The 57,671-nt window shown below is 72.9% G+C and carries 47 protein-coding genes (1 of these 47 running past the window's edge); 24 read left to right on the top strand and 23 right to left on the bottom strand.

What is annotated here, in order from left to right; translation table 11 throughout:
* The 5 genes in view from BH708_RS00230 to BH708_RS00210 are tightly spaced (at most 54 nt apart) and all read right to left on the bottom strand, a layout consistent with a single transcriptional unit that may run on beyond the window.
* A protein-coding gene (locus BH708_RS00230) for an alpha/beta fold hydrolase (protein WP_076805637.1) crosses the window boundary here: on the bottom strand, positions 1-265 show its beginning. The gene continues 797 nt to the left of window position 1, outside the view; 265 of the gene's 1,062 nt are visible here — the first part of the coding sequence; the start codon lies at positions 263-265; its stop codon lies off the left edge, out of view.
* Positions 262-1,182 (bottom strand): phosphotransferase, encoded by a 921-nt coding sequence (locus BH708_RS00225; RefSeq protein WP_076805635.1) that lies wholly within the window; start codon positions 1,180-1,182, stop codon positions 262-264. The genes BH708_RS00230 and BH708_RS00225 overlap by 4 nt, the downstream gene beginning before the upstream one ends.
* A gap of 12 nt (positions 1,183-1,194) precedes the next feature.
* Positions 1,195-2,250, bottom strand: coding sequence for an Fpg/Nei family DNA glycosylase (locus BH708_RS00220; RefSeq protein WP_076805632.1), 1,056 nt, complete (start codon positions 2,248-2,250; stop codon positions 1,195-1,197).
* Entirely contained in the window at positions 2,250-2,732 is a 483-nt protein-coding gene (locus BH708_RS00215) for a ribose-5-phosphate isomerase (RefSeq protein ID WP_076805630.1), read from the bottom strand. Before BH708_RS00215 ends, BH708_RS00220 begins: the two co-directional genes overlap by 1 nt.
* 54 nt (positions 2,733-2,786) lie before the next feature.
* The gene (locus tag BH708_RS00210) at positions 2,787-3,407 is read right to left on the bottom strand and encodes a disulfide bond formation protein DsbA (RefSeq protein WP_076805628.1); all 621 of its coding nucleotides are present in this window, start codon (positions 3,405-3,407) and stop codon (positions 2,787-2,789) included.
* 114 nt (positions 3,408-3,521) lie between these two features.
* Here BH708_RS00210 and BH708_RS00205 point away from each other — a divergent pair, with 114 nt between their 5' ends.
* Together BH708_RS00205 and BH708_RS00200 are read left to right on the top strand one after the other, a co-directional pair.
* Positions 3,522-5,324, top strand: a complete 1,803-nt coding sequence (locus tag BH708_RS00205; RefSeq protein ID WP_253705421.1) for an ABC transporter ATP-binding protein — start codon at positions 3,522-3,524, stop codon at positions 5,322-5,324.
* Positions 5,321-7,156 carry an ABC transporter ATP-binding protein gene (locus tag BH708_RS00200; protein WP_083713132.1) on the top strand — a complete coding sequence of 612 codons (1,836 nt, stop codon included), beginning with the start codon at positions 5,321-5,323 and terminating at the stop codon, positions 7,154-7,156. The genes BH708_RS00205 and BH708_RS00200 overlap by 4 nt, the downstream gene beginning before the upstream one ends.
* A gap of 49 nt (positions 7,157-7,205) precedes the next feature.
* Here BH708_RS00200 and BH708_RS00195 read toward each other — a convergent pair whose 3' ends face one another.
* A complete protein-coding gene (locus BH708_RS00195) occupies positions 7,206-7,886 on the bottom strand; it encodes a response regulator transcription factor (RefSeq protein WP_076805624.1) in 681 nt (226 codons plus the stop codon).
* A gap of 38 nt (positions 7,887-7,924) precedes the next feature.
* Here BH708_RS00195 and BH708_RS00190 point away from each other — a divergent pair, with 38 nt between their 5' ends.
* From BH708_RS00190 to BH708_RS00180, 3 genes are all read left to right on the top strand, one after another.
* Positions 7,925-9,739 (top strand): histidine kinase, encoded by a 1,815-nt coding sequence (locus BH708_RS00190; protein ID WP_076805622.1) that lies wholly within the window; start codon positions 7,925-7,927, stop codon positions 9,737-9,739.
* A gap of 63 nt (positions 9,740-9,802) precedes the next feature.
* The gene (locus BH708_RS00185; protein WP_076805620.1) at positions 9,803-10,891 is read left to right on the top strand and encodes an acyl-CoA desaturase; all 1,089 of its coding nucleotides are present in this window, start codon (positions 9,803-9,805) and stop codon (positions 10,889-10,891) included.
* Between the two features lie 162 nt (positions 10,892-11,053).
* Entirely contained in the window at positions 11,054-11,707 is a 654-nt protein-coding gene (locus BH708_RS00180; protein ID WP_076810603.1) for a DUF402 domain-containing protein, read from the top strand.
* A 6-nt stretch (positions 11,708-11,713) separates the two neighbouring features.
* Here the strand turns inward: BH708_RS00180 and BH708_RS00175 are convergent, their stop codons facing one another.
* Entirely contained in the window at positions 11,714-13,486 is a 1,773-nt protein-coding gene (locus tag BH708_RS00175) for an ABC transporter ATP-binding protein (protein WP_083713131.1), read from the bottom strand.
* Positions 13,487-13,590: 104 nt separating this feature from the next.
* On the opposite strand from BH708_RS00175, the gene pepN reads away from it, so the two are divergent.
* Positions 13,591-16,140 (top strand): aminopeptidase N, encoded by a 2,550-nt coding sequence (gene pepN, locus BH708_RS00170; protein ID WP_076805618.1) that lies wholly within the window; start codon positions 13,591-13,593, stop codon positions 16,138-16,140.
* A gap of 10 nt (positions 16,141-16,150) precedes the next feature.
* Here the strand turns inward: pepN and BH708_RS00165 are convergent, their stop codons facing one another.
* Positions 16,151-17,155, bottom strand: coding sequence for an iron-siderophore ABC transporter substrate-binding protein (locus tag BH708_RS00165; protein WP_076805616.1), 1,005 nt, complete (start codon positions 17,153-17,155; stop codon positions 16,151-16,153).
* Between the two features lie 180 nt (positions 17,156-17,335).
* On the opposite strand from BH708_RS00165, the gene BH708_RS00160 reads away from it, so the two are divergent.
* From BH708_RS00160 to BH708_RS00145, 4 genes are read left to right on the top strand one after another with little or no spacing between them, the layout of a single operon-like run.
* Entirely contained in the window at positions 17,336-18,370 is a 1,035-nt protein-coding gene (locus BH708_RS00160) for an iron ABC transporter permease (RefSeq protein WP_076810601.1), read from the top strand.
* Positions 18,367-19,437 (top strand): iron chelate uptake ABC transporter family permease subunit, encoded by a 1,071-nt coding sequence (locus BH708_RS00155; RefSeq protein WP_076805614.1) that lies wholly within the window; start codon positions 18,367-18,369, stop codon positions 19,435-19,437. The genes BH708_RS00160 and BH708_RS00155 overlap by 4 nt, the downstream gene beginning before the upstream one ends.
* Positions 19,430-20,380, top strand: coding sequence for a mechanosensitive ion channel family protein (locus BH708_RS00150; protein WP_076810600.1), 951 nt, complete (start codon positions 19,430-19,432; stop codon positions 20,378-20,380). Before BH708_RS00155 ends, BH708_RS00150 begins: the two co-directional genes overlap by 8 nt.
* Positions 20,381-20,393: 13 nt before the next feature.
* On the top strand, positions 20,394-20,831 hold the full coding sequence (locus tag BH708_RS00145) for a globin (protein WP_076805612.1): 438 nt from the start codon (positions 20,394-20,396) through the stop codon (positions 20,829-20,831).
* Between the two features lie 19 nt (positions 20,832-20,850).
* Here the strand turns inward: BH708_RS00145 and BH708_RS00140 are convergent, their stop codons facing one another.
* The gene (locus BH708_RS00140) at positions 20,851-21,342 is read right to left on the bottom strand and encodes a thioesterase family protein (protein WP_253705420.1); all 492 of its coding nucleotides are present in this window, start codon (positions 21,340-21,342) and stop codon (positions 20,851-20,853) included.
* Between the two features lie 41 nt (positions 21,343-21,383).
* Between BH708_RS00140 and BH708_RS00135 the strand changes: the two genes are divergently transcribed.
* Positions 21,384-22,319: an acyl-CoA thioesterase II gene (locus BH708_RS00135; RefSeq protein WP_076805607.1), complete on the top strand. Its 936-nt coding sequence runs from the start codon at positions 21,384-21,386 to the stop codon at positions 22,317-22,319.
* A 12-nt stretch (positions 22,320-22,331) separates the two neighbouring features.
* Here BH708_RS00135 and BH708_RS00130 read toward each other — a convergent pair whose 3' ends face one another.
* Together BH708_RS00130 and glgP are read right to left on the bottom strand one after the other, a co-directional pair.
* A complete protein-coding gene (locus tag BH708_RS00130; RefSeq protein WP_253705419.1) occupies positions 22,332-23,657 on the bottom strand; it encodes an extracellular solute-binding protein in 1,326 nt (441 codons plus the stop codon).
* A 35-nt stretch (positions 23,658-23,692) separates the two neighbouring features.
* On the bottom strand, positions 23,693-26,263 hold the full coding sequence (gene glgP, locus BH708_RS00125) for an alpha-glucan family phosphorylase (RefSeq protein WP_076805605.1): 2,571 nt from the start codon (positions 26,261-26,263) through the stop codon (positions 23,693-23,695).
* A gap of 162 nt (positions 26,264-26,425) precedes the next feature.
* Between glgP and BH708_RS00120 the strand changes: the two genes are divergently transcribed.
* Positions 26,426-27,937, top strand: a complete 1,512-nt coding sequence (locus BH708_RS00120) for a hypothetical protein (protein ID WP_157235650.1) — start codon at positions 26,426-26,428, stop codon at positions 27,935-27,937.
* Positions 27,938-28,017: 80 nt separating this feature from the next.
* Here the strand turns inward: BH708_RS00120 and ettA are convergent, their stop codons facing one another.
* From ettA to BH708_RS00105, 3 genes are all read right to left on the bottom strand, one after another.
* The gene (gene ettA, locus BH708_RS00115) at positions 28,018-29,700 is read right to left on the bottom strand and encodes an energy-dependent translational throttle protein EttA (protein WP_076805601.1); all 1,683 of its coding nucleotides are present in this window, start codon (positions 29,698-29,700) and stop codon (positions 28,018-28,020) included.
* A 112-nt stretch (positions 29,701-29,812) separates the two neighbouring features.
* Positions 29,813-30,502, bottom strand: a complete 690-nt coding sequence (locus BH708_RS00110; RefSeq protein ID WP_076805599.1) for an HAD-IA family hydrolase — start codon at positions 30,500-30,502, stop codon at positions 29,813-29,815.
* On the bottom strand, positions 30,502-31,659 hold the full coding sequence (locus BH708_RS00105; protein WP_253705418.1) for a PDZ domain-containing protein: 1,158 nt from the start codon (positions 31,657-31,659) through the stop codon (positions 30,502-30,504). Before BH708_RS00105 ends, BH708_RS00110 begins: the two co-directional genes overlap by 1 nt.
* Positions 31,660-31,747: 88 nt before the next feature.
* Here BH708_RS00105 and BH708_RS00100 point away from each other — a divergent pair, with 88 nt between their 5' ends.
* Both BH708_RS00100 and BH708_RS00095 read left to right on the top strand, forming a co-directional pair.
* Positions 31,748-33,289: a zinc-dependent metalloprotease gene (locus tag BH708_RS00100; protein ID WP_076805594.1), complete on the top strand. Its 1,542-nt coding sequence runs from the start codon at positions 31,748-31,750 to the stop codon at positions 33,287-33,289.
* Positions 33,279-33,884: an NUDIX hydrolase gene (locus BH708_RS00095; protein ID WP_172805719.1), complete on the top strand. Its 606-nt coding sequence runs from the start codon at positions 33,279-33,281 to the stop codon at positions 33,882-33,884. Before BH708_RS00100 ends, BH708_RS00095 begins: the two co-directional genes overlap by 11 nt.
* Here the strand turns inward: BH708_RS00095 and BH708_RS00090 are convergent.
* On the bottom strand, positions 33,872-34,486 hold the full coding sequence (locus BH708_RS00090; RefSeq protein WP_076805590.1) for a M48 family metallopeptidase: 615 nt from the start codon (positions 34,484-34,486) through the stop codon (positions 33,872-33,874). The genes BH708_RS00095 and BH708_RS00090 overlap by 13 nt on opposite strands.
* 533 nt (positions 34,487-35,019) lie before the next feature.
* Here BH708_RS00090 and BH708_RS19950 point away from each other — a divergent pair.
* A complete protein-coding gene (locus BH708_RS19950; protein ID WP_010551122.1) occupies positions 35,020-35,178 on the top strand; it encodes a DUF5679 domain-containing protein in 159 nt (52 codons plus the stop codon).
* Between the two features lie 127 nt (positions 35,179-35,305).
* Here the strand turns inward: BH708_RS19950 and BH708_RS00085 are convergent, their stop codons facing one another.
* The 3 genes from BH708_RS00085 to nudC all read right to left on the bottom strand — a co-directional run bounded on the left by BH708_RS00085 (position 35,306) and on the right by nudC (position 39,024).
* The gene (locus BH708_RS00085) at positions 35,306-35,599 is read right to left on the bottom strand and encodes a WhiB family transcriptional regulator (protein ID WP_076805588.1); all 294 of its coding nucleotides are present in this window, start codon (positions 35,597-35,599) and stop codon (positions 35,306-35,308) included.
* 329 nt (positions 35,600-35,928) lie between these two features.
* Positions 35,929-38,046 carry an ATP-dependent DNA helicase UvrD2 gene (locus BH708_RS00080; protein ID WP_076805581.1) on the bottom strand — a complete coding sequence of 706 codons (2,118 nt, stop codon included), beginning with the start codon at positions 38,044-38,046 and terminating at the stop codon, positions 35,929-35,931.
* A gap of 60 nt (positions 38,047-38,106) precedes the next feature.
* Entirely contained in the window at positions 38,107-39,024 is a 918-nt protein-coding gene (gene nudC, locus BH708_RS00075) for an NAD(+) diphosphatase (protein ID WP_076805579.1), read from the bottom strand.
* A 49-nt stretch (positions 39,025-39,073) separates the two neighbouring features.
* Between nudC and BH708_RS00070 the strand changes: the two genes are divergently transcribed.
* The gene (locus BH708_RS00070) at positions 39,074-40,036 is read left to right on the top strand and encodes a phosphotransferase (protein ID WP_076805577.1); all 963 of its coding nucleotides are present in this window, start codon (positions 39,074-39,076) and stop codon (positions 40,034-40,036) included.
* A gap of 3 nt (positions 40,037-40,039) precedes the next feature.
* Here the strand turns inward: BH708_RS00070 and BH708_RS00065 are convergent, their stop codons facing one another.
* Entirely contained in the window at positions 40,040-43,330 is a 3,291-nt protein-coding gene (locus BH708_RS00065) for an ATP-dependent DNA helicase (RefSeq protein ID WP_076805575.1), read from the bottom strand.
* Positions 43,327-46,512 carry a UrvD/REP family ATP-dependent DNA helicase gene (locus BH708_RS00060; protein ID WP_076805572.1) on the bottom strand — a complete coding sequence of 1,062 codons (3,186 nt, stop codon included), beginning with the start codon at positions 46,510-46,512 and terminating at the stop codon, positions 43,327-43,329. The genes BH708_RS00065 and BH708_RS00060 overlap by 4 nt, the downstream gene beginning before the upstream one ends.
* Before the next feature lie 65 nt (positions 46,513-46,577).
* Between BH708_RS00060 and BH708_RS00055 the strand changes: the two genes are divergently transcribed.
* The 4 genes from BH708_RS00055 (at position 46,578) to BH708_RS00040 (ending at position 50,951) form a co-directional block, all read left to right on the top strand.
* Positions 46,578-47,297 (top strand): TetR/AcrR family transcriptional regulator, encoded by a 720-nt coding sequence (locus tag BH708_RS00055; protein WP_253705417.1) that lies wholly within the window; start codon positions 46,578-46,580, stop codon positions 47,295-47,297.
* 57 nt (positions 47,298-47,354) lie between these two features.
* A complete protein-coding gene (locus tag BH708_RS00050) occupies positions 47,355-47,576 on the top strand; it encodes a DUF3107 domain-containing protein (protein WP_076805570.1) in 222 nt (73 codons plus the stop codon).
* 6 nt (positions 47,577-47,582) lie between these two features.
* Positions 47,583-49,244 carry a metallophosphoesterase gene (locus tag BH708_RS00045; protein WP_076805568.1) on the top strand — a complete coding sequence of 554 codons (1,662 nt, stop codon included), beginning with the start codon at positions 47,583-47,585 and terminating at the stop codon, positions 49,242-49,244.
* 66 nt (positions 49,245-49,310) lie between these two features.
* Complete coding sequence (locus BH708_RS00040) at positions 49,311-50,951, top strand: DEAD/DEAH box helicase (RefSeq protein WP_076805566.1); 1,641 nt, start codon at positions 49,311-49,313, stop codon at positions 50,949-50,951.
* A gap of 62 nt (positions 50,952-51,013) precedes the next feature.
* On the opposite strand, the gene BH708_RS00035 is transcribed toward BH708_RS00040, so the two are convergent.
* The gene (locus BH708_RS00035; RefSeq protein WP_076805564.1) at positions 51,014-51,643 is read right to left on the bottom strand and encodes a MarC family protein; all 630 of its coding nucleotides are present in this window, start codon (positions 51,641-51,643) and stop codon (positions 51,014-51,016) included.
* On the bottom strand, positions 51,640-52,500 hold the full coding sequence (locus BH708_RS00030) for a PHP domain-containing protein (RefSeq protein WP_076805562.1): 861 nt from the start codon (positions 52,498-52,500) through the stop codon (positions 51,640-51,642). Before BH708_RS00030 ends, BH708_RS00035 begins: the two co-directional genes overlap by 4 nt.
* Before the next feature lie 37 nt (positions 52,501-52,537).
* On the opposite strand from BH708_RS00030, the gene BH708_RS00025 reads away from it, so the two are divergent.
* From BH708_RS00025 to BH708_RS00010, 4 genes are read left to right on the top strand one after another with little or no spacing between them, the layout of a single operon-like run.
* Positions 52,538-54,067, top strand: coding sequence for an aminopeptidase P family protein (locus BH708_RS00025; RefSeq protein ID WP_076805560.1), 1,530 nt, complete (start codon positions 52,538-52,540; stop codon positions 54,065-54,067).
* The gene (locus BH708_RS00020; RefSeq protein ID WP_076805558.1) at positions 54,064-55,392 is read left to right on the top strand and encodes a magnesium transporter MgtE N-terminal domain-containing protein; all 1,329 of its coding nucleotides are present in this window, start codon (positions 54,064-54,066) and stop codon (positions 55,390-55,392) included. Before BH708_RS00025 ends, BH708_RS00020 begins: the two co-directional genes overlap by 4 nt.
* A 2-nt stretch (positions 55,393-55,394) precedes the next feature.
* Positions 55,395-56,021 (top strand): DUF1003 domain-containing protein, encoded by a 627-nt coding sequence (locus BH708_RS00015; protein ID WP_076805556.1) that lies wholly within the window; start codon positions 55,395-55,397, stop codon positions 56,019-56,021.
* Entirely contained in the window at positions 56,018-57,172 is a 1,155-nt protein-coding gene (locus tag BH708_RS00010) for an Mrp/NBP35 family ATP-binding protein (RefSeq protein ID WP_076805554.1), read from the top strand. The genes BH708_RS00015 and BH708_RS00010 overlap by 4 nt, the downstream gene beginning before the upstream one ends.
* A gap of 39 nt (positions 57,173-57,211) precedes the next feature.
* On the opposite strand, the gene BH708_RS00005 is transcribed toward BH708_RS00010, so the two are convergent.
* Positions 57,212-57,622 carry a twin-arginine translocase TatA/TatE family subunit gene (locus tag BH708_RS00005; protein ID WP_076805553.1) on the bottom strand — a complete coding sequence of 137 codons (411 nt, stop codon included), beginning with the start codon at positions 57,620-57,622 and terminating at the stop codon, positions 57,212-57,214.
* Positions 57,623-57,671: the final 49 nt, after the last annotated feature.

The raw sequence follows: 57,671 nt of genomic DNA, 5'->3' as shown, positions 1-57,671 counted from the left end.
TGTTCGCGCTCAGGTCCACCGGCCCGGGGCTCCCGGCCGACGGGGTGGAGCGCCCCGCCCCGCGCTGGGAGAGGCCGAGGAGCCGGCTGCGGTCCGCCGGGACGCTGCTGCGGTACCCGGGGGTCAACCGGCCGCCGGGTCCTCCGTGGAGGTACAGGACGGGCACGCCGTCGGCGGCGCCGCTCTCCTCCCAGAGGATCTCGTGGCCGTCGCCGACCGGCAGCAGGCCGGAGGCGGTGACGGAGGGCGGGTCGATCGGTGTCATTCCTCGAGCTCCTCGCGCAGGCCCTCGAGGGCGATGCGGTCGTCGTCGGTGCCGGTGTGCGGGGTCCGGAACCATCGCATGTACTCCTCGATCTCGCTGAGCGTCCACTCGTGCGCGAACAGCTCGAGCATCTCCGCGTCGGCGCCCTGAGCGCGCTGCACGGGCTCCGGCAGCGTCACGAGGTCTCGCTCGCGCGGGGCCGCGGCGAGCGTCTCCCAGTCCACCAGGAGAAGGGTCCCCTCCTGCGTCAGCATCTGGTTCGCCCAGTGCGGTTCGCCGTGCGTCGGCACCCGGTGCGCGGCTCGGACCTCCTCCCGGGCCATCAGCTCGCGGTAGCGCTGCTCCACCTGCGCGATCCGCGCCAGCCCGGCGTGGACGGAGCCCCGGGCCTCCTCCCCCAGCGGCCCCGTGCGCCACGGGTCCTTCGTCGCGTCCGCGGCACGCCGGGCGAGGTCGGGTGCGACGCGGGGTGCCCAGCGCTGCAGGGCGTCGGGCGGTGCGGCCGTGTGGAGGGCGGTCAGCAGCTCGATGGTGCGGGCCAGATGGGCCTCGCCCCAGGCCTCCTCCTCGCCGGGGGTGCGCCCGCTGAGCCACGTTGTCACGCTGAGCATCCCGTGGGCGAGCTCCACGACGACGCGGCCGTCACGGGACAGCTGCGGGGCGAGGAGACCGGCGAGGCCCTTCTCCGCGAGACCGCGCGCCGACCGGTACGCCGCCTCGAAGGATCCCGCCGAGCGTGTGGGCGAGGGTTCGTCGAGCGTCGCGAACAGCGCGGGACGTCCCGCGACGTCGATCCGCCAGTGATGGGCTCCGAATCCCAGCGGCAGGTGGACGGCGTCCTCCGCCGCCGGGAGCCAGTGCTCCCGCACGGCGATCAGGACCTCGGCCGTGCCCGGGGACTCAGGAGGGGTGCGCACGGCCCCACGCTCTCACGGTGTCAGCGCCCAGGCGGCGGCGGGGTGCTCGCGGGTCCAGGTCGAGCGCCGGCTGCGCACCCGCTGGCAGCGCGGGCACCAGAACACGGTGCGGGCGGCCAGCTCCGTCGAGCACACCGTGGTCCCGCACAGGCGGCAGGGCAGACTCTGACGGTGGTAGACGTAGAAGGACTTCTCCCGCGGGACGACGCCGGCATCCTCGTCCCCGTTCTGACGGGTGCCGCGCGAGCGCTCGATGATCCTCGCCTCGAGGTCGCGGTGCTCGGGCTCGGTGGTCACGATCCGTCCGGTGCGGGCGCCGTAGGCCAGCAGCGCGACCAGGTCCTCCCACAGGTCCTCGAGCAGGGGCGTGCCGAGATCGGTGCCGGGGACGACGGGGTCGAGCCGGGCGCGGAACAGCGCTTCGGCCCGATAGATGTTCCCGATCCCGGCGATCACCTGCTGGTTCATCAGCTGCACGCCGATCGGGGTGCGGGAGCGCCGCACCCGCTCGACGAAGCGTCGTCGGCCGGTTCCCTCCGGGTCGGGCCGCAGCGGGTCCGGGCCCAGACGGTCCAGCACCGCCTGCCGCCCGGCGGCGTCGAGCACCTCGCAGGTGGCGGGCCCGGTCAGGTCGGCCAGCCCGCGCGGTCCGGCGATGCGCAGCCGCACCGTCGGCCGTGGCACCAGGCGGCGCCAGTCCGGGGTCCCACCCTCTCCGCCCGCCCCGTACCCTTCGAGGTCCTCCTCCTGCTCGCCCACCCGCCGGCGCGGGGCCCCGATCGCATGCGCCTGGGAGAAGCCCGCCTCCCCGGCGAAGGTCCAGGAGCCGTACAGGCCGAGGTGGATGTGCACGTGACGCACCACCGGGGAGTCCGCCTCGACGTCGGCCGACGGGGCGAACTGCAGGAACAGGTGCTTGCCGACCGCCTCGGCGCCGAGCAGCACCATCCCCTCCAGCGCGGCGGCATCCCGGAAGCGACCCTGGGGGCTCGAGGTGCGCACCCGCTGCCCGCCGAAGCCGCGCTCGAAGGCCGCGGCGAGCCGGTGGACGGTATGCCCCTCCGGCATTACCGCGTCGAGGGCGAGGAGGAGGCGTCGTACCCGCCGGTGCGCTCGTACCGCGCCATCAGGTCGATGCGTCGCTGGTGGCGCGCCTCGCCGGAGAAGGGCTCGGCCAGGAACAGGTCGATGAGATGCTCCAGCTCGTCCTCGGAGTGCTGACGGGCACCGACGGAGATCACGTTGGCGTCGTTGTGCTGGCGGGCGAGGCGGGCGGTGTCCTCGTTCCACACCAGGGCGGCGCGCACGCCCGGCACCTTGTTCGCCGCGATCTGCTCGCCGTTGCCGGACCCGCCGATGACGACGCCGAACGAGCCCTGCTGGGCCACGACGGCCTCGCCCACATCGGTGCAGAACGGCGGATAGTCGTCGAGGGCGTCGTAATCGTGGGCGCCGTGGTCGGTGACCTCATGACCTTTATTCTGCAACGCCGTGACCAGGCGGTTCTTCAGCTCGAAGCCGGCGTGGTCGGTGCCGATGTGCACGCGCATGTCAGGGGTGTCTCTTTCTGTGGGGCGGGCGGGGAGGGTGGGAGAGCACAGCGCTCAGCGGAGGTCGACGCCGCGGGTGCGGGTGCGCTTGAGCTCGTAGAAGCCGTCGATCTCGGACATGGTCCGCAGCGCATCGAGCAGGCGGCCGGCGTCCTCGCCGCGAGGCGCCGGGGAGACGACGGGGCCGAAGTACGCGGTGCCCTCGCCGAAGGAGATGACGGGGGTGCCGACGTCCTCGCCGACGCGGGAGATCGCCCCGTGGTGGGAGGCGCGCAGCGCCTCGTCGATGGGGTCGCCCGCGACGGGCTCGTAGGCGGCGATCAGCTCCGCGGACAGCTCGACGGCCTCGAGGGCGGCGACGGCGACGGCCCGGCGGTCATCCTGCTGGTCACCCACGTGGTAGCGCTCGCCCCAGGCGGTGTACCAGCGGGCGAAGGCCTCCGCGCCCTCGCGGCGATGGATCGCGATCGCCAGCCGCGCCGGGCCCCAGGAGTCGTCGAGCAGCCGGCGGTAGCCCGCGTCGACCTCGCGGCCCTCGTTCAGCACGGACAGCGACATCACCGAGAAGGTCGGGGCGATGTCCCGGACCTCGGCGGCGTGCAGCAGCCAGCGGCTGGTCATCCAGGCAAAGGGGCAGACGGGATCGACGAACAGCTCGACGGGGTTCTCGCTCATGGCAGCTCCTGCGCTCGGGGGTCGGTGCCCCTCATCCTCTCACCGTCGTGCCGCGGGTGGATCGGGTCGCAAAACACGTTGCACCGGGGCTCACGTCGGGGTTGGATCTATCAGGTGTCCGATACCTCGATGCTCGTGGAGGAATCCACCGCAGCCGCCCCTGCCCCGGAGCCCAGCACTCCCGCCGCGCACCGCCGCGGGGTGCTGGCCTCGATCCTGCGCGGGCACCCGCGGATGCTCGCTCTCGTCCTGCCCCTGGCGGTGGTGTCCGAGGCCGCGGAGATGGCCCTGCCGATCCTGCTGGGCATGGTCATCGACCGCGGGATCGTCGCCGGCGACCTCGCCGTCACGCTGATCGGCGCGGCGGTCATCATCGGGGTGCGTCTGGTGGGCATGCTGCTGTGGATCTACACCTTCGTCGAGAGCCAGAAGGCCTGCATGTACCAGCGCCACCGGTTGCGCGTGGGTCTGACCGGCGCCGTGCTCGATCCTCGCTCCCAGCGGATTCGGCGGCCCGCCGGCGAGGTGCTGTCGATCGCCACCTCGGACGCCGACAAGGCCTCCGACGTGCTGGACATGCTCCCGTGGGTGGTCCCCTCCGGCCTGGTGATCCTCGGCGCGACGGTCTGGATGGCACTGCAGGACGTGTGGCTGGGGGCCGCGATGGGGATCGGGATCGTGGTGATGGTGCTGGTGGTCCGCGTGATCACCCCATCCCTGTCCCGGCGCTACGACGCCCAGCAGAGCGAGGCGGCCGAGGCTGCCGCGACCGCCACCGACCTGGTCCACGGGCTGCGTGTGCTGCAGGGCCTCGGCGTGCAGACCCGGGCCCGCGCCCTGTACCGCCGCCGCTCCCGCGTGGCCCTCGAGGCGGCGCTGGTCAACGCCCGCTACTCCGGGATCTCCTCGGGCCTGACCACCCTGGTGACCGGGGCGATGCTCGCCGCCGTGGTGCTGATCGCCACGATCCGCGGGCTGCAGGGCGAGCTCGGCATCGGCGCGCTGATCGCCGTCGTCGGCGTGGCCCGCCAGGTGATGGGCTCGCTCCAGGGACTGTCGAACATGCCCGTGTGGTGGGCGAGCATGTCCACCTCCGCACGACGCGTCCGCGACCTGTTCTCCGACCTCGGCCGCGGCGTCGACGACCCCGCTCTCACGCTCGATGCGCTCTCCATCGCGCGCGATGACCGCGGCGACGGGGTCGGCGCCGCGCAGCAGCGTCGGGGCGGGGCCGGCGGACTGCATCTGCCCGGTTACGACCTCAGCGTGCCCGATGGTGCCTTCGTGGCCGTGGCCTGCTCCGACGTGCGCGACGGCGATGCGATCGTCGATGCCGTCAGCGGCCGCATCGATGCCGGTGCGCGCGTCGGCGACGTGCCGATCACCCCTGCCGAGCGCGCGGGCCTGCGCTCCGACCTGCTGGTCGAGCCGCACGTGGTGGACCTCTTCGACGGCACCCTGCGCGAGCAGCTGGCCACCCGGGTCCCGGACGGCACCGCGACCGACGGCAGCGACGACGCCTGGGCCGACGCCGCCCTGCGGGCCGCGGGGGCCGAGGACATGCTGCGGATCCTGCCCGAGGGCTACGACTCGCGCATCCTGGACCGGGGCTCGAACCTCTCCGGCGGCCAGCGCCAGCGCATCGCCCTCGCCCGCGCCGTCGCCGCGGACACCCCGGTGATGGTGCTGCAGGACCCCACCACCGCCGTCGACGCGGTCACCGAGCAGCACATCGCCGAGGCCCTGGTCGCCGCGCGTCGCCGCACCGACCGCGCCACCCTCGTGGTCACCCGCTCCCCGGCCCTGCTGCGGGCCGCGGGCCACGTGGTCCACCTCCAGGGCGGCCGGATCGTCGCCGAGGGCAGGCACCTCGACCTCATGGAGCACGACGACTACCGGGAGATGGTGCAGCGATGAGCGATCTCGACTGGAAGCGGCCGCTCGAGGACGTCCTCGGCGAGGACGCCACCGCCCGGCGCCAGCTCGCCGAACATGCCCAGCTGCTGCCCATCGCCGGGGCCGGGCCCAGCATCCGCTTCATGCTCGGAAAGCTCCGCGAGCACTGGGGCTCCGCGACGCTGACCGCACTGGTCACCATCGGCGGTGCGATCGCGGCGGCGATCCTGCCCCGCCTGATCGGCGCGGCGGTCGACGTGGTGGCCGCCGGCGGCGGCACCGCGGCCGACGCCTGGACCCTGGGCGCCCAGATCCTGGGCGTCGGCCTGATCCAGGCGGTGCTCGCCGCGGCCGGCTGGTCGATGGTCTCCGCGCTGGGCCAGCGGATCCTGGCGGGCATGCGCGAGGACGTGATCGACCGCGCCCTGGACCTGCCCGCGCAGACCATGGAGCGCACCGGCATCGGCGACGCCCTCTCCCGCGTGGCCGACGACGTGGACGTGGCCGCCCGGGCCGTGAACAACCTGGTGCCCTCGCTGATCCAGATGGGCTTCTACGTCGTGGTGACGATGGTCGGCATGGCGACGCTGTCGCCGTGGCTGCTGATCCTCGTGGTCGTCGTGGTGCCGCTGTACGTGATCGCGACCGTGTGGTACCTGCGCCGCACGGCGCCCCTGTACCGCCGCGAGCGGATCGCGATGGGGGCCCGCGCCCAGGGTCTGCTCTCGGCGATCCACGGCATCCCCACCGTCCACGCCTACGGCATCGAACGGCGCGAGACCCGCCACGTCGCCGTCCTCTCGGAGACCGCCTCGGTGCTGAACATGCGAGTGATGTACCTGGTGGGCCGCCTCGTCGGGCTGATCAACATCCCCGAGAACCTCGCCCTGCTGCTGGTGCTCGTGCTCGGCTTCGTGATGGTGCACGTGGCCGGCGCCCCGATCGGCGTGGTCACCGCCGCCGGGATCTACCTCGTCAGCCTGTTCTGGCCGATGATGGCGGTCATCTTCAACCTCGACGAGGTGCAGTCCGCGGTCGCGAGCGTCTCGCGCATGGTCGGGGTCATCACCTCGATCGACCCGGCGGCCTCCCCCGGCGTCGAGCGTCCCGCGGATGCCTCGATCCGCCTCAGCGGCGTCTCCCACGCCTACGGCACCGACGCGGACGGCGTCGAGCGGACCGTGCTGGAGCCGATGGACCTGGACATCGCCGCGGGCGAGGTGGTCTCCCTGGTCGGGGCCTCGGGCGCCGGCAAGTCGACGCTCGCCGCGATCCTCGCCGGCACCCTGCTCCCCCGCCACGGGCGGGTGCTGCACGGCGGCGTCGATCTCGCGGCCGCGGACATCGAGGCGATCCGTGCGCACGCCTCGATCGTCAGCCAGGACGTCCACGTCTTCCGCGGCACCCTGCGGGAGGACCTGCGCCTGGCCGGTCCCCGCGCCACCGACGAGGAGCTGTGGGCAGCGCTGCGCCGGGTCGACGCCGCGGCCTGGGCCGAGCGCCTCCCGCTCGGTCTGGACACCGAGGTCGGGGAGAAGGGCGAACGGCTCACGGCCGAGCAGTCCCAGCAGCTGGCGCTCGCGCGCATCGCGCTGCGGGACCCGGCGGTGCTGATCCTCGACGAGGCCACGGCCGACGAGGGCTCCTCCGGGGCCCGCGTGCTCGAGCGGGCCGCGCTCGAGGTGGCCCGGGACCGCACCACGATCATCGTCGCCCACCGGCTCTCGCAGGCGATGGTCGCCGACCGCATCCTGGTGATGGCCGACGGCCGCGTGGTCGAGCAGGGCACCCACGACCAGCTGGTCGCCCGCGGCGGCGACTACGCCCTGCTGTGGAAGGCCTGGAGCGGCTGAGCGCGGCTTCACGCGGCTGCGGACGGCCGCGCGGCTGCTCGGCCGCCTCTCACTGCCCGGCGCGCACCAGACCCGATTCGTAGGCGGCCACCACCAGCTGCGTGCGATCCCGCAGCGACAGCTTGGTGAGCATGCGCGAGACATGCGATTTCACGGTCTGCTCGGCCATCACGAGATCTGCGGCGATCTCCCGGTTCGACCGTCCCTGGGCCACCAGACGCAGCACCTCCAGCTCCCGATCGGTCAGCGCGCTCAGTCGGGCGTCGGGCCGCCGTGACCGCTCGGGGCGGGCGACGAAGTCGGCGATCAGGGCGCGGGTCACCCGCGGGGCCAGCAGCGAGTCCCCGCCGGCGACCACCCGCACGGCCTGGATCAGCTCCTGGGGTGTGGAATCCTTGAGCAGGAAACCGCTCGCCCCGGCGCGCAGGGCGGCGAACACGTACTCATCGGCATCGAAGGTGGTCAGCATGATGATCCTCGGTGGCGTGCCGGGCATCGCCAGCACCGCCTCCGTCGCCTCGAGACCACCCACCTGCGGCATGCGGATGTCCATGAGCACCACGTCGGGGCGCCGGTGCCGCACGATCTCGGTGATCCCGGCCCCGTCGGCCGCGGTGCCGACCACCTCGATCCCGTCCTGGGCGTCCAGCAGCGCTTCGAAACCGCCGCGGATCATCGACTGGTCGTCGACGATCAGCACACGGATGTCGGTCTGCGGCGGGGGAACCATGCCGTCACCGTATCCCCGCTTCCCGAGAGGCCCCCTCAGTGTTCCTCGTCCCTGACCGCCACAGCCTGCGCCGCCTGGGCCATGACCTCGCCCTGCTGCTGCCGGGGCTGGGCCTGACAGTGCTGGCCTCGGCCGTGCTGCTGCCGCTCGCCGCGGTCTCGGCGGTGCTCGCGGTCGCCTGGGTGGGGGTGCTGCTGTTCCCGGTGACCCTCACGCTGGCCTCGGGGTATGCGCGGCTGGACCGTGCCCGGCTCCGCCGCTGGGGGGTCGAGATCAACCCGCCCGTCCACCGGGCCCGCGGCCACGGCGCCCTCGGCCTGCTGCGCCGGATCACCGATGCGCGGCGCTGGCTCGATCTCGCCTTCGAGGGGCTGGTCGCGCTGCCGGTGCGGGTGCTCACGGTCGCGGTGACCCTGGCCTGGGCAGGTCTCGGACTCGGCGGTCTGACGTTCTGGTCCTGGAGCCACCTGCTCCCGACCGGGGACGCGCTGGTGCCCGGTCAGTGGTCCCTGGCGCTGGTCGTCGGCCTGGCCCTGACCCTCTCCCTGCCCGCCATGGTCCATGCGCTCGCGCTGCTGGACGCGGTGGTGACCGTGCCGCTGCTGGGCGGTGCGGTGCCGGGTTCGCGGCGCACCTCGCGCCTCGCCCCGGCCGCTCTGTCGACCGTCGACGTGCGACTGCGCGAGAACGCCTGGGTCCGGATGAGCGTCGCCTTCGTGGGCTTCGTGCTGGTGGTCGTGGGCTGGCCCGTGACGGCCTCCCTCTATGACGTGCATCCGGCGCTGGCGATGGCCGTGTCGATCGCCGCCGCCGTCGCCGGTCTGCTGGCGGTGCGCTGGCCCTGGGCGGGCCTGACGCTGACCGTCCTCGCCGCGGTCGCCATCATGCTGGCGACGATGCCGGTCCACGCCCTCCTCCCCTGGCCGTGGCCGGTGACGACTCTGCTCGCCCACTGCCTGACCCTCGCCGTGCTGGCCGTCCTGCACCGCTGGTACTGGGCGGTCTCCACCTGGTCCGCGGGTGCGCTGCTGACCCTGGTGACCCTGGTGGTGGCGGAGCCGTCCGCGCGGGCCGACGAGTCCCTGCGCGCGGTCACCACCAACGGTGTGGTGCTGGTCGCGATCAGCGGGGGCGTGGTACTGATGGGTCTCACCGTGCGTCAGTGGCTGCTGGTCAGCGGCCAGGTGGAGCGCGCGCGGACGCTGAGCGCAGATCAGGTGCGCCGACGCTTCGAGCTCGAGGAGCGCAGCCGCATCGCCCGCGAGCTGCACGACGTGGTGGCCCACTCGATGTCGGTGATCACGGTGCAGGCGAGCACCGCGACGTTCCGGCTGCCGGGCCTGGACGACCGCACCGAGCAGGAGTTCGAGGACATCGCCGCCTCCTCCCGGCAGGCCCTCGGCGAGATGCGGGCGCTGCTGGCGACCCTGCGCACCGACGACTCGCTCGACGAGATGCCCATGCCCTCCCTGTCCGACATCGCCGAGCTCGTCGCCTCCAGCCGCGCCTCCGGCGCCGTCATCACGGCTGATCTCCGCGAGGTCGAGGTGCCGCCCACCGTGGGCCTGACCGCCTACCGGGTGGTGCAGGAGGCGCTGAGCAACGCCCTGCGCCATGCGGGCGGGGCCACGATCGAGGTGCGGGTCGCCGCAGAGGGAGGGTCCCTGCTGGTCGACGTCATCAATGCGGCCCCCGCCACGGCCCAGGAGCCGATCCCGGGCTCCGGTCTCGGCCTGGCGGGCACCCGGGAGCGGGTCGCGGCCCTCGGCGGTGCCGTCGAGATCGGCCCGACGTCCGAGGGCGGCTTCACGGTCGCCGCCCGGATCCCGATAGCCGACCCCCTACCCCGGTAGGGGGCTCAGGTTCGCTCCCCCGAGGGACGCGGCCACATCCATCCGCCCCGTAGCGTCCCGGTCATGACGACCACTGCAGAACGGCCCCTTGCCCGGGCCCGGGCCGCCTCCCAGACCAGGGACTACTTCGAGCTCTCGCAGCGGGTGAAGGACGCCGGCCTCATGGGCCGCGACGTGCGGACCTACATGGTGCGCACCGTCCTGCTCGCCCTCGCCTTCGTCGGCGCCTTCGCGCTGCTGCTGACCCTGGGCAGCACGTGGTGGCAGCTGGCCGTGGCCGCGCTGTTCGGGATCCTGTTCACCCAGGCCGCGTTCCTCGGCCACGATGCCGCGCACCAGCAGATCTTCGCCTCCGGTCGCCGCAACCAGTGGTTCGCGCGCATCGTGGGGAACCTGGTGGTGGGGCTGAGCATCGCCTGGTGGACCCGTAAGCACAACAAGCACCACGGGAACCCCAACACGATCGGCCGCGACGGAGACATCGCCGGCGGCGTGCTGGTCTTCGACCCCGATGACGCGAAGCGCCGTACGGGCTTCATGGGCTGGCTGGCCGCGCGCCAGGGCTGGGCGTTCATCCCGATGCTGAGCCTGTTCTCCTTCGTGCTGCACTACGAGGCGATCTCCGCAGTGTTCACGAACGAGCGGGTCAAGCACCGCCGGGCCGAGGCCGTCCTGGTGCTGATCCGCATCATCGGTTTCCCGGTGGTCGTGCTGTCCACGCTGGGTCTCGGCATGGGCGCGGCGTTCCTCGCGGTGCAGCTGGCGGTCTTCGGCATCTACATGGGCGGGTCCTTCGCCCCGAACCACAAGGGCATGCCGCTGATCCCGAAGACCCTCGAGGTGGACTTCCTGCGCCGCCAGGTGCTCACCAGCCGGAACATCACCGGCGGTCGGCTCATGAACTGGGCGATGGGCGGGCTGGACCTGCAGATCGAGCATCATCTGTTCCCGCGGATGCCGTCGGGGAACCTGCGCAAGGTTCGACCGATCGTGAAGGAGTTCTGCGCCGAGCGCGGGATCACCTACACCGAGACGAACCTGGTCACCTCCTACGGGATCATCATCCGGCACCTGAATCGGGTGGGCCTGGGCCACGCCGACCCCATGGACTGCCCGCTCGCCGCCCAGCTGCGCGGCGCCTCGGTCGCCTGAGCCCTCCCGGCGGCCCGGGAGCCCGGCGCGCCGCCCGCGCGAGGAGGTGGGAGGCGGTATGGTCGCCCCATACGCCTACCCCCTCACGGGCAGAGCAGCCCCGGCCCGGTGGCCGGACGGTACGGGGCGTCCGTGGAGGCCGATCCGGCCGGGATCACCACCATGTCTTCCACCCCACGCTGGTCGCCCGGCGACCAGGTGACCTGGACCTACTACACGCAGCAGCACCCCACCCGCACCGTTCGCCCCGGCACCGTCGTGCTGGACGACGAGCGCGGCGTGGTGGTGTGGATCGCGCCCGGCACCGAGGTGCTGCTGCCCGTCCTCTCCTCCGGAGCGGCCCTGCGCCGTGCCGGGGACGAGGGCATGTTCACCGCGCCCCGCGTCCAGTCCAAGCAGCTGTGGACCGGTAACGGCATCCTCATGATCGCGCTGCCGGACAAGCCGTACTCGGTGTGGCTGTTCTACAAGGACGACGGCTCCCTGGGCTGCTACTACATCAACCTCGAGACGCCCTACGAGCGCACCGAGGAGGGGGTGGCGACCCGGGACCTGGTGTTGGACCTGGTGGTGCTGCCGCGCCGCGACTGGCACTACAAGGACGAGGACGAGCTCGAGGGCGCCGAGCGCACCGGCTACTTCTCCCCCGAGGAGATCGACTCGATCAAGGCGGCGGGCCGGGAGGCCGAGCAGCACATCGAGCGGTGGACCTACCCCTTCTCCGCCGGATACGAGTACTTCTTCCCGGACCCGACGTGGCCGCTGCCGTCCCTGCCCGAGCACTACACCTGGGACCTCGACCTGACGCAGCGGTGAGCGGGCTCAGCCCGCGAGCTGCTCGGCGAAGATCCTCGCGAATCGGGTCCCCGGTGCCATGAGCTCCGGGAAGGTCCCCGCCTCGACGACCCGCCCCTCCTCGAGCACGTAGATGCGGTCCATCCCCCGCAGCGTCCAGGCGCGATGAGAGACCACGATGGTGATGTGCCGGGAGGAGGACTCCCGCAGCTGGGCGAAGACCTCCTGCTCCGCCTCGGCGTCGATCGCCGAGGTCGGCTCGTCCAGGATCCGGATCCCGGCCCCGCGCAGGTGGATGCGGGCCAGGGCGATGCGCTGCCACTGCCCGCCGGAGAGTCCGACACCCCCGAACTGCGGTCCGAGCTGGGTGTCCAGGCCGTCCGGGAAGCGGCGCACCATCGCTCCGGCGCGGGCGGCGTCCAGAGCGGCCCAGATCTCCGGATCCGCGACGTCCTCTCGCGGGCTCCCCAGGGCCACCGCCTCGCGCACGGTCATCTCGTAGCGCCCGAACTCCTGGGTGACCAGTCCGAAACGGGCGAAGCGCTGAGCGGACGACAGCTCATCGGCCTCGACCCCCTCGAGCAGCACCTGGCCCTCGTCCCGGTCCACGATGCCCATCACGGCGTGCACGAGCGTGGTCTTCCCGGCGCCGTTGACGCCGACCAGGGCGACCATCTCGCCGCGGGCCGCGGTCAGGCTCGCGTCCCGCAGCGCAGGGGCCGGGGCGCCGGGATAGGTGACGGTGAGGTCGCGGACCTCGAGCCGGCGGACATCGGGGTGGACGTGCTGGCGCGCAGGCTCCTCCGCGAGCGCCCGGACCTGCCGGAAACGGGCGATCACGGGACCGGCGGCGATGACGTCGCCGACGGCGAACCCGGCTCCGCGGGTCGCCTGCAGCCCGGCGATGACGCCGAGCACCCCGGCGCTCAGCCCGGCCGCTCCCCCGCCCTCGGCGAGGACCGCGATCAGCGCCCCACCGAGCAGCACGGCGGTGACCAGCCCCCCGATCAGATCGCCGCGCAGCAGCAGGGCGTAGAGGCGGTCCTGGATCTGCGACATCCGGGAGTGGGCGTGGTCAGCATCCCGGGCGACCCGCGGCCCGGTCCCGAAGGTGGCCAGCTCGGTGGCGGTGCGGCCGCCGACGAGCTGGTCGAGCAGATAGCGGAACCGGGCGCCGTGCGCCGCCGCCTCCTCGAAGCGGGCGTCCTGGAACCCGGCCGACCAGGCGAAGATCACGAGGTTCGGCACCAGGGCGAGCACCACCAGGCCGGCGGCGAGCGGGGAGAAGGGCCAGATCGCCGCGCCGAGGGCGAGGGCCGCGAGCAGGGCCGACAGCGCGCTGATCACCGCGCCGGGACTGCGGGAGAGCTGGAACGTGCTGGTGCGTGCCCCGTCGAGCAGGGCGTGGACCCGGGCATCGGTGACCTGGTGAGGGTCCAGCGCCGCCGCGACCTCGGCGAGACGCGCGTTCAGGTCCCGCATCAGGCGCAGGGAGACGCGCTGACCGATCAGGTTCTCGGCGCTGGTGATCACCTGTCCGAGCCCGACCAGCGCGGTGAGCAGGACCAGGGGGATCAGCGCGGCCCGGAACCCGGCGTGCTCGGAGGTGGCGACCAACCACGCGACCGCCCGTACCTGCGCGGCGGGGACCAGCGCGAGCACGACGGAGGTTCCCACCGTGAGCAGGAACCAGGCCGGGGCACGGCGCGCCGCCAGAGACAGGGCCCAGCGCACGCCGGCCAGGACCCGGCGAGGGCCGACGACGCGCGGTGCGGCGATCCCGCGGTTCGAGCTCGGCATGACCTGACGGTATCGGGGGGCGACCCGTCTGTCGCGTCCAATCCGCACGCCGCGTCCGGTCGTCCCGTCGGACGAGGACCGTCGGCGGTGGCAGGATGGAGCCCATGTCACCCGAGAACCTCACTCGCGACGAGGCCCGCGGCCGCGCCTCGTTCCTGAACACCGACTCCTACGACATCCGTCTGGACCTCACGACGGGCCCGGAGACGTTCCGCACCGAGACCACGATCCGCTTCTCGTCGAGTTCCGCACAGGAGACCTTCGTCGACCTCATCGCGAGGACGGTGCACGAGATCGAGCTCAACGGCGAGCAGCTCGCCGACCCCGCCTCCCGCTTCGACGGCGCGCGGGTGCGTCTGCCCGCCTTGGCCTTGGGTGAGAACGCCGTGCGCATCCTCGCCGACGGCGTCTACATGAACACCGGCGAGGGGCTGCACCGCTTCGTCGACCCGGTCGACGACGAGGTGTATCTCTACAGCCAGTTCGAGGTCTCCGATGCGCGGCGCATGTTCGCCTGCTTCGAGCAGCCCGACCTCAAGGCCGCCTTCCGCCTCACCGTCACCGCGCCCGAGCACTGGCGGGTCATCTCCAACGCCCCCACCCCGACCTCGACCCCCGCCGACGAGGGCACCGCCATCTGGGCCTTCGAGCCCACCGAGCGCATCTCCACCTACCTGGTCGCGCTGATCGCGGGGAACTACCAGGGCGGCACCGGCGAGATCACCACCCGCGACGGCCGCACGATCCCCATGGGCGTCTTCGCCCGCGCATCGCTGGCCGAGCACGTGGACGCCCAGAACGTCATCGACGTCACCGAGGCCGGCATCGACTTCTACGAGGACGCCTTCGACCGGGACTTCCCGTTCCCCAAGTACGACCAGGTGTTCGTGCCGGAGTACAACATGGGCGCGATGGAGAACCCCGGCGCCATCACCTACGTGGAGAGCTACGTGTTCCGCTCGGAGGTCTCCGACGCGATCCGCGAGCGCCGGGACCTGACGATCCTGCACGAGCTGGCCCACATGTGGTTCGGGGACCTGGTCACCATGCGCTGGTGGGACGACCTCTGGCTGAACGAGTCCTTCGCCGAGTACGCCTCGACGCTCGCCAGTGCCGAGGTCACCCGCTGGACCGATTCCTGGACCACCTTCGCCCTGTCGGAGAAGGGCTGGGCCTACCAGCAGGACCAGCTGCCCTCGACCCACCCGATCGTCGCCGACATGGTCGATCTCGAGGCGGTCGAGACCAACTTCGACGGCATCACCTACGCCAAGGGCGCCTCCGTGCTGCGCCAGCTGGTGGCCTACGTCGGCCGGGAGGAGTTCTTCGCCGGGATCCGCGCCTACTTCGCCGAGCACGCCTGGTCCACCACCGAGCTGAGCGACCTGCTGGTCGAGCTCGAGGCCACCAGCGGCCGCGACCTGGGCACCTGGGCGCAGCAGTGGCTGCGGACCGCCGGCGTGAACACCCTGCGCCCGCTGATCGAGCGCGACGCGGACGGCGCCGTGACCCGCTTCGCCATCGAGCAGACCGCGCCGCAGGAGCATCCCACCCTGCGTCCGCACCGGCTCCAGGTGGGCGGCTTCACCCTGCGCGGCGGGCAGCTGGTGCGCACCGAGTCGGTGGAGATCGACGTGGACGAGGCGCTGACCGAGGTGCCGGCGCTGACCGGGAAGCGCGCCGACCTGTGGCTGGTCAACGACGGCGACCTCGCCTACACGAAGGTGCGTCTGGACGAGCAGTCCCTGGCCGTGGCGATGGAGCACCTCCGCCACCTCGACGATCCCCTCGCCCGCACCCTGCTGTGGTCCTCGGCCTGGGACATGGTGCGCGACGGCGAGCTGCCCAGCCGCCGCTACCAGCAGCTGCTGCTGGCGAACCTCACCGGGGAGGGCTCCTCCTCGGTGATGCGCACCCTGCTGCAGCAGCTGGAGACCGTCGCCGGCCCCTACGCCGATCCGGACCAGCGCCTGGCGCGCACCGAGGCCGCGGCCGACGCCGTCTGGGAGCTCGCGGAGACCGCCGCAGCGGGATCGGATGCCCAGCTGCAGCTGATCGAGGCCTTCGCCCGGCTGGCCCGCACCGAGGCGCACCTCCAGCTGCTCGAGGGCCTGCTGGGCGGGTCGGTGGCGCTCCCGGGACGCTCGATCGACACCGACCTGCGCTGGAAGCTCGTGATCTCGCTGGCCGTCCTGGGCGGGATCGACGTCGCCGGCATCGACGAACAGCTCGCCTCCGACGACACCCAGTCCGGTCGGAAGCACGCCCTGACCGCGAAGGCCGCCCTGCCCACCGAGGTGTCCAAGGCGAAGGCCTGGCGGCGCACGATGGAGAAGGACACCCTGGCCAACGAGTCGATCACCGCGGTGGTCCAGGGCTTCCGCCGCGTCGTGGACGAGTCGCTGATCGCCCCGTACCGCCAGCGGTACTTCGCGGTGATCTCGCAGGTGTGGGCCGAGCGGTCGACCGAGATCGCCAACCGCCTGGTGGCCGGCTACTTCCCCTCGTACTACGGCGGGCAGAGCGTGCTGGATGACGCCGACGCCTGGCTGGCCGACGCGGAGGAGGCCCCCTTCGGTCTGCGCCGCATCATCATCGAGGGGCGTGCCACGGTGGCGCGCCAGGAGCGGGTCCGCGCCGCGGACATCGGCTGACCGCCCGCGCTCAGGCCCCGAGCGCGTCCTCGATCAACGGCACCATCTTCTGCACGGCGTACTCGGTCGACAGCACCGAGCCCAGCGAGTACGCCGAGGCGAGGTCCCCGTCGATGACCACGGCCCGGCCGTCGGCCACGGCGGGGATCTGCTGCCACTGCGGGTCCTCGGTGATCTCGGTGGTCTCCAGGAAGATCGGGAAGGCGACGATGAGGTCCGCGTCGAGCAGGTCGAGCTGTTCGGCGGAGATGTCCACGGAGAAGCCGGACGCCGACGCCTCCAGCTCGGCGATCTGAGGGGACTGCGTGAATCCGAGCCGCTCGAGGAACTCCACCCGCTCGGTGCCGTCGATGTAGGCCCCCCACCCCTCGGAGGTGCGGGTCGCGGCGGTGACGCTCTTCCCGTCCCACTTCGCATGGGCGGACGCGGCCTGGGTGAACAGACCGTCGATCTCGCGCTGCAGCGCGACGGCCCCGTCGCTCGCGCCGAGCGCCCGGGAGATCATCTCCAGCTGCTGCTCGGGGGTCGTGAGATAGTTCTCCCCGCCCTCGGGCACCCCGACCGTGGTGGCGATCTGGCTGAGCCGGTCGTAGCGCTCCTGGTCCCCGGAGCTCTTGACGTCGAGGATCAGGTCGGGCCGCAGCGCGGCGATCGCCTCGTAGGAGGGTTCGAGGGTCTCGATGATCGTCGGCGGTTCGTCGTACAGACCCTCGGCCCACGGGCCGACGCCCTCCCCGCCGAAGCCGATCCAGTCCGAGGCACCGACGGGCTGGATCCCCAGGGCCAGGGCGGTCTCCGCGTCGCCCCAGCCCAGGGCGACGACCCGGGCGGGCGCGGACTCGACCGTGGCGGGGCCGAAGGCGGTGGCGATCTCGACCGGGAACGCCCCGCCGCCGCTCGCCCCGCCCCCGTCCGAGCTTGCCGTCCCCGTGCCCTCGGAATCGCCGCAGGCGGCGAGCGCGAGCGCGGTGGACCCTGCGGTGAGGACGGCGAGGAGGCTGCGACGAGAGATCATGGAGGGGCTCCGTGGGATGCGAGTCGGACGTGCCGGCCCCGGAGGGACCATAGGCAAGGTTACCCTTACCTCGCACGGGGCGAGAAGAGCCCACCACCGCGTCGGAAGAAGATTGTGACCGGTCACTCGCCGACCTCGCACCGCCCGCGCACCGGGCGCGGCCGACCGCGCCCGCGTGCAGTGGTCGCGATCACGCTCGCCCTGCTCGTCCTGGCCCTGCTGACCGGGGCGAGCCTCTACCTCGGCTCCCGCCCGGTGGCGCCGGCGGCGGTGAGCCGCATCCTGCTCGAAGCCGCCACCTCCCTCGGCTCCGGGCCGGGGCCCCAGCAGCGGGCCGAGGCCCTCGGGGTCGCGACGCAGGACTACTCGGCGGTGATCGCCCTGCGGCTGCCGCGCACGGTGATCGCCCTCGCGGCGGGGGCCGCCCTGGGACTGGCCGGGGCGCTGATGCAGGTGCTGACCCGCAATCCTCTGGCCGAGCCGGGCCTGCTCGGGGTCAATGCGGGAGCGGCCTTCGCCGTCGTGCTCGCGATCGTGCTGCTGGGCGCCTCCTCCCCCGCCGTGTTCGTCGCCGCCTGCCTGGCGGGGGCGTTCCTCGCCACCGGGGCCGTGTTCCTCATCGGCACGCTGGGGGCAGGGGTGATCACCCCCGAGCGCCTCACCCTGGCCGGCGTCGCCCTCGGCGCCGTGCTGGCCGGGATCACCTCCGCCCTGCGGCTGTCGAACCCGCGGGAGTATTCGATCCTGCTGATCTGGGAGAGCGGCGACCTCTCCCAGCGCGGCTGGGAGACGGCGCTGCCCGCCCTGCCGGTGGCCGCCGTCGGCGTCGTGCTCGCCCTGGCCCTCGCCGGGCCGATGAACGCGCTGACCCTCGGGGAGGACATGGCGGCCGCGCTCGGCGCACACGTCCAGCGCACCCGCTTCGCCCTGGTCCTGGCGATCACCCTGCTGGCCGGCTCCGCCACGGCCCTGGCCGGCCCGATCGTCTTCCTCGGGCTGATGGCCCCGCACGTCGCCCGCTGGATCGTCGGCCCCGACCAGACCCGGCTGCTGCCGCTGGCCGCTCTGCTCTCGGCCGTGATCATGGTGGCCGCCGACGTCCTCGCGCGGCTCGTGATGTGGCCCGGAGAGGTGCCCGTCGGCATCGTCAGCGCCCTGCTGGGCGCGCCGGTGCTGATCATCCTGGTCCGTCGGCGACGGGCGAGCGGGATATGAGCGCCCCGGCCGCCGTCCAGGACGCGCCGCGGGCCCGGCGCGCCCGCGGCCGCCTCGTCGTCACCGCGCTCGCGCTGGCCGCCGTGGCCCTGACGCTGTTCTCCCTCTCCCGCGGCGACTTCCCGATGGGACCCGGCCAGCTGCTCCAGGCCCTGGCCGGGCGCGGCGAGTTCACCAGCACCATCGTCCTGCAGTGGCGGCTGCCGCGCGCCCTGGCCGCCGTGGTGTTCGGGGCGGCGCTCGCGCTCTCGGGAGCGATCTTCCAGACCCTGACCCGCAACCCGCTGGGCTCCCCCGACGTGCTCGGCTTCTCCACCGGCGCCTACACCGGCGTGCTGCTGCTGACCCTGGTGGCACCGCCGGCTCTGGCGGGGACCCTCGGCGGCGCCGCCACCGCGGTCGGGGCGCTGGCCGGCGGGCTGGGCACGGCGGTCGTGGTGTATCTGCTCGCGCGGCGCGACGGGGTCCAGGGGTTCCGCCTGATCGTCGTCGGGATCGCCGTCGCGGCGATGCTCCACGCCGTCAACGTGTGGATCCTGCTGCAGGCCGAGGACGAGGTCGCGATGGCGGCGAGCATGTGGGGCGCGGGCACGTTGTCGCTGGTCGACTGGGCGGGGATGCTGCCGGTACTGGTCCTGCTGGTGCTGGCGGTGCCCGCCCTGCTGGTCTGCGTGCCGCTGATGCGCCAGCTCGAGCTCGGCGACGACGTCGCCGCGGTGCACGGGCTCGCCGTGGAACGCACCCGGCGACGGATCCTGCTGCTGGCCGTCGTGCTGGTCGCGGCCGTCACCGCGCTGAGCGGGCCGATCGCCTTCGTCGCGCTCTCGGCCCCGCAGCTGGCCAAGCGGCTGGTCAACGGCGCCGGCATTCCCCTCGGGGCGAGCGCCGCCGCCGGGGCGGTGCTGCTGAGCGGAGCCGACCTGGTGGCCCAGCACGTGCTGCCCACGGCGCTGCCCGTCGGCGTGGTCACGATCGTGCTCGGTGGGGTGTATCTCGTCGGCCTCCTCCTGGCCCCCGCTCTCCAGACGCTCCGCACCGGAGGGCGTTATGGTCGGGACCATGCGTGAGGACCCCATCGACCCCGGAACCCTGCTCGCCGACCCCGGCACCGATCAAGCGCTGAGCCTGATGGAAGCCCTGGTGCGCTGGCTGACCACGGACGGCCTGATGATCGTGGTGATCCTGCTGGCCGCCACCGTCGCGACCATGGTGGCCAGCTGGCTGCTGCGACGATTCTTCCGCACCATGGCCGAATCCGGCTCCAAGCTCTCGAGCGTGGCCGGCGCCGTCGTCAAGCGCGACGCCCGCTCCCAGAAGGCCGCTCAGGTCCGTCGTGAGCAGCGCGCCGACACCCTCTCCAACGTCGCCCGCAACGTGGCGCACATGCTGATCTGGGCCGTCGCCGCGGTGATGGTCCTCGACAAGATCGGCGTGAACATCGCTCCGGTGATCGCCTCCCTCGGCGTGATCGGCCTGGCCGCCGGCATCGGTGCCCAGACGATCATCAAGGACGTCGTGGCCGGCATCGTCATGCTCTTCGAGGACATCGTCGCCGTCGGCGACTACGTCGACGTCGAGTACGCCGAGGGCACCGTGGTGGGCATCAACCTGCGCGTGACGCAGGTCCGCGGGATCGACGGCGTGCTGTGGACCGTCCGCAACGGCGAGATCATCCGCGTGGGCAACTACTCCCGCGGCTACTCCAACGCCGTGGTGGTCCTGGACATCGACGCCTCGGCCGACGACACCCTGGTCACCAAGGCGCTCCGCTCGGTCACCCTCGACCTCGCGCAGGACCCCCACTGGTCGGAGATCATCCAGTCCCCGGCCGACATCAGCGGCATGCTGGACGTCGACGCGAACCGCTACCAGCGCCGCATCATCATCCAGACCGCGCCGGGCGAGCAGTGGGGCCTGGAGCGGGAGCTGCGCGGCCGCGTCCGCGACGCCTTCGCCGAGACCGACGTCTCCTTCGCGCTGCCTCGCTTCGGCGAGTCCCTGACGTCCTGACCCAGGAGGGCCCATGTCCCCCAGCGAGCAGATCTCCTTCTTCGAGGCCGTCGGCGGCCACGCGACCTTCGAGGCGCTCGTGGATCGCTTCTACGAGGGCGTCGCCGAGGACCCGCTGCTGCGCCCGATGTACCCCGAGGAGGACCTCTCCGGGGCCAAGGAGCGTCTGCGCACCTTCCTCGAGCAGTACTGGGGCGGGCCCAAGACCTACGGGGAGACCCGGGGGCACCCGCGGCTGCGGATGCGCCACGCGGTCTTCCCGGTCTCCCCCGCCGCCCGCGACGCCTGGCTGCGGCACATGCAGGACGCCGTGGACTCCCTCGACCTCGCGCCGATGCATGCCGAGGCCCTGAGCGATTATCTCGACCGGGCGGCGCACTCGATGGTGAACACGGTCGACGGCGGCGTGGCCCCGGCGGCCGGGCAGACAGTCCCTGACCACCTGACCTGATCCCGCGCGGAAGCCCTGATCAGTCGCGGAAGCTGAGCCCCTCGCCGGTGAATCGGCCCAGGATCTCGCGGGTCCCGGCGTCCAGCCGCACCGGGGTGCCGGTGTCGGCCTCGACCATCACCACCACGGTGCGGGCCCGGGCGTACGGGGCCTCGCCCGCAGGATCGTCCCGGGTGAGCACCAGATAGTCCACGCTCAGGCTCGCGCCGCCGAGCCGCGAGATCCACAGCCGCACCACCGCCCCGTCCCGGCGGTGCCCCATCGACCGCGCGTACTCGATGCGCTGCGAGGCGATCACGGTGGAGATCGGCGAATCCGCGCCGCCGCCGGGCAGCGCCGCCGCAGGGGCGGTGGCGCCGAGGGCGACCTGCTCCTCGGGGGCCGTCCAGAAGGCGCCGATGCGGGCCTCCTCCAGCAGCCGCACCATGGCGGCGTTGTTGACGTGCCCGTAGGCGTCCAGGTCGGTCCAGCGGACGGGCACGTCGATGTCGAGATGATGCGGATGATCCATGCCGACCATCCTAGAACCCCGTGACCAGTACGATCGACGTCATGACGCCCTCCAGTCCTGACCCCTCGGCGATCGCGGCCGGTCTGATCGATCTGCTCGATCTGCGGGAGATCGAGATCTCCGCGGACTTCGCCACTCCCGCGACCGTCGCCGCCTACGAGGGGGACTCCTCCCCGCATCCGGGCGGGCACGTGTTCGGCGGGCAGGTGATGGGCCAGGCCGTGACCGCGGTGGGCCGCACGGTCCCCGACGGCCGGCGCATCCACTCGATGTACTCCTACTTCCTGGCCCCGGGCGATCCGGCGCACCCGATCCGCTTCCAGGTCGATGCGCTGCGGGACGGGGGCTCCTTCTCGGTGCGGCGCGTGCTCGCCACCCAGCCGGCCCGCTCGGGCGAGGTCGCCGATCGCACGATCCTGGCGATGACCGCGTCGTTCCAGGAGCAGCAGGACGGTCTCGAGCACCAGGAGCAGGCGCCTCAGGCCCCGGCCCCCGAAGGGCTGCCGACCACCGCGGACGTGCTCCGAGGGATCGACCACCCCGTCGCCCGGTACTGGGCCACCCAGCGTCCGATCGACATCCGGCACGTCACCGACCCCATCTACCTCCAGCCCGACCCGGCCTCCGAGGTGGCCGACACGCAGATGGTGTGGATGCGCACCCTCGCCCCCGTCGAGGCCGAACCGCTGCTGCACGACGCGATCCTCGCCTTCGCCAGCGACTACACGCCCTTCGAGCCGATCCTTCGCCGGCAGGGGCTGAGCTGGATCACGCCCGGGCTGCGGATGGCCACGATCGACCATGCGATCTGGTGGCACCGGCACGTCGACGCCAACGAGTGGCTGCTGTACGTCCAGCGCTCCCCCTCGGCCTCGGGAGGCCGCGGGCTGACCCACGGCCAGCTGTTCGACCGCGCCGGGGACCTGGTGGCGACCATCACCCAGGAGGGCATGATCAGGGTCAAGCGCGAGAGCTGACTCCCCCGCCGCTCAGTGCCGTGCTGCGCGCGCCTCCTTCTGCGCCACCGGCAGGGCCTGCTCCGCGGTCTCCTCGCCCTGGAAGACCTTCGCGATGATCGGCAGCGCCGCCTCGGTCCCCTCCGCGGAGCGGTTGCCCCGCTCCGGCAGCGCAGGCTCGGCGGGGGCGGTGGCGAGGGCGGAGACATCCACTCCCGCGTTCTCCCACGCCTTCTGCCAGGTGCCGTGCAGCTCGCGATGGGCGGGGATCCCGAGGAGGTTCTCCGCGAGCGGCCGCTGCCCCTCCACGCTGCCCAACCAGGTCAGCAGCTCACCGATGTCGGCCGCGCGGTCCTCGTCGCCCGGGTCGACGCCGAGCGCCGCGATCGCGTGCACCAGCGGGCGCGGCCCGTCGGAGCCGGCCACCACCGGGTGGACGCTCCAGTCGAAGGAGTCGGAGACCCCGTCGAGGATCGTGTGCAGGTCGTAGGTCCCCGTCTGCAGCAGGCCGAGCTTGCCCTCGAGGAACAGGCTCTGGCACAGCCGGTCGTCGGCCACCGTCTCCGCGCCCGCGGGCGCGAGGTGATCGGCGGCGAGGTCCGCCAGGTACTGCACGGCGCTGACTCCCTCCGGCGAGGCGAAGACGAACTCGCCCTCCGCGTCCTGCCAGGCGCCTCCCTGCGCGGCGATGAACGGGCCCAGCACCGCCGTGCGGTCGGGGTGGGAGCCGAAGCCGAAGACCGTCCGCGAGGAGTCGTCGAAGCCCTCGTCCCCGGGGTGGAGACCCTCGGCGTCCACCGTGATCCTCCGGGCGAGTTCTCGCAGCGGATCGCTCGGGGCGCCGGGATCGAAGGTCAGCGCCGAGGCATCGCCGTCGGCCTCGGTGACCAGCTCGTGGTGGGCCAGCAGGATGCTCTGGTCCCAGATCTGGGGAACACCCCACAGGGCGCCGTCGATGCGGTACAGGTCGGTGGCGGTCTCCTCCCACTGCGAGGCCTGGTCCCCGACGATCTCCCCGAGCTCGAGCAGGGTGCCGCCGGCCCGGGTGCCGGCGAGGTTCGCCGTGTTCATCCACAGCACGTCCGGCAGCGCTTCGTCGGCGACGTCCAGGGGCAGCTGCTTCCAGTAGTCGTCCCAGACCACCACCTCGACCTCGACGGCGATCCCGGTCTTCCGGGTGAAGGCCTCCAGAGAGGTCTCGTAGGCGGCGGCCGCCGCGTCGTCCCAGACCCGCATCCGCAGGGTGTCGGCGGCAGCGGCGGTGTCGGCGGGGCCCTCGCGGGTGCACCCGGCGAGGGCTCCCGCCCCGGCGAGGCCCATCGCGGCGGTGGACAGCAGGATCTGACGACGGGTCGGCACGGGCGGGACCTTCCGGGCTGGGTGCTGCGGGCGGCTCAGGCGGTGGCGACCAGCCCGAGCTCGGCGCGATGGGCCAGCACCGGGTGCTGCGGGGTGATGCGCACGGTGCAGCCGATCTCGCCGGGCAATGGCAGCGCGACCCGGGCGGCCCAGCGGCCGTCCTGCTCACGCTGCAGGGGGATCAGATGAGGCTCGATGATCTCATCCTCCGCTCCGAGCGGACCCACCACGGCTTCGACGAGCACGTCCTTGTGGCTGAGACCACCCAGCTGCACCTCGGCCACCACGGTGACCTCGCCGCCGGTCTCGGCCCGGCCCTCCTCGGCGCCCTCGAGCACCACGGAGGTGATCGAGACGGCAGGCCAGGCGGCCTGGACCTCCTCCTTCCACGCGGTGAAAGCACCGGCCAGGGCGGGCTCCGCCGTGAAGGCCGCGGCGGCGCGGGCGGCGGGCAGGTAGAGATCGCTCACATAGTCGCGGACCATCCGGGCGGCGGTGATGCGCGGGGCGATCGTCACCAGTGAGGAGCGGACCTTGGTCATCCAGCCGCGCTGCATGCCGCGGGCGTCGCGCTCGTAGAACAGCGGCACGATCCGGCTCTCGAGGATCTCGTACAGGGCGTCGGCCTCGAGCCGGTCGCGCTCGGCCTGGTCGTCGACGGTGGCGGTGGGGATCGTCCAGCCGGCGTCGTCGTCCTTCATCTCGTCCCACCAGCCGTCGGAGACGGAGAAGGTGAGGCCGCCGTTGAGCACGGCTTTCATCCCGGAGGTGCCGGAGGCCTCCTCGGGGCGGACGGGGTTGTTCAACCACACGTCGGCTCCGGCGATCAGCACGGAGGCCATACGGATGTCGTAGTCGGGCAGGAAGACGATGCGATGGCGGACGCCGTGGTCGTCGGCGAACCGGACCAGCTGCTGGAGGAACTCCTTGCCCGGGCGGTCCGCCGGGTGGGACTTCCCGGCGATGACGATCTGGACGGGGCGCTCCTCGTCCTGGAGGATGCGCCGCAGCCGGTCCGGGTCCGAGAGCATCAGGGTGAGCCGCTTGTACGTCGAGACCCGTCGGGCGAAGCCGATGGTCAGGGCGTGCGGATCGAGGATCGTCCCGGTCCAGGAGAGCTCGGCCTCGTCGGCGCCGCGGCGCAGCCAGGACTGCTTGACCTGGGTGCGGGCCATCTCGACCAGATCCGCGCGCAGGGTGTCCCGGGTCTCGGTGAGCTCGTGGTCCGTCAGGGTGGCCAGTGCACTCCAGTCGCTGAGCGCGGAGACGTCCACCGCCCCCATGGCCTTCGTGACCAGGTCGTCCATCGCCGGCGACGTCCAGGTGCGGCGGTGGACGCCGTTGGTGACCGAGCCGATCGGCACCTCGGGCACGTCGAAGCCCGGGTAGAGGTCCTGGAACATGGCCCGGGAGACGGCGCCGTGGAGCTGGGCGACGCCGTTGGAGCGCTGGGCGATGCGGAAGCCGAGCCGCGCCATGTTGAAGATGTCCCCGCCCTCCTCGACGCCGAGCGCCAGAGCGGCCTCGACCGGGAGCGCGGGGATCAGCCGGGACAGCCCCGATCCGTCCGCGTCGAGGTATCCCCGCAGCTGGTCCGCCCCGAAGCGGTCGATGCCGGCCGGCACCGGGGTGTGGGTGGTGAACACGGTCCCGGCGCGGACCTCCGCGACCGCCTCGGCGAAGGAGGAACCGGACTGCAGGAGCCGACCCACCCGCTCGAGCCCGGAGAAGCCGGCATGGCCCTCGTTGAGGTGGAAGACGGTCGGGGCGGGCACGTCCGCGACGGCCGCGTAGGCGTCGACGGCGCGCACGCCGCCGATGCCGAGCACCAGCTCCTGGAGGATGCGGTGCTCATGGTCGCCGCCGTAGAGGCGATCGGTGATCTGCCGGGCCTCCTCGTCGTTGGACGGGAGGTTCGCATCCAGCAGCAGCAGCGGCACCCGGCCCACCTGGACCCGCCAGATCGCGATGGCGACCCGGCGATCGCCGGGCAGGGTGACCGTGACGGTGAGCTGCTCGCCGTCGGGCCCCCGCACGGGCTGGACCGGGAGCTGCTCGGGGTCGCTCGGCCGGTAGGACTCCTGCTGCCACCCGGAGCGGTCCAGCGACTGGGAGAAGTAGCCGTCCTGGTACAGCAGACCGATCGCGATCATCGGCACCCCGAGATCCGAGGCGGACTTCAGGTGGTCGCCGGCCAGGATGCCCAGACCGCCCGAGTAGATGGGCAGGGTCGGGCTGATCCCGAACTCCATGGAGAAGTAGGCGACCGACGGCGACGACCCCGCCCCGGCCCCCACCCCGTCGGGCACGGTGCGCTGGAACCAGCGCCCGGAGTCGAGATAGGTGCGCAGGTCGCCCACCTCGTCGCGCATCCAGGACAAGAAGGACTCATCGCGCGCCGCCTCGGCCAGGCGCCCGGCGCTGACCTGCGGGAGCATCGCGATGGGGTTCTCGTCAGCCGCGGCGAAGACCTCGGGGTCCAGCGAGCGGAACAGGTCGACGCACTGACGGCGCCAGGTCCATCGCAGGTTCAGTGCCAGCTCGCGCAGCGGCTCGAGGGCACTGGGGAGGGCTGAGGTCACCGTGATCGTGGAGGTCGGCTTCATGACCGTACGGTACCCACCTCCGGCCCCCATCCCTGTGGACGGGCCGCACCGGCGGCGCGCGCCTGAGATAATGGTCCCCGCCGCGTGGGGGCGCGGCGCCACGAGATCAGCACAGCACGGACGGGAGGGCGCCCGATGGGCAGTGAGGGACGGACCGGAGGGATGCCCGTGGTGGAGGAGGACACCGTCGACCTCGGAGTGCGTCCCGATCCCACCCGCACACTGCTGCGGCGCACCGCCGCGGCCGACCAGCGGGCGGCGAGCGCGCTGGTCGACGTGCTCGGTCCGCGCATCCACGGCCTCGCCGTGCACATCACCGGCTCCTCGGCGGCAGGGAGCCGGGTGACCGTCTCGGTGCTGCGTTCGAGTCTGCGCGACGCGGCCGAACTCGCCGCCGGCGCCCTGCCCGGGGAGGCCGCGGTGCTGGACCGGGCCCGTCGGGCGGCCGTCGCCACCCGTCCCCGCGGGGACGTGCGCTCCCTGATCGCGCCCGATGGTGCCGAGGAGCGCACCCGCGATCGGCGGGAGATGGACGTGATGCGTGCTCTTCTCGAGCTGCCGCCCGCGCAGCGCGCCCTCGCCGAGTCCGCTGCCCAGGGACGGTTCGAGGTCAGCGGCGCCGAGCGCGACGACGCGGCCGGGATCCTCGCCCACCTGCTCGATCAGCTGGTGCCCTTCGGCGGGGCGGGATCCTCCGAGCTCCGCGCCCTCGCCGCCCTGGATGCCCTGGCCCTGGCCGAGGAGCCGGAGCGGCGTCGCCTGCGCGATCTCACCACCGATCCCGAGAGCGCGGGCATCCACCGCCGCGCCATCGAGGCCGCGGCCTCCTTGACCCTGCTCACCGCCGCCGAACCCTCGCAGGGCCTGCACCGGGCGGTGCTCGAAGGGTTCGGCAGCGCGCCGCGTCCCGCCGCGGGCGCCGGCTCCGATCCCGAAGCCGCCTACCACGGGACATACACCACCCCGGTCCTGGGCACGGATTCCCAGCGCCGAGCCGTCGGGCCGCCGGCGGTGCCCGGAGCGGTCCGCAGCACGGCCACGGCGTCCTCCCCCGCTCCGGGCGCCGATGCCCCCCGGGCCGACCGGGACCCCGACCCGGCGCCCGCTCCCGCCTTCGCCTTCCGGAGGGCCGACGAGGTGCGCGGCTCACGGCGCGGCCGGCGCCGGGAGAACGCTCGCGCGGGACAGGCCGTGGCCGGTTCCCGCTCCCGTCCGTGGGTCCCCCGCTCCGTCGCCGCCCTGGCCCTGATCGCGGCTCTCGTCCTCGGCGCCTTCCTGATCGACGCACGGCGCGAGCAGGCCCTGACGGAAGCGTTCGCGAGCACCTGGACGCAGTACAGCCTCGATCCGGGTGCCCAGCTCGTGTCCGGGCGCAGCGACAACGGCGACTGGGCCGCGGTGATCGCCACGGACGGTCTCGCGGTGCGCGCCGAGGGTGTGCGGGGCTATGAGGGCGAGGTCCTGCAGCTGTGGGGCACCACGGACGGGGTCCAGGAGGACCTCGGCGTCCTGGAGATCTCCGGGGACGGCCTGATCCGCTTCACATCGCCGCGGACGGCCGAGTCCCTCGTCGTCACGCGCGAGATGGCGCCGCAGAACGTGTCCGGCACCCCGTCGACCCGCATCGTGGCGAGTCTGGCCCCCGAGCTGCCGGCGCCCGACGCGAGCGGCTGATCGCCCGCCCGCGGCACCGCCCGACGACACCGCCCCACGACCGGCGGACGGTCGCGGGGCGGTGTCGGGGACGTCCCTGCTCAGTCGCGGGTGAGGCGACGGTAGGTCACGCGATGCGGGCGCGCGGCCTCCGCACCCAGGCGCGCGACCTTGTTCTCCTGGTAGGACTCGAAGTTGCCCTCGAACCAGTACCAGGCAGCCGGGTCCTCGTCGGTCCCCTCGTAGGCCAGGATGTGCGTGGCCACCCGGTCGAGGAACCAGCGGTCGTGGGAGACGACCACGGCGCAGCCCGGGAACTCCAGCAGCGCGTTCTCCAAGGAGCCGAGGGTCTGCACGTCCAGGTCGTTGGTCGGCTCGTCCAGCAGCAGCAGGTTGCCGCCCTGCTTGAGGGTCAGCGCCAGGTTCAGGCGGTTGCGCTCGCCGCCGGAGAGCACCCCGGCCTTCTTCTGCTGGTCCGGGCCCTTGAAGCCGAATTGGCTGACGTAGGCGCGCGAGGGGATCTCGACCTTGCCGACCTGGATGAAGTCGTGACCGCCGGAGACGACCTCCCAGAGGTTCTTGTCCGGGTCGATGTTCTCGCGGTTCTGGTCCACGTAGCTGATCTTGACGCTCTGGCCGACCTTCAGCTCGCCGTCGTCGAGCGGCTCGAGGCCCACGATGGTCTTGAACAGTGTGGTCTTGCCGACGCCGTTGGGGCCGATGACGCCGACGATGCCGTTCGGGGGCAGGGAGAAGGAGAGATCCTCGATGAGGATCCGCTCGCCGAAGCCCTTGCGGATGTCGGTGGCCTCGATGACCTGGTTGCCCAGCCGCGGGCCCGGCGGGATGGTGATCTCCTCGAAGTCGAGCTTGCGGGTGCGCTCTGCCTCGGCGGCCATCTCCTCGTAGCGGTTCAGGCGCGACTTGGACTTCGCCTGGCGGCCCTTGGCGTTGGAGCGGACCCACTCCAGCTCCTCCTTGAGGCGCTTGGCGAGCTTGGCGTCCTTCTTGCCCTGGACGGCCAGGCGCTCCTCCTTCTTCTCCAGGTAGGTGGAGTAGTTGCCCTCGTAGCCGATGAGGCGCCCGCGGTCGACCTCGGCGATCCACTCGGCGACGTGGTCGAGGAAGTAGCGGTCGTGGGTGACCGCGATGACGGCGCCCTCGTACTGCTGGAGGTGCTGCTCGAGCCAGAGCACGCTCTCGGCATCGAGGTGGTTGGTGGGCTCGTCCAGCAGCAGCAGGTCGGGCTTCTCCAACAGCAGCTTGCACAGCGCCACGCGACGCTTCTCGCCGCCGGAGAGGTGCGTGACCATCTCGTCGCCGGGCGGGCAGCGCAGGGCGTCCATCGCCTGCTCGAGCTGGGAGTCGAGATCCCAGCCGTTCGCCGCGTCGATGTCGGTCTGGAGCGTGCCCATCTCCGCCATCAGCGCGTCGAAATCGGCATCGGGCTCGGCCATCTCCTCGCCGATGGCGTTGAAGCGCTGGACCTTCTGGAACAGGTCGCCCATGCCCTCCTGGACGTTCTGCAGAACCGTCTTGGACTCGTCCAGCGGCGGCTCCTGCAGCAGGATGCCGACGCTGTAGCCGGGGCTGAGGCGGGCCTCGCCGTTGCTGGGCTGGTCCAGGCCCGCCATGATCTTCAGGATCGTCGACTTGCCGGCGCCGTTGGGGCCGACCATGCCGATCTTCGCGCCCGGGTAGAAGCTCATGGTGACGTCATCGAGGATGACCTTGTCTCCCACGGCCTTGCGGGCCTTGTACATCGTGTAAATGAACTCTGCCAACGTCAGTTCCTGTTCAGAGGGGTTTCGAAGGGGTGTCGGGGGATCTCACCGGCGTGCCGTCGATCGGCACCGCGCGGGATGGCTCACGGTGTCCGACTGTACCCGCAAGCGGTCAGCCGAGATCGACGCCCCGCTCGGCGAGCACCCTGCGGGCCATCACCGCGCCGTGCTCGGTGCCCTCGGGGTGCTCGTCGCCGTTGCGCGGCCAGCGGTGCGCGTCGATGCCCAGGGCCCGCGCGGCGTCGACGTTGTCCTCGCGGTCGTCGAAGAAGAGCACGGCCGAGGGGATCGACACTCCCCCGGTCTCGTGGGCCAGGGCGCCGAGCAGGATCTCGTAGATCTCCGCATCGGGCTTGACGACCTGCTCCTCCCCGGAGATCACGGCGAAGGAGAAGGCCTCGAACCAGTCGGCCCGGCGCACCGCCTCGCCGAAGGAGACCGAGGCGTTGGACAGCAGGACCAGGCGCACTCGGTGGCGCGCGAGGTCGTGGATCAGCTCGCGGGCGGCGGGATCCAGCCGCAGGAAGTAGCGGTTGTCGGCCTCCTGGAGCTCCTCGACCTCTCCCTCGCTGAGCTGGTCGACGCCGACGGCGGCGGCGACGGCGCCCCAGTACTGCGCCGCGGTGACCGTCCCCGCGTCGTAGGCGGGACGCTGCGCCCACAGGGCCGCGGCGAGGACCTCGACATCGCCGCCGAGCAGCTCGTGGATGTCCGGGACGGGATCGTGCCCGGCGCTGAGCACCCCGCCGAAGTCGAGCGCCACGGTGGGCCGCGGCGGGCGGCGGGTACGGCGCTTGCTCATCAGCTCCCCTCCCCGCTCCGGGCGGTCGGTGACACGACGTCCTCGCAGGTCGGCAAGCCTTCGGCGTCACCGCTGTCGGCGATGGTCTCGCTCGCCTCGACGGCGTCCTCGAAGTCCGTCACCGCGACGACGTCCATGCCCTCGGGCACGTAGTCGACGACCTCGTCGCAGTTCTCGCTCGGCGCGAGGAAGAACTCCGCGTCGGATTCGTGCGCCCCGACCATCTTCTGCCGGATCCCTCCGATGGGGCCGACGGCGCCCTCGGCGTCGATGGTCCCGGTGCCGGCGATCCGGTGCCCGCCGGTCAGCGCCCCGGGGGTCAGCTCGTCGTACACGGACAGCGAGAACATCATCCCGGCGCTGGGTCCGCCGATCTCGCCGACGGTGATCTCCACGTCCATCGGGAAGTCGTACCCGGCCGACAGCACGATCCCCATCCGGGGGGCTCCGTCGACCTCCTCGGTGGGCACCGCGAGATCGAGCACCTCCTCGCCGCGCCGCACGCGCATCTGCACGTCGTCCCCCTCCTCGGTGGCGCGCGCCAGCTCCCGGTACCCCTCGACGGTCTCGGCAGCGGATCCGTTCACGGACAGGACCACGTCGCCCCCCTCGAGGACGCCGTCGGCCGGGGCGTCCTGCTCGACGCCGCCGACCATCACCACGGGCTCGTACTCGATGCCCAGCTCGTCCAGGGCCACCGCCACCGCTCCCTGCTGGGAGGTGCTCATCGCCACGGAGTTGGTCAGCACCGTCTCCTCGCGGGTCTGGCCCGCGGGGAAGACGGCCTCCCGGGGAAGGACGGCCTGGCTGCGGTCGAACCAGGAGGCGACCACCTCGACCGGGGTGACCCGGTAGCCGGGCCCGCCGTCGACCGAGACGGTGGTCATCATGAGCTCGCCGTCGGTGGCGTGGGTCTCGGCGCCGTCGATCACCAGGATCTGCTCGTCCTCGTACTCGCCGAGCACGTCGATCGCGGGTCCGGGCCGTTCGATGACGTACGGCACCGGCATCAGCGATCCGCCGAGGATCATCAGGCACAGCAGCACCATGGACCCCAGCGCGAGCCCCGGGCGGGCGAGCTGGGCGTCGTCGACCGTCCGCCGGACCGCCGCGCGGGCCCGCCGCATGCGGGTGGGGCGGGAGTGCTCGTCTATCACCCTGACATTGTGCCCCAGATGCCTCGTCCCTCCCTCCATCCAGCCGCGCTCGGTACGCTGGAGCACCGACGGACCGCTGGAGGTGGCCATGACCCAAGATCCGATCCCGGGCGGACCCGGTGACATGGACGAGGAAGCGCTGAGGCGCTTCCTGCAGGAGACCTTCGGGGACGCGCTCCCCGAGGGCGCGCTGGACGGCTTGGACCTGTCCGCGCTCGCCGAGCAGGCGAACCTGCCGCAGGACCCGGCGCAGTTGCGCGCCGCGGCCGCGCAGATGCAGAGCATGTTCGCAGCCCAGGGCGACAACCCCGTGAACTGGGACATGGCGGAGGACATCGCCCGCCGCACGGCCGCCGGCGCGGCGATCCCCGGCGCCCCCGAGCCGAGCGGCAGCCCCGGGGACCCGGGCCCCACGAACGCCCAGGTGGAGGAGCTGCGCCGGGCCGCCCAGGTGGCTCGCCTCTGGCTCGACCCTGTGATCGCGGTCGACGTGCCGAGCGCGGAGCTGGGCGTGTTCGGCCGCGGCACCTGGTTGCACCGCACGCTGCCGCACTGGAAGACGATCGTCGAGCCGGTCGCGAAGTACATGTCCGGCGCCATCGGCGAGGCGATCACCTCGCAGATGGGTGAGCTCAGCGGGATGGACCAGGACGCGATGGGCATGGGAGGCGATCCGGCCGCGATGATGGAGCGGATCGGCGGGACCATGTTCGGCGTGCAGTTCGGCCATGCGATCGGCTCGTTGGCGCGCGAGGTCTCGGGCACCACGGACCTGTCGTTGCCGCTGGGCCGCGACGGGGAACCTGCCCTGGTCGCCGCCAATGTCGAGGACCTGATCGCCGACCACTCGCTGGATCCCGATGCCGCCCGCATCTTCCTGTCGGCCCGCGAGATCGCCCACACCGCCCTGTTCAGCGCCGCCCCATGGCTGGGCAAGGCCCTGTTCTCCGCGATCGAGGACTATGCGCGCGGGATCACCCTGGACCTCGACGCGCTCGACGAGATGGTGCGCGGCCTGGACCTCTCGGACCCGCAGGCGCTGCAGGCGCGTCGGCCGGAGGAGATGTTCGTGTTCACCCGGCGGGCCGCGCAGGAGCGCGCCCTCGAGGAGCTGGCCACGACCCTGGCGCTGGTCGAGTCGTGGGTCGATCACGTCACCACGCAGGCGCTCCAGGGCAAGCTCCCCGAGCTCGAGGCGATGCGCGAGGTGCTGCGTCGCCGCCGCGCCGCCGGCGGACCGGCCGAGCAGATGCTCGCCCGCACCGTGGGCATCGAGCTGCGTCCGCGACGGGTGCGCGAGGCCCTCGCCTGGTGGGACAGCGTGCTGGCCACCGAGGGCGAGCAGGGCCGCGAAGCGAAGTGGGACCACCCGGACCTGCTGCCGACCGCGGATGTCCTCTCCGGGCGTCCGCAGGCGCCGCAGAGCGCCGCGGCGGACTCCGCCGATGCCCTGGCCGATGTCGAGATCCCCACCGACTTCGACGCCGAGCTGGAGCGGCTGCTCAGCGGCGCCGGCACCGCCGACGACGGCCAGGACGGGACCGCCGAGGACGGCGGCCAGGGCGACGACAGCGGCGCCGACGGTGATCGCGAGGACGGTCCGGACGACGGCGGGACCGGTGCTCGCTGAGGGACCGGCCCCGGCGCTGACGGAGCTGGAGGCGGCGTCCGGCGCCGCTTCCGGGCCGGACGTCGCCGCGGACTATCGTGCCCTGCTGCTGCGCTCCCCCGGAGCGCTGTACCGCGACGGCGGGCCGCGGCATCTCACCGCCAGCGCCGTCGTGATCGATGCGCCGGCGGAGCACATCGCCCTGCTCTGGCACCGCAAGGGCCGCTTCTGGGTGCAACCGGGCGGGCACCTCGAACGCGGCGAGACCAGCTTCGAACGCGCCGCCCGCCGGGAGGTGGCCGAGGAGATCGGCCTGATCTCCCTGGAGCGCGTCGGGCCGGGCCCCGCCGTCTTGCACCGCCATCAGCTGGACGCCGCCTTCGGGGCGTGCTCGGAGCACTGGGACGTGCAGTACCTGCTGCGTGCGGACGGCCCGGCCTCCGCCCTGCCGCTGCGCGCCAGCGAGGAGTCGCCCGAGGTGCTGTGGGTGCCGTGGCCGCGTCGCCGCGGGGCGGGTCCTGAGCGCTCGACCGACGCGCTGCCCGAGGGCACCGTGGCTGATATGCCGGGGAAGCTCGACGCCCTGGCGCCGTACCTCGCGCGCTACTCGAGCTGATCAGGTTGACTCGGCTGATCAGGCTGATCCGCCGATCCCTCGTCGATCCCGCCGCTGGGCAGGTTCTTCGCGAAGGAGACGCCGTCGAGGAAGCCCTGTGCCTTCTCCGCCTGCGGGTAGCGGGCCATCAGCGCCTGGAACTCGGGCCCGTGCCCGGGCACCAGCAGATGGACCAGCTCGTGCATCATCACCGCCCGCACCACGTAGACGGGCATGTCCTGCAGCTGATGCGAGAGGCGGATCGTGCCGTCGGCCGGGGTGCAGGATCCCCAGCGCTGGTTCTGCCGCGTGGACCATGACACGGAGGTGGGGCGAGCACGGCCGTCCAGATGCGCCCGGCTGACATCGCGCGCCATCTCCTCCAGTGCGCTGTCGCTGCGGCGGCGTGGTGAGTTCTTCGCCTCCTTGGTGACCAACTGGTCGACCATCCTGCCCACCCAGTCGCGTTCCTGACGGACGCTGAACGTGGCGGGGATGGCGATCACCAGGTCTCCCTCGCGCCGCGTGATCGACACGGTACGGCGCCGCCGGGCGGACCGACGCACCAGCACCCGCTCACCGCGGGGTCCGGAGACGTTCTCGTGGAGCACCAGATCTGTCATGAAGACCAGCCTGGCACGATCCGAGCGGAAAAACCTTCATCCACAGCGGCGGACCGCCACGACCCCCATCACACCATCGTGACCAGTGACGATGAACTTCCCTCCACAGCGCGCGACCTCGGGTCCCGACCCTGTCCACACCCGGGAGCGAGTTGTCCACAGCCGGTCCCCGGCCACTCTTTGACCGGCCCGGTGTGCAGGCGCTAGGTTTCCCTAGAACGTGGGACCCCGGGATAACTAGCAGGACGCACACGGGGAAGGTGCGCGTGGTGCTGAGCGCCCCCGGGGTCCCACGGCCCTTCGAGGCCTGACGACGCCTGCTGGGCCTCCGATGTCGGCTCGTCGTGCGCACTTCCTCGGCTCCTCGCGGAGCCTTCCGTTCCCGAAGCGCGCGACGGGTCGCCCGAGCGGAGCTCCGATCCTGATTCGGCACCGCCGCCGCGCCCCGCTACAGTGGCACGGTCCCGGCCTCGCGGCAGCAGCTGCGCGTCCGGGGAACCGATCACCACCGTCGATTCCTACAAGGAGCGGATATGGCCGACGAGACCTATGCCGGAGAGTTCTACTGCGTCAAGTGCCGCGAGAAGCGGGAGGCCGAGGGCAACGTCGTCGTCTCCAACGGTCGCCGCATGGCGAAGGCCGTGTGCCCGGAGTGCGGCACCAAGCTGAACCGGATCCTCGGGAAGGCCTGACGGACTCTCCGACGCCCCTGCTCCCTGCGGGCGCTCTGCGCCCCTGAGCGCGACGAAGGCCCCGAACCATGTGGTTCGGGGCCTTCGTCGACGGGCAGGGCAGGGACCGAGCTGGAGCTCGGCCCGCTCATGCGGCGTCCAGGTCCCGGTTCTTCCGGGGCCGGCCGCGGCCGCGCTTGACGGCGATGATGCGGCCGGACTCGAAGATCGCTCCACCCCAGACGCCCCAGGGCTCCTCACGGTCGAGGGCGCCCTGGCGGCACTCCTGGATCAGGGGGCAGTCGGCGCACAGCGCCTTGGCCTGCTCCAGGTCGGCGGGGCGCTCGGAGAAGAACAGATCGGCCACGCCGGTGTCGTGGCAGGGGAGCATGTGACCCGCGGTCTCGGCGGGGCTGAGGAAAGTGGTGAGTAGAGAAGTCATCGTCTCGCTGCTTCGAAGATCGTCGGGGGGACGAGCCCGTACGGGCGGAGGTGCGGCAGCGGTGCCGCACCAGCAGCGAGGTGGTCCTCGTCAGCTCGGGCTGAGCACCGCGGGGGCGTGGCCCCGTTCGCGCGGCAGAAGGGAGGGCGCGCCGAGAGGGCGCAGGCCTGCTCCTGCGAGATTGCTGATGATGATCACTGAGGCCACCCCCTTTCTGAAGCGCGCTTCCCGGTTTCCCGGTCCACGACGTGGACGATTGACGTAGGTGAGTCTACACACCTTCCCCGGACTGCACATCTATTTTTTGACCTGCGGTTTCACTGCTCGGTTCACGACTGCGCGCGATGCTCGGCGAGCAGCGCGAGCAGGGCCGGGCCGAACCGTTCGACCTTGCCCGGCCCGATGCCCGGGACCGCGAGCAGCTCCTGCTCGGTGCTCGGAGCGCGCTCGGCGACCGCTTCGAGGGCGGCGTCGGTGAGCACCGCGTAGGCCGGGGCACCGTTGTCCCCCGCCCGGTCCCGACGCCAGGCGCGCAGCGTCTCGAGCAGCGTCCCGTCCGCCTGCGGCGGGCAGCCCTCGTGGTGCCCTCGCCGCTGGTCCCGCGGGGAGACCAGGCCCTGCCCGCAGACGCGGCACTCGGCGTACACGGTGGCGCTGCGCCGCCCGGTGCGCCGCGGCTGGGCACCCGGGCGGGTCCCGGGAGCATCGGGATGCTCGAGCACCCCGTCGAGGAAGCGGGAGGCCTTCCGGCTCCCCCGCGCTCCCGGGGTGCGGGCCGCGGACCAGCTCACGGTCAGCAGGTCCTTCGCGCGGGTGAGCGCGACGTACAGCAGCCGCCGCTCCTCCTCGACCTCCGCGGCGGTGGACGCCATGGAGATCGGCAGCAGGCCGTCGCTGGCCCCCACCACGAACACCACGGGCCATTCGAGGCCCTTGGCGGCGTGCACGGAGGCGAGGGTGACGCCGTCGACCACCGGGGCGGACTGCGCCTCGGCCCGCTCCTCCAGCTCGCGCACCAGGTCGACCATGGTGGCCCCCGGCCGGGAGGTCACCGTGTCCGCCAGCCCCACCAGGGCGTTGAGCGAGTCCCAGCGGTCCCGGATCGCCCCGGTGGTCTCCGGTGGCTGCGCCGACCAGCCCTGTTGGGCGAGGATGTCGCGGACGGCCCGCGCCGGGTCGAGCTGTTCGACGCGGGTCGCGGCCCGCAGCGACACCATCGCCCGGCGCACCTCCTGGCGGTCGAAGAAGCGGTCGCCCCCGCGCACCAGGTAGCCGATCCCGCGAGCGGTCAGCGCCTGCTCGAAGGCCTCGGACTGGCTGTTGGTGCGGAAGAGGATGGCCACGTCCGCGGCAGGTCTGCCCTCGGCGACCAGGTGCTGGATGCGGTCGGCGATGCCGTCGGCCTCGGCGGGGTCGTCGGGGAAGGACTCCACCAGGGGTGGCGGCCCGTCCTCGCGCTGGGAGACCAGGGTGAGGCGGCTGGCCTTCGTCCGGCCGCGGGCGCCGTCCAGGACCGTGTTGGCCATCCGCACGATCTGCGGGGTGGATCGGTAGTTGCGCTCGAGCCGGATGGTCCGGGCACGTTTGAACTCCTGGCGGAAGTCCAGCAGGTAGGAGGCCCGGGCGCCGGCGAAGGTGTAGATGGTCTGGGCGGCGTCGCCGACCACGCAGACGTCGTCGGACGTGCCCAGCCACAGCCGCAGCAGCGTGTGCTGGAGGGCGGAGACGTCCTGGTACTCGTCGACGACGAAGTGCTTGTACTGGCCGCGCACCTCCCGGGCGACGTCGGGTCGCTCGGTGAGGAAGCCCACCAGGTGCAGCAGCACGTCCTCGAAGTCGATGACGCCGCGCTCCTTCTTGACCTCCTCGTACTGGGTGAGGATGCGGGAGATGGAGCGGGCGTCGAAGCCGGCGACGCCGGGACGACGGGCCTTCTCGGCCGCCTCCGGGTAGGACTCCGGGGTCAGCATCGTCACGCGGGACCAGTCGACCTCGGCGACGATGTCGCGCAGCGCCGCGCGGTCCACGCTCATGTGCAGGCGCTGGCAGGCCTCACCCACGCCCGGGAACTTGTTCGGCATGATCTCGGGCATGGCGCCGCCGACCACGCGGGGCCAGAAGTGACGCAGCTGGCGCAGGGCGGCGGCGTGGAAGGTGCGGGCCTGCACGGCGGGCACGCCGAGGTCGCGCAGGCGCGAACGCATCTCGGCGGCGGCCTTCGCGGTGAAGGTCACCGCGAGCACATGGCGCGGGTTCAGCTGGCCGGTGGCGACGCCGTAGGCGATGCGATGGGTCAGGGCGCGGGTCTTGCCGGTGCCGGCGCCCGCGAGCACGCAGACCGGGGTCCCGAAGGTGCGCGCGACCTCCCGCTGCTCCGGGTCGAGGGCGGCGAGGATGCTCTCGGCGTCGGCGGGCGGGGCGGGGGTCTCAGGGCTGGCTGTGGTCATCACCGCTCATCCTGCCAGCGACCCCCGACCGTCCGCGGGCCGCTGTGGACGGCGCGTGCCTCACACCTCGGCGGGGCCGCCGTACCAGTCGTCGATCAGGGCCCGACCCAGGGAGGCCGTGCCCGGCAGCTCGACCTCCTCGGCGGCGAGGGCGGCCGTGAGCTCGTCCCGGGTGAACCATCGGGCCTCGGCGATCTCGTCCTCCTGCAGCGTGAGCTCGACGGGGCCCGGCACCCAGGCGCGGTAGCCGATCATCAGCGAGCGGGGGAAGGGCCACGGCTGGCTGCCGACGTACTCGACCTCCTCGACCCTCAGGCCGACTTCCTCGGCGACCTCACGGGCCACGGCCGACTCGAGGCTCTCCCCCGGTTCGACGAAGCCGGCCAGGACGGAGTGGAAGCGACCGCGGAAGTTCGCGTTGCGGGCCAGCAGCAGACGGTCCTGGCCGTCCCGCACCGCCATGATCACGGCGGCGTCGGTGCGGGGGAAGTGCTCGGTGCCGTCCTCGCGGCAGCGCAGCACCCAGCCGCCCACCTCCGGCTCGAGCCCCTGCCCGCACAGCGGGCAGAAGCGCATGGAGCGGTGCCAGGCGCCCATGGCGACGGCGGTCAGCGCGAGATCGGCGTCGGCCGGATCGAGCATCGCCGCGACGCGCCGCAGGTCGCGCAGATCACGCCCGGGATCGTCGATCTCGGGGCTGGGCTCGAGGACCTCGACGGCCAGGATCCGCAGGCCGTGGCGTCGGCCCAGCAGGACCAGCGGCTGCTGGGCCCCGCGGCGCGGGTCCTCGGTCTCCAGAGCGAGGTGCAGCGAGCCGTCCTCCTCCTCGGTCATCGCCGCCTCCCCGGCGCGAGTGACCAGGTAGCGGGCGTCCTCGCCGGGCGCGATCATCGCCGGGTCGATGCGACTGAGCGCGTCCCGGTCGGAGCCGAGCAGGGTCAAAGGGGTGCCCAGGTGGGGGCCGCGGAGCTTCGCCATACCCCGGAGCCTACGCGGATCGGGCGGGCCGTCCGGGTACGGTGAAGGGGTGCATCGCAACTCCTATTCCCTGGCTGCTCTGGCCGCGGCGGCGGTCCCCGGACTCGTCCCGGCGCGGACCACGCCGATCGCGACCCCGTCCGAGGACCTCGACGTCGCCGGCATCGTCGGCGAGCAGGGTCGTCGCGTCATGGTGCTCTCCCCCTCCTCGACGGCCTCCGGGGTCCGTCTCGAGAAGGATCTGAAGGTCACCGACACCCTCACCGGGACGCCCCTGCAGGGGGTGATCCCCCCGGTGCTGGGCTTCGTGAAGCTCTCCGAGGGTGGCCGCGCCGCGGTGACGGAGGCCCCCGTCGGCCGTCCGCTGATGCTCGAGGACCTGCAGGACGGTCCGGAGCTGTCCCGGTCGCTGGGTCAGGTCCTGGCCCGCATCCACACCGTCCCGCGCTACGCCGCCGAGGCGGCCGGGGTGGAGTCCTTCACCGCGGAGGCGCTCCTGGCCGAGCACCGCGAGCGGATCCTCGCCGTGAAGGAGGGCGGGCATCTGCCGGCGGCGGTGGCGCAGCGCTGGGAGGGCCTGCTCGAGGACCGGGAGCTGTGGGACGTCACCCCGCAGTTCATCCACGGGGACCTCTCCGAGGAGAGCCTGTTCTGCGCCGAGGACCGCGTCAGCGCCCTGCGCGACTGGTCCTCCTCCCGGGTCGCGGACGCGGCGACCGATCTGGCCTGGCTGATCTCCACGCTCGATCCGGAGCGGTTCGACGAGCTGTACTCCGCCTACCGCGAGGAGCTGCCCATCGCGGTCCATCCCCGCCTGGTGGAGCGGGCGCAGGCGCTCGGAGAGTTCGCCGTGGCCGAGTGGCTCGCCCACGGCCTGGAGACCGGTGACGAGGCGATCGTCTCCGACGCCCGCGGCATGATCGCCGACCTCGACGCCGATCTCGCGCAGCTGGCCCGGGACGAGGCGGAGCGCACCTACGAGGCGATGGGCTCGCGCGAGGAGCACCCCTGAGCCTCACCCCCCGGTGAGCATCGCCGCGATCTTCTCCCGGGAGGGGTGGCGGCGCACCTCGTGGGTGATCCCGTCGGCCACGAAGTGGAAGGCGGTCCGGATCCTGCCCAGCGGCAGCCCGGTGCTCTCGTGCCAGGCCAGACGGTACAGCGACAGCTGCAGCGCGCGCTCGCGCAGCTGGGTGGGACGCGGCACCCTCCCCGTCTTCCAGTCCACGATGATCACGCCGCCGCTGTCGGGGTCGGGGAAGACCGCATCGATCACGCCGCGCACCGCGATCCGGCCCACCCGGGTCTGCACCGGGCGCTCGACCGCGATCGGGGTGCGGTCGGCCCACGCAGAGGCGGCGAAGGCCTCCCGCAGCGCGAGATCCTCACCGCCGCCTTCGGCATCGGGGTCCGCGCGGTCGGCCAGGTCCGCCAGATCCTCGAGGTCCACCAGGGCCCGGCTGTCGTACCGGGACTCGAGCCAGGCGTGGAAGGCGGTGCCGCGGGCCGCTGCCGCGGACGGGCGGCGCGGCAGCGGGCGCAGCAGCTCGATCGCCGCATCCTGCGGATCGCGGGCCTGGTGGACCACCTGGGAGGCCGACAGCCGCGGCGGGGAGTGCACGGCCGCAGGCGCGCTCTGCTGCTCGAGGTCCGCGATGGTCCGTCGCACGGTCTCGGCGAGCGCCGGATCGCTCGCCGCCAGGTCCTCGGGCGCAGGGTCCTCCTCCGCCGCTCTCAGCAGCTCCGCGGCGCGGCGGCGGGCCCGCTCCGCCTCGCCCTCCGGCGGGGGCCACTGCGCTCGGGGTCGCTCGGCCTCCATCGGGTTCTCCTCGGGCACCTCGTCCGCGGTGCAGAAGCGCTCCGGCACCAGCGGTGCGGCCTCGACGAGATAGCGCGAGCGGGGGCGGGCAGAGGCCAGGCCGGTGCGCCAGGCGGCGGAGGTCAGCAGCAGACGGCGACGGGCCCGGGTGACCGCGACGTACATCAGGCGACGGTCCTCGCGCAGCGACTCCTCGCCCTGCGCGAAGCGGTACTGCTCGATCAGGCCCTCGGCATCGACCTGCGTGTCCGCCTCGGCCCAGGCCAGCTCCGGCAGCGTGTCCGCGTCGCCGCGCAGCGCCGTGGGCACGGAGGCGGAGGCCAGTCCCGCGAGCCAGCCACCGGCCGGGACCCGCACCCGCCCGGTCTCGTCGGTCTTCGCACGGCGCAGATCGTAGGAGGGCACGGAGCCCTCGGTGAGCCCGGCCACGGCCACCAGGTCCCACTCCAGACCCTTCGCGGAGTGCATCGTCACGATGGTCACGGCGGCATCCGCGTCCTCCTGCGCCTCCGGCTCGGGCGCTGCGGTGACGGCCAGGCCCGCCTCCTCGTCCTCGCTGATCTCCAGCAGGTCGAGATAGGCCCCGAGGCCTCCGCGCCGGGCGGTGCGATCGAAGGCGGCCGCGTGGTCGCGCAGCGCCTCGAGGTCGGCCAGGGCCCGGGAGGAGGGGTCGTGGGCGAGCAGGGTCAGGTCCACGTCCAGCAGCCGCACGGCGGCGGTGATGAGGTCCGGCAGCGGCAGGGGCAGCAGGCGCCGCATCTCGCGCAGCATCTGCTGGACCTGCTCCAGCCGGGCACGGCCGGTGGCGGACAGGGCGCGCCCGGAGGGATCGGTCCAGTCCTGCGGCGGCAGGTCGTCGACCGCGTCGACGAGCGAGACGGTCTCGGCCTCGTCCTCACCGCCCGGGGCGGCGGCGCGGCGGCGCAGGCGCGAGCTCATCCGGTCCCGCCAGCGGCCCAGCACGGACAGATCGCGGGCCCCGAGGCGGATGCGCGGCCCGGTCAGCAGCCGCATCAGCGCATCACCGCGGCCGGGATCGTGGGCGCAGGCGAGGACGGCGCGGACGTCGGCCACCTCGGGGCGGTGCAGGAGGCCGCCGAGGCCGACCACGTGCGCCGGCAGGCCCGCGGCCTCGAGCCCCTCGACCAGGGCGGGGATCTGGCGGCGGGCGCGCACCAGCACGGCGGCCGACGCAGGGGCCTGATCGGGCGGGTCCTCGGCGCGACGCTCCCGGATCCAGGCCGCGATGGCCCGGGCCTCGGCCCGCTCGTCGGAGGCCTCGTGGATCTCGGCGGCCCCTTCCCCGGCGCCGGGCCGGGCCTGCAGCTCGGGGATGCTCAGAGCGGCATCGGCCTCGCGCAGCGGGCCGGCGAGCGTGTTGGCGACGGCCAGGACCGCCTCGTCGTTGCGCCAGGAGGTCGACAGGGTGCGCTGCAGCACGGGCTGCTCGGCGGTGGCGAAGGAGGCGGCGAAGCCGGCCAAGGAGGCGGCCGAGGCCCCGCGCCAGCCGTAGATCGCCTGCTGTGGGTCGCCGACGGCACAGGCGGCGTGCCCGGGGCCGAAGAGGTCGGTGAGCATCCGCAGCTGCGCGACCGAGGTGTCCTGGAACTCGTCCAGCAGCACCACGCGATGCATGCGGCGGGCGAGCCGGCCCGCGTCGGGCACCTCGCGGGCGATCCGGGCGGCGAGGGAGACCTGGTCGGCGAAGTCGAGGGCGGAGCTGTCGGTGCGGACCTCGGCGAAGCGCTCCAGCAGGGGGATCAGCGCGAGCCTCGACTCGAGCGCCGTGAGCACCGAGGCGACGGCCTTGGGGGTGGTCCGGCGCCGCCCTTCGACCTGCAGCGGGATGTGGGAGAGGTGATCGCGGATCTCGGCGAGGTGGACGCGCAGCTGCTCGGGTGTGACGAGGTGGTCGGCGATCGAGGAGGTCAGCGACAGCAGAGCGGCGGTGAGCGTGGCCGGGGACGCCTCGAGGTCCAGGGAGTCGTCCCAGCCCTCGACGATCTCGTGGGCGAGCTGCCAGGAGGCCGAGGTGGACATCATGGTCAGCTCGGGATCGATGCCGACGGCGAGGGCGTGCTCGCGCACCAGGTCGAGGGCGAAGCCGTTGTAGGTGTGGACCAGGGGGCGCTGGCCGACCAGCTCGTCGCCCCCGCGCTCGAGGCCCGGCGGCAGCGCGAGCCCTTCGGCGCGCAGCGCCGTGGCCAGGGCGGCCAGGCGCGCGGTGATGCGGGCCGACAGCTCGTGGGCGGCCTTGCGGGTGAAGGTCAGGCCCAGCACCTGCCGCGGCTCGATCACCCCGTTGGCGATCAGCCAGACCACGCGGGAGGCCATGGTCTCGGTCTTTCCGGAGCCGGCGCCCGCGACCACCAGCATCGGCGCCAGCGGCGCCTCGATGACGGCCGTCTGCTCCTCGGTGGGCGGGGGCTGCTCGAGCAGGGCCGCGAGGCGGGCGGCGCTGAGCGGGGTGGGGCCGGTCCGGCTCACAGCTGGTCTCCTTCGGGTTGCAGCGGGCAGCTGCCGCGCACCGCGCAGCGGGAGCAGTGGGCGTTCAGCCGCGCGGTGACCCGGCGGCCCGAGACGTCGCGGGAGACCTGGGCGACGAGGTCGTCGAACCAGGCGGGATCCTCCGCCCGGGACAGGGCGCCCTGGCTGCGCACGGCCGCCTTCTTCGCGCCGGTGCCGACGTAGACCAGCTGGGCGCCGTTCAGCCGCTGCGGGGCGTCCTCGCCGAGCTCCTCGGCCAGCGCGCCCTCGCGCACGGCGGCCTGGTAGGCGGCCAGCTGCAGGTCGCCCTCCGCCGCGGCGGCGGACTTGGGGCTGCGGCCGGTCTTGAGGTCGACCACGCGCAGTCCGCTCGCGTCGCCCTCGATCCGGTCGATGCTGCCGCGCAGGCGCACCCGCCCGAGCTCGACCTCGAAGGGGGCCTCGACCGCGAGCGGCTCCCCGGCCGAGCGCAGGTGCTCGGCGAGCAGCAGCGCCGCGTCCTCGGCGCGTCGCACCCGGCGCCTGCCGGACCAGGTCTCGGTGCCGGGGACGGAGCGGATCAGCGTGGCCAGCTCCTCCAGCAGGTCGTCGGGACCGTCCTCGGGGCCGCGCGGGTGGACCTGGGCGAGGTGGTGCAGGGCGGTGCCGATGAGCTGGGCGGGGCCCCCGGAGCGGGTGCCGCCCGCCCGCTCCATCAGCCAGGACTGCGGGCAGTCCACGGCGCGCTCGAGGGCCGACGGGGACAGGGCGATGGTCGCGTCCTCATCGTGCAAGGGCTCGAGGCTGCTGGGGTCCTGGTGGTACCAGCGCTCGGGGTCCGTGCCGGGGGCTCCGGCGCGCGCCAGCGCGTCCAGGGCGAGGGCCGCCTCGCGGGAGCGGCGGGGGTCCTCCTCGCGCAGTCGCGCCCGCAGCGCGGCCACCAGGGACCGCACATCGGGGGCGGGGCCCGGGTCTCCCCTCAGGTCCTCCGGGGCGATCCACGGCTCCCCGGCCCCCTCGGCCAGCGCCGAGAGCGCCTCGTGCAGGGCGGAGGGCTCGAGCTGCTCGTCCTGGACGGCGGTGATCAGCACTCGGGTGCGGGCCCGGGACAGAGCGCTGACGGCGAGGCGCAGCTCGTCGGCGATCACCTGCTCGCGCTGGAGCGCGCGCAGCGATTCGGGGTCGGCGGGCAGCTCGGTGCCGGCGCGGGCGCCGGCCAGCAGCGAGAGCTCGGCGGCGCCGAACAGGGTCGAGCGCAGGCGCAGGTCCGGCCAGGCTCCCTCCTGGACGCGGGCGAGCACGACGGTGTCGCGGTGCTCCCCGGCGAGCTGGGCGGGGGTGAGCACGGCGAGGCGGCCGCGCGGGGCGGCGGAGGGGGCGAGCGTGTCCTCGACGACGGCCTGGGCGCGGATCTGCTCGACGAGATCCAGGGCCCCGGCGCCGGGGCGGCGGTCGGTGAGCCGCTCCGCGGCGGCGAACAGCTCCAGCAGGGCGTCCAGACGGGACCCGGCCATCCGGGAGCGCGCCCCGTCGACGTCGCCGGGCGCACCGAGGGCGGCGCGACGCCAGCCTCCGGCGAGCCCCGAGGCGTCCCAGGCATGCCACAGGACCTGGTCGGCGGCCTCCTGGCGGTGCTCCCGCACGGCGCGGATCATGGCGCGCAGCCGGTGCACGGGGGCCGCGGCGCGGTCACGGGCCCCCTGCTCGGGCAGGCCGGGGGCCTCCTCGTCCACGAGCGCGCGGGCCAGCAGCTGCTCGCTCGGGGTCTCCGCCTCGGGGTCGGCGGCGCGGTGAGCGCCCAGCAGCAGGCGACGGATGCGGCGCAGTCGCAGGGTGTCGGCATCACCGAAGGGGCCCCGCAGCAGCTGGGAGGCGACCCCGGGATCGACAGCGGCCCCGTCCCCTGCGCAGCCCAGCTCGAGGATGGTCATCAGGTCGGCGATCGCGGGCACCTCGCGCAGCGGCTGCGGGCGGCGCGGCGTGCGCACCGGCAGTCCGGTGCGGGAGAGAAGGTCCGCGACGTCGGCGACAGCGGCTCCGGAGCGGCACACCACGGCCATGTCGTCATAGTCGACCCCCTCGCGGTGGTGGAGATCGCGCAGTGCGGAGCCGATCAGGCGGGCCTCGTCCAGCGGGTCCTCCGCCTCCAATACCGCCAGGCCCCGCCCCGGCGCGGCCCGCGGGCGGCGCGACGCGATGCTCGAACCGGACAGCGGCAGCCTCCCTCGCAGGGAGTCGACGGCCGCGACGAGCCCGGGACCGGAGGCGTGAGCGCCCTCCAGCGTCACCTCGGAGAGCGGACGGGGCAGGAGGCCGCGCAGCCGGTCCGCCGCGTCCGGGAGCGCTCCGCGGAAGGTGTCCACGGAGGTGTCGGGGCTGTTGCACAGCAGGACGGTCGCCCCGGACGCGGCGAGAGCGGCGACCAGGGCGATCCCGGCGGAGGTGAGGTCCTGGGCGTCGTCGACCACCACGGTGCGGAACGGCGGCGGGGTCCGGGGGTCCTCGAGCAGTCCGGCGGCGCGCCGGACCAGACCGCCCGAGTCGAGTCGGGGCCCGGCGTCGAGGGCGGCGGAGGCCTCCAGGTCCAGCACGCCGAGGTAGTCGCGCAGGATCGCGGCGGCGTCGATCCAGGCCGGTCGGGCCCGTTCGCGCCCCAGCTGATCGAGATCGCGGGGGGTCAGCCCCAGTTCGGTCGCCCGGGTGATGAGGTCGCGCAGCTCGGTGCGGAAGCCGGGCAGGGTGCGGGCTCCGGGGTCGGCCTCGAGGGACCAGCTCTCGCGGTCGGCGATCAGCTCGGCCAGCAGGGCGTCCTGCTCGGCGCCGGTGACCAGGGTGGGTTCGCCGAGGCCGCGGGCGAGGGCGTCGGCGCGCAGGAGCGCATGGCCCAGGGCGGGCGGCGTCATCGCCCGGGCGTCCCCGGAGCCATGGACGGCCAGGGCGTCGCGCAGGCGGCCGGCGGCCAGGCGGCGCGGGGCCAGCAGCAGCGTGTCGGACCCGGCCGCGGCCGCGGTCGCCAGGGCCAGGGCGGTGCGCCCGCTGCCGGGCCCGCCGTGCACGAGCACGTCCGTCCCCGCCAGGACCAGGTCCCGCGCGGAGCGCTGGGATGCATCGAGCGCGTCCGGGGCGAGCACCTCAGGCAGGGCCGCCAGGTCGGGCCCGAGCAGACGGATCCCCTCGCCCGTCCCGGTGCCGTCGCCTCGCATAGGTCCATTCCACCTCACCGGGGTGACGGACGGGGGCCACCACGCGGCGGCGACGGAGCGGTAGAGTGCTGTGGATCACCGCGCTCCGTCATCTGCCCGTCATCTGCGAGGAGGCCGACGCCATGTCGCCGCCATCGACCCCCCGGATGCCCCGCGCGCAGCGGCGCACCCAATTGCTCGAGCTCGCCGCCCGTGTGTTCACGCAGAACGGTTTCCAGGGGACGAGCATGGACGACATCGCCTTCGCCGCCGGAGTCACCAAACCGGTCCTCTACCAGCACTTCTCCTCCAAGGAGACGCTGTACGTCGAGGTCATCGACATCATCGCCGAGCAGATGTTCGACGAGGTGCGCGAGATCGGCTCCTTCGACGGGGACACCCGAGGGCGCGTCCGCCACGGGCTCGAGCGCTTCTACCAGCTGATCTCGCTCGAGAACGCGCTGCGGCTGTTCACCGGCAACGAGCCGGTCTCCGAGACCGTCCAACGGCGCGCCGACGCGGTGCTGGACCGGATGGCGGTCGAGCTGGCCGGGGTGCTGGCCGCGTCCCGCCGGATGAGCACCGCCGAGTCCCGGGTCATCGGCCGCGGGCTGATCGCCGCCACCCAGTCCACCGCCCGGCTGCTCCACGAGGCCGCCGACGACGCCGAGCGCGAGGAGATCCTCGAGGTCATGACCGCGTTCATGGTGCACGGCCTGACGGGCTTCACCCCGCTGGAGAGCCCTCGGGTCCTCGGCACCGTGCTGGGGGCGGACGGCACCGCGCACCCCGGGTCCGACGGGTAGACTTCCCTCGCCCCGCACTGCTCATCCCGCCTGTTCGGCGGAGGGAAGGACATCGCCATGGAGATCCGCATCGGCATCCAGCACTCGCCCCGCGAGATCGTCATCGAGTCCGAGGAGAAGACCGAGGAGCTGCTGGAGCGACTCAACGCAGCCGTCGCCGACGGCTCCCCCGTCACCCTCGTCGACGACAAGGGTCGCACCGTGCTGATCCCCGGGGCGAAGGTGGCCTTCGCGGAGATCTCCACCGAGGAGCCCCGCCGCGTCGGCTTCCTCGGCTGATGCTCCGTGAGCGCCGCTGAGAGCTCGCCCGAGGCGGCCGAGGAGTCCGCCGCGCAGCGGCGTCGGCGCCGGGTCCGTCGGGGCCGGGCGCTGCACATCACGACCACCGCCGTGGTCGCCCTGCTGGGAGCGGTCATCGGCATCCTGCTGGTGCCCGCCACCCGGGTCGACGTCGGCCCGCTGACCGCGAGCGTGCACCTGCGCCCCTCGTTCTCCTCCCAGACGGTGCTGCTGCTGCCGCCGGTGGGTGAGGTCGCCTTCGACACCCATGCCGCCCCGGTGCGCATCGAGGCTCGCGTCCAGGGCGTGGACATCGACAAGGCCGAGGCGCTGTTCTACTCCGACACCGGCCTCACCGAGCTCACGCGGTCCGCTCCCGAGGCGCTCACCGCCGCCGCCGCCAAGAACGCCGTGCTGAACGCGCTGTTCGCGGCGGCCGGGGCGGGGCTCGCCGTCGGCCTCACGTTCCGTCGCCTCCGGCGCGCCCTGATCGCGGGAGGCAGCGCCGTCGCGATGGTCGGGGTATCGGTGGTGGTCACCTCGGTGACCTTCCGGCCCGACTCCCTGTACCAGCCCACGTTCGACGGCCTGCTCTCCCAGGCCGCCTATGTCGCCGACATCGGCCAGGCCACGGTCGCCGACTACCAGAGCTATCGGGACACGCTCGCCCAGTTCGTCGGCCAGGTCTCCGCGCTGTACATCGCGGCCGACTCGCTGCCGGTGGGGCTGAGCGAGGAGAACCTGGTCACCGTGCTGCACGTCTCCGACATCCACGACAACCCCCAGGCCTACGACGTCATCGAGCAGCTGCACACGCAGTTCGCGATCGATCTGGTCATCGACACCGGCGACATCGTCTCCTGGGGCACTCCGCTGGAGACCGAGCAGCTCAGCGTCATCGGCGAGCTGGACGTCCCCTACGTGTACATCAGCGGCAACCATGACGGCTCCTCGGCGGCCGCGACCATCGACGCCCAGCCCAATGCGACCGTCCTGGACAACGAGGTCGTCGAGATCGAGGGGCTGACCATCGCCGGGATCGGCGACCCCCGCTTCGCGGCCGACGACGACTCCGACACCACCGGCTGGCAGGCCGGCAAGGACGCGGTGGAGGCGAGCGGGTTCCAGCTCGGCGACACGATCACCGCCTACGACGAGGAACATCCCGAGACGCCCGTCGACCTCGCTCTGATCCATGATCCCACCCAGCCCGCGGGCCTGGAGGGGCGCGTGCCGATGGTGCTCTCGGGGCACATGCACACCTCGAAGGTCGAGCTGGACCGCGACGGCTCGGGCACCGACTGGCTGACCGTCGGCTCCACCGGCGGGGCCCTGGCCTCCGGGGGCGTGGCCCCGGTGCTGCAGGGCGACTCCCCGCTGGACCTGGCCGCCCGCATGCTCTACATCGACCGCACCACCGGGCGCCTGGTCGCCTACGACGACATCGTCATGGGCGGCCTGGGACTGGTGTCGGTCTCGATCCAGCGCACCCAGGTGGAATCCGACCAGCCGCCGCTGGAGGTGCCCGACGGGGCCGAGACCCCCGAGGCCCCGATCCCCTCCGAGCAGGAGGTCGAGCCGGGCGAGGGGCTGCCGGACGAGGATCGCGTCACCCCGACGGCCCCGAGCAGCCCGCTGCCCGAGGTCAGCGACGGAGGCGAGGGCTGACCTCCCGGCCCCCGCCGCGCCGGGGGCTACCATGGCTAGGACTACCCATGATCAGAGAGTTGAACGGTGCCTGAAACCATCCCGCACACCGAGGAGGCCGCGTCGGCCTCCCCCGCCGTCGAGCAGAGCTCCGGCACCCCCGAGCAGACCTTCGCCGATTTCGACGTCCGTGAGGACATCGTCGAGGCGCTCGCGTCCAAGGGGATCATCCATCCGTTCCCGATCCAGTCGATGACCCTGCCGATCGCCCTGCGCGGCCGCGACATCATCGGCCAGGCCAAGACCGGCACGGGCAAGACCCTCGGCTTCGGCATCCCGCTGCTGCAGGCGGCCGTCGCCCCCGGGGAGGACAACCCCGACGGCCGTCCGATCGGCACGCCGCAGGCACTCGTGGTCCTGCCCACCCGCGAGCTCGCCGTGCAGGTCGCCACGGACCTCCAGACGGCCTCGGCGAAGCGCCCCGTGCGCATCCTGACCGTCTACGGCGGCCGCGCCTACGAACCGCAGATCGAGGCCCTCGAGAAGGGTGTCGAGGTGGTCGTGGGCACCCCCGGGCGCTTGATCGACCTCATGCGCCAGAAGTACCTGGACCTGTCCCAGGTGCGCACCGCGGTGCTCGACGAGGCCGACGAGATGCTCGACCTCGGCTTCCTCGAGGACATCGAGAAGCTGCTGCAGGCGGTGCCGACCACGCGCCAGACCATGCTGTTCTCCGCGACGATGCCCGGACCGATCATGGCCCTGGCCCGTCGTTTCATGAGCCGGCCCACCCATATCCGGGCGCACGACCCGAACGACGGCGCACGCACCAAGGCCGACATCAAGCAGGTCGTCTACCGTGCCCACCAGCTCGACAAGATCGAGGTCATGGCCCGGGTGCTCCAGGCCCGCGGGCGCGGGCTGACGATCATCTTCATGCGCACCAAGCGCCAGGCGGACCGGGTGGCGGGCGACCTCGCCGACCGCGGCTTCGCCGCCGCCCCGCTGCACGGGGACCTCGGTCAGGGTGCCCGCGAGCAGGCGCTGCGCGCCTTCCGCAACGGCAAGATCGACGTGCTCGTGGCCACCGACGTCGCCGCCCGCGGCATCGACGTGACCGATGTCACCCACGTGGTGAACTGGAACTGCCCGGACGACGACAAGACGTACCTGCACCGCACGGGTCGCACCGGCCGCGCCGGCAAGAAGGGCACCGCGGTGACCTTCGTCGACTGGGAGGACCTGGCCCGCTGGGGGCTCATCGCCCGACAGCTGGGACTGGAGTCCGCCGAAGCCGTGGAGACCTACTCCACCTCGGAGCACCTCTTCACCGAGCTCGACATCCCCGCCGGGTCCAAGGGCACGCTGCCGAAGGACAAGCGCACCCGCGATGGTCTCGACGCGGAGAGGATCGAGGACCTCGGCGGCCCCGACCATGCCGGTCGGGGCGCTCGTGAGGACGGCCGCGGCGGGCGAGGCGGGCGCAGCGGCGGCCGCGACGGCGGCCGCGGCGACGCGCGTCGCGAGCGCCCCCAGCGCGGCGAGGGCGATGCCGAGCGTCCGCGCCGTCAGCGCAGCCGGTCCCGCACCCGGCGGGTGCACGGCGAAGTGGTCAGCGAGGAGACGACGAGCGGAGCCTCCTCCGAGGGATCCTCCTCGCCGCGTCGCCGCCGCTCCCGAGGGGGTCGCGGCCGCGGCGGCCGCTCCGGCGGCGGCCAGGAGGGCTGAGGGTCAGCACCGCAGAACGGACGACCGGCGCCCGGGATCCCCACGGATCCCGGGCGCCGGTCTCATCCGGCCACGATCCCCCACTCGGTGAGGAAGGCCCGCACGGCGTCGAAGATCATCTGGGTGCTGATCGCCGCCAGCAGGACGCCGGAGATGCGGGTGACCAGGGTGACCCCGCCGTCGCCGAGCACCCGGGCGATGACGCCCGCGAAGCGCATGGCGAGATACATGGTCACCGCGAGCAGGCCCATGGCCAGGACCAGGGAACCGATGCGGGCGGCCTCCCCGCCGGTCTGCTGCACGAAGAGCATCACGGCCACGATCGCGCCCGGACCGCCCAGCAGCGGGGTGCCCAGCGGCACCAGGGCCACGTTGACGCCCTCGCTCGCTCCCATCTCGTCCTCCTTGCCGGCCAGCAGCTGGAGGGCGACGATCAGCAGCAGCAGACCCCCGGAGAACTGCAGCGCCGGCAGCGAGATGTGCATGTACTCGAGGATGAACTGCCCGAACAGGGCGAACACGGAGATGATCAGCACCGCGACACCGACCGCGACCAGTGCTGCCCGTGACCGCTGCTTCGCGGTGAAGGTGCTGGTCAGCGAGAGGAAGATGGGGACGGTGCCCGGAGGGTCGATGATGACGAAGAGGGTGACGAACACTCCCGTGAGGAAGCTGAAGTCGACCAGGTTCACGGATGGATGACCTCGGTGCTGCTCGTGGCGCGGTGGGTGATCGCGGCCAGGACGTCCGGCTGCGTGAGGTTCTCCCCGAGCCGGTTGGGTTTGCCCGCGCCATGGTAGTCGCTGCCGCCCGTGATCAGCAGATCATGGGTGGTGGCGAAGTCCCGCAGCCGGGCGCGCTCGGTCTCGTCGTGCTCGCGATGATCGACCTCGATCCCGGCCAGCCCCGCGCCCACCATCTCCTCGAGCAGGTCCACGGGCAGGTCCGCGTCCCGGGTGACCGATCCGGGATGCGCCACGATCGCCACCCCGCCGGCCTCGCGGATCGCGCGCACGGCCTGCACCGGGCCCGGCGCGTAGTAGGGCACGTAGTACGGGCCCGAAGGACTCAGGATCTCCTCGAACGCCGCCGAACGATCCGGGATGGCCCCGCGGGCGACGAGGGCGTCGGCGATGTGCGGGCGCCCGATCACGGTCGTCTCCCCGGCGGCCTTGGCGCGCACGTCCTCCCAGGTGATCGGATGGTCGGCCGCGATCAGCTCGACCATGGAACGCGCCCGGTCGATCCGGGAGCGGCGGGCCCGCGCCATCTCCCGGGCCAGCTCGGAGTCCGCGTCGGACTCCACCAGCAGGGCGAGCACGTGGACGCTGAGGCTCTCGTGCTCGGCGGAGACCTCGATGCCGGGCACCACGGCGACCCCGGTCGCGGCGACGGCCCGCGGCAGCTCCGCCCAGCCGGCGATCGTGTCGTGATCGGTCAGGGCCAGCACGTCCAGCTGCGCCCGCCGGGCACGGTGCAGCAGCTCGTCGACACCGCACGTGCCGTCCGACCACGACGAATGGGTGTGCAGGTCGATGCGCTCACTCATAGGCCCAGGGTAGACCGCGGCGTGAGACCATCGAGGGGTGAGCACCGAGAACACCGACACCAGCCCCAAGGACCTCAGCAAGGACCTCGCCTCCCGCGGGGATTCGCGCAGCCAGCGCCCCACGAATGCGGCGTTCCGCGAGTTCATCGCCTCGGGCTGGGACGAGACCGTTCCGGACGCCGAGCGCCGCGCGGCCGCGGACGTCACGCCGGCCCGTCGAGACGCGCTGGTGCGCACGCTCGGGGCGACGCGGCTGGTGCTGCCGGCCGGGGTGCTGAAGGTCCGTTCCAACGACACGGACTATCCCTTCCGCCCGGACACGGCCTTCGCGTACTACGCGGGGCTGGGCACCGACGAGGAGCCCGACAGCGTGCTGGTCGTCGAGCCCTCGGCGGAGGATCCCGGACGGTCGGAGGCGGTCTACTTCTTCCGTCCCCGCGCCGGCTTCGACACCGCCGAGTTCTACGCCGACGCCCGCTACGGCGAGATGTGGGTGGGCCGCCGCCCGACCGTGGCCGAGGCCTCACAGCGCCTGGGCATCGAGGTGCGCCACATCGATGAGCTGCGCGACCATCTCGCCAAGGACGTCGGGGCGCAGCTGTCGCTGGCGATCATGCCGGGCGTGGACGCCGCCGTGGAGGCGATGGTCGACGAGATCCGCACCCAGAACGGCCTGCCGGGCGGGGACGAGGCCGCCGCGGCCCACGCCGCGCTGAAGGAGGCCGCCAGCGAGCAGCGGCTGGTCAAGGACGGCTACGAGATCGCTCAGATGCGGGAGGCGGTCGCCGCGACGATCCGCGGCTTCGAGGACGTCATCGGCCATCTGCCCGCGGCGGTCGACCATCCCCGCGGCGAGCGGATCATCGAGGGCGTCTTCGCGGCCACCGCACGAGCGGACGGCAACGGCGTCGGCTACGACACGATCGCCGCCGCCGGCGACCACGCCTGCACGCTGCACTGGATCCGCAACGACGGGCCCGTCCGCGCCGACGAACTGGTGCTGGTCGACGCCGGCGTCGAGGTCGACTCGCTGTACACCGCCGACGTCACCCGCACCCTGCCGGTCTCGGGCACCTTCTCCCCCGTCCAGCGCCGGGTCTACTCCGCCGTGCTGGAGGCGGCCGACGCGGCCTTCGCCGTGGCCCGTCCCGGGCTGCGCTTCCGCGAGCTGCACGCCGCGGCGATGGAGGTCCTCGCCGGCCACCTGGAGCAGTGGGGACTGCTGCCCGGCACCGCCGCGGAGTCCCTCGCCCCCGAGGGACAGTGGCACCGCCGCTGGATGCCGCACGGCACCAGCCATCACCTGGGCATGGACGTGCACGATTGCGCGCAGGCGCGCCGCGAGATGTATCTCGACGCGGAGCTGGAGCCCGGGATGGTCTTCACCATCGAGCCCGGTCTGTATTTCAAGGAGAACGATCTGCTGGTGCCCGAGGAGCTGCGCGGGATCGGCGTGCGCATCGAGGACGACGTCCTGGTGACCGCCGACGGCGTGGAGAACCTCTCGGCCGCCGCGCCCCGCCGCCCCGAGGACGTCGAGGCCTGGATGGCGGGCCTGCGGCGGTGAGCTCCTCCGCACAGCCGCGCTTCTACCCCGCGCGCCTGACCGGCACCACGGTCTTCGACCCGCTCGGGGACGTGGTGGCGACGGTGCGCGACGTCGTGGTGGTGCCGCAGGCGCGGGAGCCGGCGCGTGCCGTGGGCCTGGTGGTGGAGGTGGCGGCCAAGCGCCGCGTGTTCCTTCCCGTCACCCGGGTCACCGCGATCTCCCCGGGCCAGGTGATCTCCACCGGCGTGCTCAACGTGCGCCGCTTCGAGAAGCGCACCGGGGAGCTGCTGGTGATCGGCGATCTGCTGGACCGGGCGGTCACCCTCTCCGACGGCTCCGGCGAGGCGACGGTGCTGGACATCGCCCTGGACCAGGACCGGCACAAGGACTGGACGATCTCCCGTCTGCACCTGCGCCGTCGCCGCCGCGGCGGCCCCCTCGGCCGCCTGGTCTCGCGCGGGGAGACGATCACGGTCCCCGAGGCGGAGGTCGACGGGCTGTACGGCACGCAGGAGGAGCAGTCCGCGCACCTGCTGGCCGCTTCCTACCAGGACCTCAATCCCGCCGATCTCGGCGAGATCATCCAGGAGCTGGACTCCAAGCGGCGGATCGAGCTGGCCGGGGAACTGGCCGATGACCGTCTGGCCGACGTCCTCGGCGAGCTGCCGGAGGACGTCCGGGTCGAGGTCGTCACCGGCCTGGACTCCGCCCGCGCGGCGGACGTGCTCGACGTCATGGACCCCGACGACGCCGCCGACATCGTCGGCGAGCTGCCCGAGCAGGTCGCCGCTCAGCTGCTGGATCTGATGGCCCCGGAGGAGGCGGAGGACGTCCGCCGCCTGCTCGCCTACGACGAGTACACCGCCGGCGGCATGATGACCACGGAGCCGCTGGTCGTCGCCCCGGAGACCCCCGTGGCGCACTGCCTGGCGATGATCAGCCGGGAGGCGCTGCACGCGGCGCTCGCCTCGACGGTGCACGTGTGCCGCTCCCCGTTGGAGACCCCGACCGGTCGTCTGCTGGGCATCGTCCACTTCCAGCAGCTGCTGCGGGAGCGCCCGGACCGTCCCGTCGGCGAGATCCTCGACGCGGACAAGGTCGCCGTGCCGCCGACGGCCCCGCTGTCCGGCGTGACCCGGGAGATGGCCACCTACAACCTGGTCTCGATCCCGGTGATCGACGAGGACGGGCGCCTGCTGGGCGCGGTCACGGTCGACGACGTGCTGGACCACATGCTGCCCGACGACTGGCGCGAGCAGGACGAGCCGGTGCCGACCACCGGCCAGATCGACCTCTCGCAGATCGCCCGGGCCACCGCCCGTGACGACGCGAAGGAGGGCTGAGCATGGCCGAGCACCGTCCGCCGCCGCTCGACGACCCCGCGCCCCGGCGCCGCGCCCTGCTGCGCAACCCGCTGCGCGGCGACGCCTTCGGCCGCGGCGCCGAGGGCTTCGCCCGCATGATGGGTACCCCGGCCTTCCTGGTCGGGATGACCCTGTTCTGCGCGATCTGGCTGACCTGGAACTCGCTCGCTCCGGTCTCGGCACAGTTCGACCCGCGCGCGCTGAACTTCACCCTGCTGACGCTGATCCTGTCGCTGCAGGCCTCCTACGCGGCTCCCCTGCTGCTGCTCGCCCAGAACCGGCAGGACGACCGCGACCGCGTCCAGGCCGAGCAGGACCGCCAATCCAACGACCGCAACCATGCCACCACGGACTTCATCACCCGCGAGATCGCCTCGCTGCGCCTGGCGCTGAACGACGTCGCCACCCGCGACTTCGTGCGCGGCGAGCTGCGCGATCTGCTCGAGGACCTCGAGACCACCGATGAGACGTCCGCCGAGCGCGCCGGGACCGCCCCGGTCGACGCCGCCGACCTGCGCACCATCCTGCGCGAGGAGATCGAGGCGGTGCTGACCGAGCGGGAGCGCGCCGGCGCCCCCGACCGCCCGAAGGAGCAGAACGCACCGTGAGCACGACAGAGCGCCCAGAGCACACCACCGATGACCGCGTCGCCCGGATCCACGAGGCCCTGACGGCGGTGATCGACCCCGAGATCCACAAACCGATCACCGAGCTGGGGATGGTCGACGAGGTGAGCGTCGACGAGGACGGCACCGCCCGGGTCAGGGTGCTGCTGACCATCGAGGGCTGCCCGATGCGGGGTCGCATCGAGCGCGACACCGCCGAGGCGACCGCGACCGTGCCGGGGCTGAACCGGGTCGAGGTCGAGACGGGGTCCATGACCGAACAGCAGCGGCGCGCGCTGACCGCGCAGCTGCGCGAGGGACGCCGCGAGATCCCCTTCAACCAGCCCGGCTCGCTGACCCGAGTCTTCGCCGTCTCCTCCGGCAAGGGCGGGGTCGGCAAGTCCACGGTGACCGCGAATCTGGCGGCGGCGATGGCGGCGGACGGCCTGCGGGTGGGCGTCATCGACGCCGACATCCACGGCTTCTCGATGCCCGGTATGTTCGGCATCTCCGATCAGCCCACCAAGGTCTCCGACCTGCTGATGCCGCCGACGGCCCATGGCGTGGCGGTGATGAGCATCGGCATGTTCGTGCCCGAGGGGCAGGCCGTGGTGTGGCGCGGGCCCAAGATGCACCGGGCGATCGAGCAGTTCGCCTCCGACGTGTACTGGGGCGACCTCGACGTGCTGCTGCTGGACCTGCCACCGGGCACCGGGGACGTCGCGATCTCGGTCGCCCAACTGCTGCCGGGCGCGAAGATGGTCGTGGTGACGACGCCGCAGCAGTCGGCGGCCTCGGTCGCCGAGCGGGTCGGCTCGCTCGCCGCCTCGACCGAGCAGGAGATCGCCGGGGTGGTCGAGAACATGGCGGGGCTGACCCTGCCGGACGGCTCCGTGATGGACGTCTTCGGCACCGGGGGCGGTGACCGGGTGGCCGCGACCCTCGGCGAGGCCGTGGGCCACGACGTGCCGGTGCTGGGCCGGGTCGGCCTGGACCCGGCGCTGCGCGAGGGTTCCGATCAGGGGACGCCACTGGTCACCTCGGATCCGGACTCGCCGACCACGGCGGCGCTGCAGGGCATCGCCCGCTCGCTGGTGAACCGGCCGCGCGGCCTCGGGGGCATGAAGCTGCCGCTGAGCGTGGCGCGGAGCTGACAGCGGCCCCGAGCGGACAGCCGGCCGGTGCCGGACCGCTCAGGTGGCCTCGGGGTCGAAGGGCGCCCGCTTCGGGCCCTGACCCTTGGCGTCCTGTGCGCCCTTGCCGCCCTTCTTCCCGTGCGCGGCCTTCTTCGCGGCGCCGGCGGCCCCCGCGCCGGTGGCGATCGACAGCGATTCCTTGTCCGGCAGGAGCTCCTCGAGATCCGTGTCGCCCCAGGCCTCGCGGATGATGCGCCGGGGGTCGTACTGGCGGGGATCGTACTTGCGCAGATCCTCCATCGCGATGCCCATCTCGTCCTCGACGGTGGCCCGCGAGTCGTCGACCCAGCGTCGGGCCTGACGCACCCACTGCACGAGCTGCCGCGTGAGATCCGGGAGGCGCTGCGGGCCGACGACCACCAGGAACACGACCAGCAGGATGACGAACTCCCACCCGCCGAGTCCCATGAATCGGTGCCGCCCATGTCCCACCTGTACGCGTCGTCGACTGATCTGC

Source organism: Brachybacterium sp. P6-10-X1 (assembly GCF_001969445.1).
Lineage (GTDB): Bacteria > Actinomycetota > Actinomycetes > Actinomycetales > Dermabacteraceae > Brachybacterium.
This window is presented reverse-complemented; position numbering and strand designations above follow the sequence as displayed.

Bases quoted from the DNA above. Each gene is read 5' to 3' on its own strand.
- BH708_RS00220 (WP_076805632.1), bottom strand. From the start codon at position 2,250: ATGCCGGAGGGGCATACCGTCCACCGGCTCGCCGCGGCCTTCGAGCGC.
- BH708_RS00215 (WP_076805630.1), bottom strand. From the start codon at position 2,732: ATGCGCGTGCACATCGGCACCGACCACGCCGGCTTCGAGCTGAAGAAC.
- BH708_RS00210 (WP_076805628.1), bottom strand. From the start codon at position 3,407: ATGAGCGAGAACCCCGTCGAGCTGTTCGTCGATCCCGTCTGCCCCTTT.
- BH708_RS00200 (WP_083713132.1), top strand. From the start codon at position 5,321: ATGAGCGATCTCGACTGGAAGCGGCCGCTCGAGGACGTCCTCGGCGAG.
- BH708_RS00195 (WP_076805624.1), bottom strand. From the start codon at position 7,886: ATGGTTCCCCCGCCGCAGACCGACATCCGTGTGCTGATCGTCGACGAC.
- BH708_RS00185 (WP_076805620.1), top strand. From the start codon at position 9,803: ATGACGACCACTGCAGAACGGCCCCTTGCCCGGGCCCGGGCCGCCTCC.
- BH708_RS00180 (WP_076810603.1), top strand. From the start codon at position 11,054: ATGTCTTCCACCCCACGCTGGTCGCCCGGCGACCAGGTGACCTGGACC.
- BH708_RS00175 (WP_083713131.1), bottom strand. From the start codon at position 13,486: ATGCCGAGCTCGAACCGCGGGATCGCCGCACCGCGCGTCGTCGGCCCT.
- pepN (WP_076805618.1), top strand. From the start codon at position 13,591: ATGTCACCCGAGAACCTCACTCGCGACGAGGCCCGCGGCCGCGCCTCG.
- BH708_RS00165 (WP_076805616.1), bottom strand. From the start codon at position 17,155: ATGATCTCTCGTCGCAGCCTCCTCGCCGTCCTCACCGCAGGGTCCACC.
- BH708_RS00155 (WP_076805614.1), top strand. From the start codon at position 18,367: ATGAGCGCCCCGGCCGCCGTCCAGGACGCGCCGCGGGCCCGGCGCGCC.
- BH708_RS00150 (WP_076810600.1), top strand. From the start codon at position 19,430: ATGCGTGAGGACCCCATCGACCCCGGAACCCTGCTCGCCGACCCCGGC.
- BH708_RS00145 (WP_076805612.1), top strand. From the start codon at position 20,394: ATGTCCCCCAGCGAGCAGATCTCCTTCTTCGAGGCCGTCGGCGGCCAC.
- BH708_RS00140 (WP_253705420.1), bottom strand. From the start codon at position 21,342: ATGGATCATCCGCATCATCTCGACATCGACGTGCCCGTCCGCTGGACC.
- BH708_RS00135 (WP_076805607.1), top strand. From the start codon at position 21,384: ATGACGCCCTCCAGTCCTGACCCCTCGGCGATCGCGGCCGGTCTGATC.
- glgP (WP_076805605.1), bottom strand. From the start codon at position 26,263: ATGAAGCCGACCTCCACGATCACGGTGACCTCAGCCCTCCCCAGTGCC.
- BH708_RS00120 (WP_157235650.1), top strand. From the start codon at position 26,426: ATGCCCGTGGTGGAGGAGGACACCGTCGACCTCGGAGTGCGTCCCGAT.
- BH708_RS00110 (WP_076805599.1), bottom strand. From the start codon at position 30,502: ATGAGCAAGCGCCGTACCCGCCGCCCGCCGCGGCCCACCGTGGCGCTC.
- BH708_RS00100 (WP_076805594.1), top strand. From the start codon at position 31,748: ATGACCCAAGATCCGATCCCGGGCGGACCCGGTGACATGGACGAGGAA.
- BH708_RS00090 (WP_076805590.1), bottom strand. From the start codon at position 34,486: ATGACAGATCTGGTGCTCCACGAGAACGTCTCCGGACCCCGCGGTGAG.
- BH708_RS19950 (WP_010551122.1), top strand. From the start codon at position 35,020: ATGGCCGACGAGACCTATGCCGGAGAGTTCTACTGCGTCAAGTGCCGC.
- BH708_RS00085 (WP_076805588.1), bottom strand. From the start codon at position 35,599: ATGACTTCTCTACTCACCACTTTCCTCAGCCCCGCCGAGACCGCGGGT.
- BH708_RS00080 (WP_076805581.1), bottom strand. From the start codon at position 38,046: ATGACCACAGCCAGCCCTGAGACCCCCGCCCCGCCCGCCGACGCCGAG.
- nudC (WP_076805579.1), bottom strand. From the start codon at position 39,024: ATGGCGAAGCTCCGCGGCCCCCACCTGGGCACCCCTTTGACCCTGCTC.
- BH708_RS00060 (WP_076805572.1), bottom strand. From the start codon at position 46,512: ATGCGAGGCGACGGCACCGGGACGGGCGAGGGGATCCGTCTGCTCGGG.
- BH708_RS00050 (WP_076805570.1), top strand. From the start codon at position 47,355: ATGGAGATCCGCATCGGCATCCAGCACTCGCCCCGCGAGATCGTCATC.
- BH708_RS00030 (WP_076805562.1), bottom strand. From the start codon at position 52,500: ATGAGTGAGCGCATCGACCTGCACACCCATTCGTCGTGGTCGGACGGC.
- BH708_RS00015 (WP_076805556.1), top strand. From the start codon at position 55,395: ATGGCCGAGCACCGTCCGCCGCCGCTCGACGACCCCGCGCCCCGGCGC.
- BH708_RS00005 (WP_076805553.1), bottom strand. From the start codon at position 57,622: ATGGGACTCGGCGGGTGGGAGTTCGTCATCCTGCTGGTCGTGTTCCTG.